48 protein-coding genes (1 of these 48 running past the window's edge) are annotated in these 57,671 nt (G+C 71.0%); 19 read left to right on the top strand and 29 right to left on the bottom strand.

Annotated elements, in window-relative coordinates; genetic code table 11:
* The 4 genes from RS82_RS14665 to RS82_RS14650 all read right to left on the bottom strand — a co-directional run.
* Positions 1–1,320, bottom strand: partial view of a hypothetical protein gene (locus RS82_RS14665; protein WP_157005613.1) — the 5' end (the start) only. It extends 31,425 nt beyond the left edge of the window; the window shows 1,320 of its 32,745 coding nt (coding positions 1–1,320); its start codon is at positions 1,318–1,320; its stop codon lies beyond the left edge, outside the window.
* Positions 1,321–1,526: 206 nt separating this feature from the next.
* Positions 1,527–2,429 (bottom strand): succinate--CoA ligase subunit alpha, encoded by a 903-nt coding sequence (sucD, locus tag RS82_RS14660; protein ID WP_045300746.1) that lies wholly within the window; start codon positions 2,427–2,429, stop codon positions 1,527–1,529.
* Positions 2,430–2,463: 34 nt separating this feature from the next.
* Positions 2,464–3,627 (bottom strand): ADP-forming succinate--CoA ligase subunit beta, encoded by a 1,164-nt coding sequence (sucC, locus tag RS82_RS14655; RefSeq protein ID WP_045300744.1) that lies wholly within the window; start codon positions 3,625–3,627, stop codon positions 2,464–2,466.
* A gap of 88 nt (positions 3,628–3,715) precedes the next feature.
* Complete coding sequence (locus tag RS82_RS14650) at positions 3,716–5,263, bottom strand: FAD-dependent oxidoreductase (RefSeq protein ID WP_245619622.1); 1,548 nt, start codon at positions 5,261–5,263, stop codon at positions 3,716–3,718.
* Positions 5,264–5,422: 159 nt separating this feature from the next.
* Between RS82_RS14650 and RS82_RS14645 the strand changes: the two genes are divergently transcribed.
* The 4 genes from RS82_RS14645 (at position 5,423) to RS82_RS14630 (ending at position 10,468) form a co-directional block, all read left to right on the top strand.
* A complete protein-coding gene (locus RS82_RS14645; RefSeq protein ID WP_045300740.1) occupies positions 5,423–6,112 on the top strand; it encodes a TetR family transcriptional regulator in 690 nt (229 codons plus the stop codon).
* A 64-nt stretch (positions 6,113–6,176) separates the two neighbouring features.
* The gene (locus tag RS82_RS14640) at positions 6,177–8,897 is read left to right on the top strand and encodes a cation-translocating P-type ATPase (RefSeq protein ID WP_045300738.1); all 2,721 of its coding nucleotides are present in this window, start codon (positions 6,177–6,179) and stop codon (positions 8,895–8,897) included.
* 15 nt (positions 8,898–8,912) lie between these two features.
* Positions 8,913–10,025 (top strand): alcohol dehydrogenase catalytic domain-containing protein, encoded by a 1,113-nt coding sequence (locus tag RS82_RS14635; RefSeq protein ID WP_045300736.1) that lies wholly within the window; start codon positions 8,913–8,915, stop codon positions 10,023–10,025.
* Positions 10,026–10,078: 53 nt separating this feature from the next.
* Positions 10,079–10,468 carry an MmcQ/YjbR family DNA-binding protein gene (locus tag RS82_RS14630; RefSeq protein WP_045300734.1) on the top strand — a complete coding sequence of 130 codons (390 nt, stop codon included), beginning with the start codon at positions 10,079–10,081 and terminating at the stop codon, positions 10,466–10,468.
* Here RS82_RS14630 and RS82_RS14625 read toward each other — a convergent pair.
* The 4 genes from RS82_RS14625 to RS82_RS14610 form a co-directional block, all read right to left on the bottom strand.
* Entirely contained in the window at positions 10,465–10,887 is a 423-nt protein-coding gene (locus tag RS82_RS14625; protein WP_045301114.1) for a DUF1801 domain-containing protein, read from the bottom strand. The two genes, RS82_RS14630 and RS82_RS14625, sit on opposite strands and share 4 nt — an antisense overlap.
* Positions 10,888–10,928: 41 nt before the next feature.
* The gene (locus tag RS82_RS14620) at positions 10,929–11,336 is read right to left on the bottom strand and encodes an ester cyclase (protein WP_045300732.1); all 408 of its coding nucleotides are present in this window, start codon (positions 11,334–11,336) and stop codon (positions 10,929–10,931) included.
* A gap of 137 nt (positions 11,337–11,473) precedes the next feature.
* Entirely contained in the window at positions 11,474–13,198 is a 1,725-nt protein-coding gene (locus tag RS82_RS14615; protein ID WP_045300730.1) for a Dyp-type peroxidase, read from the bottom strand.
* Entirely contained in the window at positions 13,195–14,133 is a 939-nt protein-coding gene (locus RS82_RS14610; RefSeq protein WP_052676861.1) for a hypothetical protein, read from the bottom strand. Before RS82_RS14610 ends, RS82_RS14615 begins: the two co-directional genes overlap by 4 nt.
* A 222-nt stretch (positions 14,134–14,355) precedes the next feature.
* Between RS82_RS14610 and RS82_RS14605 the strand changes: the two genes are divergently transcribed.
* The 6 genes from RS82_RS14605 to RS82_RS14580 all read left to right on the top strand — a co-directional run bounded on the left by RS82_RS14605 (position 14,356) and on the right by RS82_RS14580 (position 22,724).
* Positions 14,356–15,594, top strand: a complete 1,239-nt coding sequence (locus RS82_RS14605) for an acyl-CoA dehydrogenase family protein (protein ID WP_045300728.1) — start codon at positions 14,356–14,358, stop codon at positions 15,592–15,594.
* A 63-nt stretch (positions 15,595–15,657) separates the two neighbouring features.
* Positions 15,658–16,812 (top strand): AI-2E family transporter, encoded by a 1,155-nt coding sequence (locus RS82_RS14600; protein WP_045300727.1) that lies wholly within the window; start codon positions 15,658–15,660, stop codon positions 16,810–16,812.
* Positions 16,813–17,057: 245 nt separating this feature from the next.
* The gene (locus RS82_RS14595; protein ID WP_045300725.1) at positions 17,058–17,258 is read left to right on the top strand and encodes a hypothetical protein; all 201 of its coding nucleotides are present in this window, start codon (positions 17,058–17,060) and stop codon (positions 17,256–17,258) included.
* Positions 17,259–17,437: 179 nt separating this feature from the next.
* A complete protein-coding gene (locus RS82_RS21960; protein WP_045300723.1) occupies positions 17,438–20,356 on the top strand; it encodes a helix-turn-helix transcriptional regulator in 2,919 nt (972 codons plus the stop codon).
* A 50-nt stretch (positions 20,357–20,406) separates the two neighbouring features.
* Positions 20,407–21,453, top strand: coding sequence for an ATP-dependent DNA ligase (locus RS82_RS14585; protein WP_045301110.1), 1,047 nt, complete (start codon positions 20,407–20,409; stop codon positions 21,451–21,453).
* A gap of 98 nt (positions 21,454–21,551) precedes the next feature.
* A complete protein-coding gene (locus tag RS82_RS14580) occupies positions 21,552–22,724 on the top strand; it encodes a serine hydrolase domain-containing protein (RefSeq protein ID WP_045300721.1) in 1,173 nt (390 codons plus the stop codon).
* A 35-nt stretch (positions 22,725–22,759) separates the two neighbouring features.
* On the opposite strand, the gene ligD is transcribed toward RS82_RS14580, so the two are convergent.
* The 3 genes from ligD to RS82_RS14565 form a co-directional block, all read right to left on the bottom strand.
* Positions 22,760–23,803, bottom strand: coding sequence for a non-homologous end-joining DNA ligase (gene ligD / locus RS82_RS14575; protein ID WP_045300719.1), 1,044 nt, complete (start codon positions 23,801–23,803; stop codon positions 22,760–22,762).
* Between the two features lie 85 nt (positions 23,804–23,888).
* Complete coding sequence (locus RS82_RS14570; RefSeq protein WP_045300717.1) at positions 23,889–25,067, bottom strand: SseB family protein; 1,179 nt, start codon at positions 25,065–25,067, stop codon at positions 23,889–23,891.
* Between the two features lie 67 nt (positions 25,068–25,134).
* Positions 25,135–25,551: a hypothetical protein gene (locus RS82_RS14565; RefSeq protein ID WP_045300715.1), complete on the bottom strand. Its 417-nt coding sequence runs from the start codon at positions 25,549–25,551 to the stop codon at positions 25,135–25,137.
* A gap of 79 nt (positions 25,552–25,630) precedes the next feature.
* On the opposite strand from RS82_RS14565, the gene RS82_RS14560 reads away from it, so the two are divergent.
* Positions 25,631–26,272 carry a MerR family transcriptional regulator gene (locus RS82_RS14560; RefSeq protein ID WP_045300713.1) on the top strand — a complete coding sequence of 214 codons (642 nt, stop codon included), beginning with the start codon at positions 25,631–25,633 and terminating at the stop codon, positions 26,270–26,272.
* Between the two features lie 12 nt (positions 26,273–26,284).
* On the opposite strand, the gene RS82_RS14555 is transcribed toward RS82_RS14560, so the two are convergent.
* From RS82_RS14555 to RS82_RS14545, 3 genes are all read right to left on the bottom strand, one after another.
* Entirely contained in the window at positions 26,285–28,498 is a 2,214-nt protein-coding gene (locus tag RS82_RS14555; RefSeq protein ID WP_157005611.1) for a carboxypeptidase-like regulatory domain-containing protein, read from the bottom strand.
* A 98-nt stretch (positions 28,499–28,596) separates the two neighbouring features.
* Complete coding sequence (locus tag RS82_RS14550; RefSeq protein ID WP_045300709.1) at positions 28,597–31,056, bottom strand: ATP-dependent helicase; 2,460 nt, start codon at positions 31,054–31,056, stop codon at positions 28,597–28,599.
* A 75-nt stretch (positions 31,057–31,131) separates the two neighbouring features.
* Complete coding sequence (locus tag RS82_RS14545) at positions 31,132–32,013, bottom strand: CHAD domain-containing protein (RefSeq protein ID WP_045300707.1); 882 nt, start codon at positions 32,011–32,013, stop codon at positions 31,132–31,134.
* A gap of 99 nt (positions 32,014–32,112) precedes the next feature.
* On the opposite strand from RS82_RS14545, the gene RS82_RS14540 reads away from it, so the two are divergent.
* Positions 32,113–32,502: a YccF domain-containing protein gene (locus RS82_RS14540; RefSeq protein WP_045300705.1), complete on the top strand. Its 390-nt coding sequence runs from the start codon at positions 32,113–32,115 to the stop codon at positions 32,500–32,502.
* Between the two features lie 33 nt (positions 32,503–32,535).
* On the opposite strand, the gene RS82_RS14535 is transcribed toward RS82_RS14540, so the two are convergent.
* The 6 genes from RS82_RS14535 to RS82_RS20775 form a co-directional block, all read right to left on the bottom strand.
* Complete coding sequence (locus RS82_RS14535) at positions 32,536–33,696, bottom strand: M24 family metallopeptidase (protein WP_045300703.1); 1,161 nt, start codon at positions 33,694–33,696, stop codon at positions 32,536–32,538.
* A 155-nt stretch (positions 33,697–33,851) separates the two neighbouring features.
* Positions 33,852–35,135: an ABC transporter substrate-binding protein gene (locus tag RS82_RS14530; protein ID WP_052676860.1), complete on the bottom strand. Its 1,284-nt coding sequence runs from the start codon at positions 35,133–35,135 to the stop codon at positions 33,852–33,854.
* Positions 35,136–35,176: 41 nt separating this feature from the next.
* Positions 35,177–36,247 (bottom strand): sugar phosphate isomerase/epimerase family protein, encoded by a 1,071-nt coding sequence (locus RS82_RS14525; protein WP_211255943.1) that lies wholly within the window; start codon positions 36,245–36,247, stop codon positions 35,177–35,179.
* Positions 36,244–37,695 (bottom strand): FAD-binding oxidoreductase, encoded by a 1,452-nt coding sequence (locus RS82_RS14520; protein WP_045300701.1) that lies wholly within the window; start codon positions 37,693–37,695, stop codon positions 36,244–36,246. The genes RS82_RS14525 and RS82_RS14520 overlap by 4 nt, the downstream gene beginning before the upstream one ends.
* Before the next feature lie 7 nt (positions 37,696–37,702).
* The gene (locus tag RS82_RS14515; RefSeq protein ID WP_052676859.1) at positions 37,703–38,773 is read right to left on the bottom strand and encodes a sugar phosphate isomerase/epimerase family protein; all 1,071 of its coding nucleotides are present in this window, start codon (positions 38,771–38,773) and stop codon (positions 37,703–37,705) included.
* Positions 38,770–39,720 carry an amidohydrolase family protein gene (locus RS82_RS20775; RefSeq protein WP_052676858.1) on the bottom strand — a complete coding sequence of 317 codons (951 nt, stop codon included), beginning with the start codon at positions 39,718–39,720 and terminating at the stop codon, positions 38,770–38,772. The genes RS82_RS14515 and RS82_RS20775 overlap by 4 nt, the downstream gene beginning before the upstream one ends.
* 191 nt (positions 39,721–39,911) lie before the next feature.
* Here RS82_RS20775 and RS82_RS14505 point away from each other — a divergent pair, with 191 nt between their 5' ends.
* Complete coding sequence (locus RS82_RS14505; RefSeq protein WP_211255942.1) at positions 39,912–40,607, top strand: GntR family transcriptional regulator; 696 nt, start codon at positions 39,912–39,914, stop codon at positions 40,605–40,607.
* A 45-nt stretch (positions 40,608–40,652) separates the two neighbouring features.
* Here RS82_RS14505 and RS82_RS14500 read toward each other — a convergent pair whose 3' ends face one another.
* Positions 40,653–41,333, bottom strand: a complete 681-nt coding sequence (locus RS82_RS14500) for a LuxR C-terminal-related transcriptional regulator (protein WP_045300699.1) — start codon at positions 41,331–41,333, stop codon at positions 40,653–40,655.
* A complete protein-coding gene (locus RS82_RS14495; RefSeq protein WP_045300697.1) occupies positions 41,326–42,678 on the bottom strand; it encodes an ATP-binding protein in 1,353 nt (450 codons plus the stop codon). Before RS82_RS14495 ends, RS82_RS14500 begins: the two co-directional genes overlap by 8 nt.
* Positions 42,679–42,793: 115 nt before the next feature.
* On the opposite strand from RS82_RS14495, the gene RS82_RS14490 reads away from it, so the two are divergent.
* Positions 42,794–44,467 carry a PspC domain-containing protein gene (locus tag RS82_RS14490; RefSeq protein ID WP_045300695.1) on the top strand — a complete coding sequence of 558 codons (1,674 nt, stop codon included), beginning with the start codon at positions 42,794–42,796 and terminating at the stop codon, positions 44,465–44,467.
* An 8-nt stretch (positions 44,468–44,475) separates the two neighbouring features.
* Positions 44,476–44,961: a hypothetical protein gene (locus tag RS82_RS21875; RefSeq protein ID WP_245619621.1), complete on the top strand. Its 486-nt coding sequence runs from the start codon at positions 44,476–44,478 to the stop codon at positions 44,959–44,961.
* Positions 44,962–45,107: 146 nt separating this feature from the next.
* Here the strand turns inward: RS82_RS21875 and RS82_RS14480 are convergent, their stop codons facing one another.
* The 3 genes from RS82_RS14480 to RS82_RS14470 form a co-directional block, all read right to left on the bottom strand.
* Positions 45,108–45,626 (bottom strand): hypothetical protein, encoded by a 519-nt coding sequence (locus RS82_RS14480; RefSeq protein WP_045300693.1) that lies wholly within the window; start codon positions 45,624–45,626, stop codon positions 45,108–45,110.
* 92 nt (positions 45,627–45,718) lie between these two features.
* The gene (locus tag RS82_RS14475) at positions 45,719–48,787 is read right to left on the bottom strand and encodes a DUF2339 domain-containing protein (RefSeq protein WP_045300691.1); all 3,069 of its coding nucleotides are present in this window, start codon (positions 48,785–48,787) and stop codon (positions 45,719–45,721) included.
* A gap of 15 nt (positions 48,788–48,802) precedes the next feature.
* Positions 48,803–49,552: an EAL domain-containing protein gene (locus RS82_RS14470; protein WP_045300689.1), complete on the bottom strand. Its 750-nt coding sequence runs from the start codon at positions 49,550–49,552 to the stop codon at positions 48,803–48,805.
* Positions 49,553–49,710: 158 nt separating this feature from the next.
* Between RS82_RS14470 and RS82_RS14465 the strand changes: the two genes are divergently transcribed.
* Positions 49,711–50,055: a hypothetical protein gene (locus RS82_RS14465; protein ID WP_045300687.1), complete on the top strand. Its 345-nt coding sequence runs from the start codon at positions 49,711–49,713 to the stop codon at positions 50,053–50,055.
* An 8-nt stretch (positions 50,056–50,063) separates the two neighbouring features.
* Here the strand turns inward: RS82_RS14465 and RS82_RS14460 are convergent, their stop codons facing one another.
* Positions 50,064–50,504, bottom strand: a complete 441-nt coding sequence (locus tag RS82_RS14460; protein ID WP_045300686.1) for a MarR family winged helix-turn-helix transcriptional regulator — start codon at positions 50,502–50,504, stop codon at positions 50,064–50,066.
* A 234-nt stretch (positions 50,505–50,738) separates the two neighbouring features.
* On the opposite strand from RS82_RS14460, the gene RS82_RS20770 reads away from it, so the two are divergent.
* Positions 50,739–52,085 carry a sensor domain-containing protein gene (locus RS82_RS20770; RefSeq protein WP_052676857.1) on the top strand — a complete coding sequence of 449 codons (1,347 nt, stop codon included), beginning with the start codon at positions 50,739–50,741 and terminating at the stop codon, positions 52,083–52,085.
* A 3-nt stretch (positions 52,086–52,088) separates the two neighbouring features.
* Here the strand turns inward: RS82_RS20770 and RS82_RS14450 are convergent, their stop codons facing one another.
* On the bottom strand, positions 52,089–52,883 hold the full coding sequence (locus tag RS82_RS14450) for an ABC transporter permease (protein WP_045300685.1): 795 nt from the start codon (positions 52,881–52,883) through the stop codon (positions 52,089–52,091).
* Positions 52,880–53,938 carry an ATP-binding cassette domain-containing protein gene (locus RS82_RS14445; RefSeq protein WP_052676856.1) on the bottom strand — a complete coding sequence of 353 codons (1,059 nt, stop codon included), beginning with the start codon at positions 53,936–53,938 and terminating at the stop codon, positions 52,880–52,882. Before RS82_RS14445 ends, RS82_RS14450 begins: the two co-directional genes overlap by 4 nt.
* Before the next feature lie 61 nt (positions 53,939–53,999).
* On the opposite strand from RS82_RS14445, the gene RS82_RS14440 reads away from it, so the two are divergent.
* Both RS82_RS14440 and RS82_RS14435 read left to right on the top strand, forming a co-directional pair.
* Positions 54,000–55,022, top strand: coding sequence for a helix-turn-helix transcriptional regulator (locus RS82_RS14440; protein ID WP_045300684.1), 1,023 nt, complete (start codon positions 54,000–54,002; stop codon positions 55,020–55,022).
* Between the two features lie 84 nt (positions 55,023–55,106).
* Complete coding sequence (locus RS82_RS14435) at positions 55,107–56,837, top strand: cation:proton antiporter (RefSeq protein WP_045300683.1); 1,731 nt, start codon at positions 55,107–55,109, stop codon at positions 56,835–56,837.
* Positions 56,838–56,938: 101 nt separating this feature from the next.
* Here the strand turns inward: RS82_RS14435 and RS82_RS14430 are convergent.
* A partial coding sequence (locus RS82_RS14430) for an HNH endonuclease signature motif containing protein (protein WP_157005609.1) occupies positions 56,939–57,671 on the bottom strand: 733 nt, incomplete at its 5' end.

Genomic DNA, 57,671 nt, shown 5'->3' with positions numbered 1-57,671 from the left:
ACCGGCGCCTGCGGAATTCCAGGTGACATTCGAGCCGCTCACGGCGAGCGAGGATGCCGAGGTGACCGTGACCGGGATGGCGAGCGAGGCGGGAAGGCTGACACGCCCGCCCGCGGAGATCGTGAGGGCGGTGACGGATGCCGCGGACCGCCGTGTCGTGACGCCGTCGGCGACGACCACCAGGTCGACGCCGTCGACCGACACCGACACGTCTCCTGCCGCCGACAGCTGCCACGGTCCGGGCTGCTCGGCCGTCGGTGCGGCCGGCTCCGCCAGAGCGGCAGGCGTGTCCGATGCGACCGGCTCCGTGCTGGTCGTGGCGCCGGCGGCGGGCGCCTCGGGCTCTTCCGAGGTCTCGGCGTCCGGCGCCGCGGGAGCATCAGCGGGTGCCGGCTGCTCGGCCAGTGCCGGAAGCTGCTCCGCCTCGGGCTGCAGGGCGGACGCATCGCCGGCGGCGCTGTCGCCGAGGGGCTGAACGTCGCCCGCACCCGCCTCGGACGCCGCAGGGGCTTCCGCGGGAGCCTCCTCGCCGGCGCCCGCGGTCGCGTCGAAGGGCCGCACCGACAGCATCGCCGGGGCGCCGGAGACGCCCGTGCCAGCGGCTTCGGGCTGGCTCTCGCCCGATGAGGGATCGGGTGTCGGCTCCGGCTCGGGCGTCGGCGTGGGGGACGGCGTCGGTGTCGGCGTCGGTGTCGGGATCGGCGGCGTCGGCGGCTCCGGCGGGTCGGGAGGCTCGGGAGGCGTCGGCAGGCCCGGGATGTTCGGCGCCGGCGGGGCGGCCGGGCCGCTTCCGATCGAGCCCGGATTCACCGTCCCGGGTCCGCACGTGAGGCTCGTGCTGCTGGTGCTCGTGGTCGACGAGTTCGTCGTGCTGCCGCCTGCCTGCGGCGTCGAGCCGGTCGAGACCTGCTGGCAGTTCGGGCCGAACGGCGATGCGGGCGGCACGGCCGCGGCGGGCGGCACGACGACGACGGTCACCGTGGTCCGCGTGCGCGGAGTCGTCACGGTGACGGGAGCGATGGGGGCGACGGGGGCGACGGCAGGCGGCTGCTCGACCGGGACGAGCTCGGGAGCGGGAGGGCCGCTGAGGTCGGCGGGCGTGAAGACGATCGGCGGACGCGCGGGTGCCACCGGCGTCGCGTCCGCCCGAGCGGGGGCGGCGGCTGCAGGAAAAGCCCAGGTCAGCTGCGAGAGGACGAGCGAGGACGCGACGATCACCACGACCGCGGCCTTCCGCCGGCCGTGCACGACCGAGGCCGCCACGTCGTCGACGCCACGGCTCTCTCGCCCAACCCCGAACCCGGGGGACCTCCGTCTCATGGGACCCCTTCTGCCCATTTCGGCCGCAGGAATCCCCAGTCCCGCTACGCTCCGCCAGACATTCGGTGCGCATCCGTCTGGGACGGTAGCGGCTCGATCCGACATCCACAAGAGAGGAGTCGAATTCCCCTTCTGGAATACATCCAGATCAGACCAAGAAAGGCCCCGCCGAAGCGGGGCCTTTCTCGTCGCGTCGTGCGTGGGGTTCAGAGCCCCGCGATGATGTCGCGCATGAGCGCAGCGGTCTCGGACGGCGTCTTGCCGACCTTGACGCCGGCGGCCTCGAGGGCCTCCTTCTTCGCCTGCGCGGTGCCCGCCGAGCCCGACACGATGGCGCCGGCGTGGCCCATCGTCTTGCCCTCGGGGGCCGTGAAGCCCGCGACGTAGCCGACGACCGGCTTGGTCACGTTGGCCTTGATGAAGTCGGCCGCGCGCTCTTCGGCGTCGCCGCCGATCTCGCCGATCATGACGATCGCCTTCGTCTCGGGGTCGGCCTCGAACGCGGCGAGCGCGTCGATGTGCGTGGTGCCGATGATCGGGTCGCCGCCGATGCCGATGGCCGTCGAGAAGCCGATCTCGCGCAGCTCGTACATCATCTGGTACGTCAGCGTTCCCGACTTCGACACGAGACCGATCGGGCCCTTGCCGGTGATGTTGGCGGGCGTGATGCCGACCAGCGACTCGCCGGGGGTGATGATGCCGGGGCAGTTCGGGCCGATGATGCGGGTCTTGTCACCCTTCGACTGCGCGTAGGCCCACGCCTCGGCGGTGTCGCCGACGGGCACGCCCTCGGTGATCACCACGAGGAGGGGGATCTCGGCGTCGATGGCCTCGACCATGGCGCTCTTGGTGAACGCGGGCGGCACGAACGCGATCGAGACGTCGGCGCCGGTGGCGTCGATGGCCTCCTGCACCGAGGCGAACACGGGCAGTTCGACGGGGTTGCCGTCGGCGTCGGTGTGCAGCACGGTGGTGCCGGCCTTGCGGGCGTTCACGCCGCCGACGACCTGGGTGCCGGCCTTGAGCATGAGCGCGGTGTGCTTGGTGCCCTCGCCGCCGGTGATGCCCTGGACGATGACCTTGGAGTCCTTGTTGAGGAAGATCGACATGACTGGTTCTTTCCTAGTTCCGGATGTCTGCGGTTCAGGCGTTGGCGAGCTCGGCGGCCTTGTCGGCGCCCTCGTCCATCGTCTCGGCCAGGGTCACGAGCGGGTGGTTCGCGTCGCGGAGGATCGCACGTCCTTCCTCGACCTTGTTGCCGTCGAGGCGCACGACCAGCGGCTTCGAGGCGGACGAGCCGAGCTCGGCGAGCGCGCCGACGATGCCCTTGGCGACGGCGTCGCACGCGGTGATGCCGCCGAACACGTTGACGAACACCGACTTGACCTGCGGGTCGCCCAGGATGACGTCCAGGCCCGCGGCCATGACCTCGGCCGAGGCGCCGCCGCCGATGTCGAGGAAGTTGGCGGGCTTCACGCCGCCGTGGTGCTCACCGGCGTACGCGACGACGTCGAGCGTCGACATCACCAGGCCCGCGCCGTTGCCGATCACGCCGACCTCGCCGTCGAGCTTGACGTAGTTGAGGTCGTTGGCCTTGGCCTTCGCCTCGAGCGGGTCGGCCGCGTCTTTGTCCTCGAGCAGTGCGTGCCCGGCGTGACGGAAGTCGGCGTTCTCGTCGAGCGAGACCTTGCCGTCGAGGGCGATGATGTCGCCCTCCTCGGTGAGCACGAGCGGGTTGACCTCGACGAGCGTCGCGTCCTCCCCCTTGTAGACGTTGTAGAGCTTGACGAACACGTCGCTCACCTTGTCGACCAGGTCGGCGGAGAAGCCGGCTGCCTCGGCGATCTCGACGGCCTTCGCCTTGTCGATGCCCGCTCCCGGGTTGACGTCGACGCGCGCGAGCGCCTCGGGGCGCTCGACCGCGAGCTCCTCGATCTCCATGCCGCCCTCGACGCTCGCCAGCGACAGGTACGAGCGGTTGGCGCGGTCCAGCAGCACCGAGAAGTAGTACTCCTTGTCGATGCGGGCACCCTGCGCGACCATGACGCGCTTGACGACGTGACCCTTGATGTCGAGGCCGAGGATGGCCTTCGCGGCCTCGTAGGCCTCGTCGGGGGTCTTGGCGACCTTCACGCCGCCGGCCTTGCCGCGACCGCCGGTCTTGACCTGGGCCTTGACGACGACGACACCGCCGATCTTCTCGGCTGCGGCACGCACCTCCTCCGGCGTGTCCGCGACGATGCCGGCGAGCACCGGCACCTCGTACTTCTCGAAAAGGTCTCGTGCCTGGTACTCGTACAGATCCACAGTGATTTCCTTCGCAGGTGGCGAATGGGGGTGGGGACGACGCTCAAAAGCGTCTCGACGTCGAGATATCGACCAGTCCCCCAGCCTACTACCGGTCGATGTCCGGTTCTGACCGCAGCGACGCGCCGGGCTCGTCGTCGAGTTCCTCGCCCGGCACACGCGGCAGGCGCGGGAGGTCGCGGAGCGCGGGCCCCTCGATGCGGCATCCGTCCGCCGTGAACCGCGACGCGTGCAGCGGACAGTCCCACGTGAGGTCGGCGTCGTTCCACCGCAGCACCCCGCCGAGGTGCGTGCAGACCGCGCTCACCGCGCAGGTGCGCCCGTCGACGGTCGAGATGCCGACGGGCTGGCCGGCACGGCTGGCGACGACGCCCTCGCCCTCGGCCGGCCGGCGAACCGGCGTGGGCACCGCCTGGGCGCCGATCCACCCCGACGCCGCCTCCCACCCGACCCGGAGATTCTCGACGCCACCACGGGCGAGATCGGCCGGCACCGTGAAACGCGTGGAGATCACGTTCATCCAGTCGGGACGCTCGCGTCGCGGGACACGGCAGATCTCGGCCGTCAGCCTCAGCGCCGCGGCGGACGCGTTGGACAGTCCCCACTTCGCGTACCCGGTGGCGAACCGGATGCGGCCGAGCCCTCGCGGCATCGCGCCCACGAACGGGATGAGGTCGTGCGATTCGTAGTCCTGCGCCGACCACGAGGCCACCGGCTCGGCACCAGGGAAGTGGTGCCGCGTCCACGCCACGAGGCTGTTCACGGCCGCGAGCGGGGAGGACGCGCGCCCCACCGGGAAGCCGTTGCCGCCGACGACGAGCTGGGCGGCGTCGGCCGGGCCGTCCTCAGGCGTGATCGACCGCACCGACTTCGTCTCGCCGTCGACCGAGATGTAGAGGCCTTCGGGGAGAGGTCCGTCGGTCGCGAACGCGACGCACGACGAGCGTAGCCCCCGCACTTTGGCGAAATAGAGCCCGCGGTCGATGATCGGGGTCGCGGTCGCGAGCACGACGTGGTTCGCCGCGATGAAGCCCCTCGTCGTCTCGACGCCTGCCCACGGCACGGCGTGCACGCGCGTGACGCGCACGCCGGTGTGCAGCGTCCCTCCCTCACGCAGCAGCGCCCGCGCGAGCGCGACGAGGAGGCGGTACGGATCGATCGCGACCTGACGATCGAGCGCGACGGCGTCGACCATGTCGAACGGGGACTGCGCGAGCTGATCGGGTTCCACCCGCCGCACCGGGAGACCGGCCTCGACCGCCGCACGAAGCTCCGCCTCGATGCGCTCGGCGCCCTGCGGCGTCTGTGCGTACGAATAGGCGGCGCGCCGCGAGTACGGCACGCCGAGCTCGTCGGCGATCCCTGTGAGCCACTCGGCGCCGTCGCGGTTGGACTCGACGTAGGCACGGACGAGGTGCGCGGGATGGTGGCGGCGCAGACCTGAGAGAACTGATCCCTGCAGCAGCGTCAGCTTTCCGGTGTTGGCGCCCGACGCGAGCGCGCCCACCTCGGCGGCGTCGACCACGGCGACGTCCATGCCCTGGCGCGTCAGCAGCAGTGCCGTCGACAGGCCCGTGAGCCCCGCGCCCACGACCACGACGTCTCGACGCCGGGCGGATTGGAAGGGCGTGCCCATGACGCTGTCGGCTTCTGTCCTCCAGATCGGCGCCATGGACCTATAGAAGACCTCCGCATGCGGTGTGTCGACCCCGTTGACAGCACGGGACCGGATGCGGGCGCGGCGCGCGACGGCATGCCGCACCGACGGCGGTGGGCGCATTAGGCTCTCCCCGAGATGTCCGACACCGCTGCCGCCTCCGCCACCCAGGCCGCCTCCCGCTCGGCCGTGGTCGCCGCCGCGCTCGAGCTGTTCGCGGAACAGGGGTTCGACCAGACCTCGGTGGAGCAGATCGCGCAGGCGGCCGGCGTGTCGCGCTCGACGTTCTTCCGGCAGTTCGGGGGCAAGGACGACGTCGTCTTCGCCGACCACGAACTGCTCCTCGAGCGTCTGCGCGAGTTCCTGGCGCAGCCGCATCGGGATCCGTGGGCGGCCGTGTGCGAGGCATCCGTCTTCGTGTATGCGCACTTCGCGGCGGACCCCGAGCTCGCCCGGCGCCGCTATGCGGTCGTGCGCGGCGTGCCGGCGCTGCGCGATCGCGAGATCGTGACGGTGTTCCGGTACGAGCGGCTCTTCGACGAGTACCTTCGCGCGTCGCTTCCGGGCCTGGACCCGCTGGACGCCGTCGGGTTCTCGGCGCTCATCACCGCGATCCACAACCACGTGCTGCGCCGGCTCATCCGCGGCCCGAAGAAGGTGCCGGTCGCAGTGCTGCGCACGGCCCTCGACGACGCCCGCCGGCGGTTCGGCGTGCTGCCCGATCGCGAAGCGGATCCCGCGGCCGAACAGGTCGTCGTGGCCGTGTTCCCGCGGGCGATGCCGACGGCTGAGCTGGCTCGCCGCCTGCGCGAGCGCCTCGACGACTGAGATCTCCGACGCTGCCGGGCGATTTGCTTGCCTGAGGTGCGCGCCCCGACGGTATGTTCATGCCATGAGCGCCGTGGAGACCACTGCCGACACTCCTGCCGAAGCCGCCTGGTACACGCAGGATCCAGATGCCGTCGTCGCCGCGCTGCGCAGCGACCGCGACCGCGGCCTGACGGCCGCCGACGCGGCCCAGCGGCTCGCCGAGCACGGGCCCAACTCGATCGCGGCCGAAAAGCCTCCGTCGACGTGGCAGGTCGCCCTGCAGCAGCTGGCCGATCCTATGAACGTCATGCTGGTCGCGGTCGCGATCATCAGCCTGTTCATCAATCAGGTCAGCGTCGGCATCTTAGTCGGCGCGCTCGTCGTGCTGAACATCGTGCTCGGCACGCGGCAGGAGCTCAAGGCGAAGGCATCCGTCGACGCCCTCGCCAAGATGCAGATCCCCCAGGCGAAGGTCGTCCGTGACGGCTCGCTGCTGCAGGTCGACGCCACCACCCTGGTGCCGGGTGACATCGTCGCCCTCGAGGCGGGTGACATCGTGCCTGCCGACGGCCGCATCCTGCGCTCGGCGACGCTCGAGACGCAGGAGGCGGCGCTCACCGGCGAGAGTGCGCCGATCCCGAAGGACGCCGGCACCCTGACCGACCCCGAGACGACGCTGGGCGACCGCACCGACATGGTGTTCCAGAACACCCAGGTCACGCGCGGCACGGCGACGGTGGTCATCACCGACACCGGCATGCAGACGCAGATGGGCCAGATCGCGTCGATGCTCTCGGCGGTCAAGCCCGCCAAGTCCCCGCTGCAGCGCGAGCTCGACGCGCTCACCGGCGTGCTCGGCTGGATCGCGTGGGGCGCGGTCGCCATCATCATCATCACGGGCCTGCTGCGCGGCCAGGAGATCGCGTCGGTGATCCTCCTCGGCATCTCGATGGCGATCTCGGCGATCCCGACCGGCATGCCCTCGTTCGTCCAGGCCATGCTCTCGTACGGCTCGCGCCAGCTCGCCGAGCACAAGGCCGTCGTCAAGAACCTGACGGACGTCGAGACGCTGGGCGCGACGAGCGCCATCAACTCCGACAAGACCGGCACGCTCACGATGAACGAGATGACGGTCGAGTCGCTGTACTACCGCGGCGAGTGGTTCAACGTCGCGGGCTCCGGCTACGAGAAGACCGGCGAAGTGCGCCACGTCGCGGGCCTGCCGGTACCCCAGTTCAACCAGCTCGCGCTCGGACTCACCCTCTGCAGCGACGCGACCGTCTCCGACGACGGCGCCGTGATCGGCGATCCCACCGAGGCCGCCCTCGTCGTGCTCGCCGCGAAGCTCGGCGCCGACGCTGGGCTCACGCGGGCGAAGTTCCCGCGCATCGCCGAGGTGCCGTTCGACTCGGCGTACAAGTTCATGGGGACATTCCACGAGATCCCCGTGGAAGGCGTCGAGACCCTCGTCGGCTACGTCAAGGGCGGACCCGACGTCGTGCTCGACCGCTGCAGCTCGGTCGCGACGATGGAGGGCGTCGTGCCCATCGCGGACCGCCGCGACGCGATTCTCGAGGCGAACCGCTCGCTCTCCGAGCAGGGGCTGCGCGTCCTGGCGTTCGCGTTCCGCCGGTTCGCCCCCGACGCACCCGTGGCCGACGACCCCATGGCGGCCGTCGCCGACCTCACGTTCGTCGGTCTCGTGGGCATCATCGACCCGCTGCGGCCGTCCTCGAAGGAGGCCGTGCGCATCGCGCGCGAGGCCGGCATCGAGGTCCGCATGATCACGGGCGACCACGCGATCACGGCGGCCGCGATCGGCGCGAAGCTCGGGCTCGGCGACGGCGCGGCCAGCGGCGCCGAGATCCAGGCGATGAGCGACGACGAGCTGAAGGCCGCCCTCCCGCGCCTGCACATGTTCGGCCGCGTCACCCCCGAGGACAAGCTGCGTCTCGCCCGCCTCATGCAGGAGGAGGGCGCGGTGGTCGCGATGACCGGCGACGCCGTGAACGACGCCGCCGCGCTCAAGCAGGCCGACATCGGCGTCGCGATGGGCTCCGGCAGCGACGTCACGAAGCAGGCGGGGAAGATGATCCTCGTCGACGACAACTTCGGCACGCTGGTGACGGCGGTGCGGCTCGGCCGGTCGATCTACGAGAAGATCGTCAGCTACGTCCGGTTCCAGATGTCGCAGCTGTTCTCGCTCGTGCTCCTGTTCCTCGTCGCGAGCATCTTCGACATCAACAACGGCGTGCCGCTCACGCCGATCATGGTGCTGTTCCTGAACTTCTTCATCGCCATCTTCCCGGTCATCGTGATCCTCCTCGATCCGGCGCCCGACGGCATCATGCTGAAGCCGCCGCGCGATCCGAAGAAGACGATCGCCAACCCGGCCGCCGTCACGCTCTGGTTCGTCTACGGCAGCCTGATCTTCATCACGACGCTCGTCCCCCTGCTCCTCTACCCCGACCTGCTCAGCTCGACCGAGCCCAACATGCCGGTGACCATGGCGTTCGTGGTCTGCGCACTGGGCTCGATCTTCGGCGGTCTCGTCATGCGCCGTGACCCCGAGTCGGGTCTCGCCGCCCCGATCATCGACGCGGTGAAGTGGCTGTCGATCCCGCTCGCCCTCACGGTCGTCGCGGTCGAGGTGCCGTTCATGCAGCGTCTCGTCGGCACGATCAGCCTCACGGGCGACGAGTGGCTCACCGCGCTCGGCCTGGCCCTGCTCGTGCCGGTGCTGATCGAGCTCGAGAAGTGGATCCGCCGCGCGCGGCTCCGCCGCCGCGCCGCACAGCCCTGACACGTACACGGAGAGATGAAGATCACCGCAGCAGTGCTCGAGGTCTCGGGCGCCCCGTCGCCGTTCGCGCAGACGCACCCGTTCACGGTGGGCGAGCTCGAGCTCGAGCCGCCCGGAGACGGCGAGCTGCTCGTGCGGATCGAAGCCGCGGGCGTCTGCCACTCCGACCTCAGCGTCGTCGACGGCAACCGCGTGCGTCCGGTCCCGATGCTGCTGGGCCACGAGGCCGCGGGCATCGTCGAGCAGGTCGGCGCCGGCGCCGGCGGCGTCGCCGTCGGCGATCGCGTGGTCATGACGTTCCTTCCCCGCTGCGGCGAGTGCGACGGATGCCTCACCGACGGGCGGCTGCCGTGCACGCCGGGTTCGGCGGCCAATGCCGCCGGGACGCTGCTCGGCGGCGGCATCCGTCTCCATCGCGATCGCGGGGGCGAGCAGCAGGAGGTGCACCACCACCTCGGCGTCTCGGCCTTCGCCACCCACGCCGTGGTGAGTCGCGCGTCGGTCGTGCGCGTCGACACCGACGTGCCGCCCGAGATCGCCGCACTCCTCGGCTGCGCGGTGCTCACGGGCGGCGGAGCGGTCGTCAACGCCGGCCGCCCCGCGACGGGAGGCCGTGTCGTCGTGGTGGGTCTCGGCGGCGTGGGCATGGCGGCCCTCCTCGTCGCGGTCGCGCTCGGACACGAGGTGATCGGGGTCGACACGATGCCCTCGAAGCTCGCCGCCGCCCTGGCGTGCGGGGCGAGCGAGGCGCTGACTCCCGCCGAAGCCGTTGACCGCGGCATCCGTGCCCCCGTCGTCGTGGAGGCGGCCGGCGCCGCGCGCGCGTTCGAGACCGCGCTCGCCCTCACTGCGCCGGGTGGCACCACCGTCACGGTGGGACTGCCGGCGCCCGACGCGCGCGCGAGCGTGTCTCCGCTGCTGCTGACCGCCGAAGCACGGACCGTCGTCGGCAGCTACCTCGGCTCCGCCGTGCCGAGCCGCGACATTCCGCGCTACGTCGAGCTGTGGCGCGCGGGGCGCCTGCCGCTCGAGAGGCTCGTCTCGTCCCGCATCGGTCTCGACGACCTCGACGCCGCGATGGACCGGCTCGCCGCGGGCGGCGAGCTGCGCCAGCTGATCACGTTCTGAGCGAACGGGACAGGGGCCACGGGCGCGTCGGAGGGGCGCCGTAGGCTCTGGGCGTGGCCACCCTCGACGATCTGCGCGGCACCGCGGCCGCGCTTCCGGGCAGCGAAGAGCGCACGACGACGGGCGGCGCTGCCTGGTTCGTGCGCGGCAAGCTCTACGCCTGGGAGTGCCACCCCTGGCCGAGCATCCCCGATGACATGCGGGCCATCATCGCGTCCGAGCTCGTCGTCGGTGTCAAGGTCGCCGATCCGATCGACGCCCTGGCCCTGGTCGAGATGGAGCCCGACGTGTTCCTGCGCACGACCACGCCGTGGGGCGAGCCGAAGGTCGCGTTCCGCATGGCCGGCATCGACGAGGAGCACCTCGCCGAGCTGGTCACCGAGGCGTGGCGCGTGCAGGCGCCGAAGTACCTGCGCCGGGCGCTCGACGACCACGCGGGCTAGGGCAGCGGGTCGTCGCCGCGCCCCCACGCGATGGCGATCAGCCGCCGCAGGACGTCGAGATCGACGTCGTCGAGCTTCTTGACATACACACAGCCCGCACCCTCGGTGTACTCTCCGAGCTCCGGCAGCAGCTCGGCGCCGGCGGGGAGGTCCTTCAGCCCGTAGAGCGAGAGCTGCGCCTTGCGCGGTGAGAACGCGGCCTTGGGCCACTGGCCCTGCCGCTTGGTGTCTGACGGAGACACGTAGCGATAGCTTCCATAGCCGACCATCGACGGACCCCACATGACGGGCTCGGCTCCGGTCACCTCGCCGAAGATCTCCGCCAGGGCCATCCCATCGTCGCGCCGTCGCCGCGGCGTCGCCGACTCGAGGAAAGCCGACACATCCGCGTCCGTCGCCTGGGTCTTGATCTCGCTCACGTCGTCATTATGGCGCGCGGTCACCCCGCCCGGCAGACCGGTCAACGGCCGACGGGCGATCCGCTCAGCTGCTCCCGCACCTCGAACCGCGCATCGGAGCCGGAGTACTCGGTGATCCGGCCTGTGACCACCCGGTACATCGCGAATTCGGCGACGTTGACGTGACGGCGGGTGGGCTCGACGCCGAGGTACGCGCCGACCTGGGTGCCGGCGCCGCGCACGTGGGCGGCGAGGCGGTCGTCCTCGGCGACGAGCTGGATGCGCCGCCACCGCCAGTCCGGGAAAGCGGCGAACAGATCCGCCAGGTCGGAGATCCAGGCGTCGGCACCCGCCGGAAGGTGGGCGCGGCGCACCGAGGGATGCAGGAACGACCGGATGGCATCGAGGTCGTGGCGGTTGCATGCGTCGAGGAAGTCGGCGTACCACTCGCGCATCTCCCACAGCTCCACCTCCTCATTATCCGGGGCGGCCCGCACGGCGGGATGGCGTATGTCGGAGGTGTCGGCTCGCGGTCGCCTGCCGGCGCGCGCAGGAGCTGCGAGCCTTCCCGTACGACCCCGAGAGCTGAGCGTCGGCAGCCGGCCGGTCAGCCGGCCGGCGTGGCCTCCCCCGCCAGGTGCCCGCCCACGGCCGAGATCGCCGGGGCGAAGAAGTAGCCGCCGCCGGTCGGCGTCACCCACTCGCGGTCGAGGACGAACCTGTGGGCCTTCCCCGACGGTGTGCGCACCTCGAACGAGCGGTCGCGGCGGCCGTAGACGTCGGCCTGGCCGATGACCGGGTCATGCCCGCCGGCGTTGGGCTGGAGGGCGGAGTTCGCCCACCGCCGGGTGACGAATTCGAACTGGTCCTCGATCGACGCCATGTGCGCGACGAACATGAGGCCGCGCTCGGCAGCGACCAGTTCCGGTGACGGATCGGTGACACCCGCGAGCACGGGCCCGTACGGGATGCCGCGACGCAGCATCAGCCGCATCATCGTGTCGGCGGGGGCGCCGAAGTCGGTGCCGCTGTCGCGCGGGTTCACCTTGCGGATGTGCCCCGCCATCGGGCACACGTCGCCGAAGACGTCGGCCCGTGCCTTCGGGTGCCCGTCGCCGCCGTAGCCGCCCTCGATGAGGCCGGCGTCCGGCGTCCACGCCTTCGTGCCGTCGTCGAACTGGAAGTGGTTGTGCGCGAACTCGTCGCCGGCGAGGTCGAGGTCGTCACGATCCGGTGTTCGGGAGAGGGGAGCGCCGCTCGGCCAGCGGCCGACCATCAGCGAGGCGAAATGCACCGGATCCGTGCCGTACTCCGCGCTCGCGGCGGCCGCGAAGTCCCAGAACGCGGGCACGTCCTGCGCGAGGCGCCGGCAGACCAGGTACGAGCCGAGGCGTGCCCAGTCGGGGAACACCCCTTCGTCGGCCGCGGGCACGAGCGGATCGGCGGGGTTCTGCCGCGGCATCCCGAGCACGAACTGTCCCGGCCAGACGAGCGGCTGACCCGCCTTCCCGAAGAGGCGTGCGTGCGGGTCGCGCGGGTCGAGGTAACGCGGTGCGAGCAGTTCGCCATCGGCCGTCGCGCCCCGCACGCCGGGCTGCGAGACGCCGTCCTTGAAGCCGAAGTGCTCGTGCCCGCCGAGGTTGCCAGGCAGGTTCTCGCCGGCCTGAGCGAAGAGCGCCGACACCCCGTTCCGCGCACCCGCTTCGAGGATCGCGGATGCCTCGGCCTCGGCATCCGCGGCGGAATCGGCGGCGACCGTCACCAGGAAGTCGGCCTCCGATTCATCGCCGCCGACGCGCCAGCGGGCGCGGTGTCCGGACCTCGCGGGGTCGGCCGGATCACCGAGGTAGGTCGAACGCGCGGCGAGCCCCTGCCGGAAGGCGGCATCGCTCATCGCGTCCAGCGCCTCGTCGCCCAGAAGCTTCGCGACGGCCGGGCCCGAGAGCGCGAAGGCGACCCAGGTGGCGGGTGTCGTGGGCTCGGTGGCGCCCGTCCGCAGTCGCTCCCGCCGGAACTCGCGACGGAAGTCGAGCACCTCCTGCATGCTGCTGAGGCGCGGCGCGAGCCACTCGAGCCAGGCGCGGGCGCGGTCGACCTCGTCGATCCGCAGGAACAGGAACCGCTGGTGATCCTTGTTGAACCCGGGGATGACGTTGCCCTGGATGTCGGCGGTCGTCGCCGGATCGAACCGCGGCTCCCCCTCCGGGACCGCGTCCGCCGCGAGCGACCGGGCGACGGGCGCCGGCTCGGGCGTAGGCAGCTCGATTCCCGAAAGGCGCGGGACGCCGGCCGGCATCAGCCGTGCCAGCGCGTGCGCTCCCTCGCCGCTCATGCCGCTCCCCCGCTCACGACGTGCGCCGACATGGTGATGTGCTCGGCGATCTGGCCGCCGAAGTCGATCGGTCGCCCGCCGATGCGGATGTCGCCCACCCGGAACCCCTCATCTGCCGGCACCTCGTACGCCACCCGCAACGCCGCGCCTCGTGCGCCGCGCTCGATCGTCCAGTAGTCGCCGACAGGCGTGCCGTCGGGCTTGGTCCAGCCCGAGTCGTCCCAGCCGATCATGTAGAGGCCGGGCGGATCCGCCGTGGCGACCGACAGCCCCTGCCGCGACATCGCCCAGACGTCGAAGTTGATGCGGGCGTCGGCACCGGTCGCCCTCGAATACGGCAGCGCGTCGTAGCCGTCGATGGCGTGCTGCGACGGCTCGCTCTCCTGGGAGACTCCGAGCAGATCGCCCATCGAGTTGATGGGCATGACGTAGTGCACGATGCCGTCGGTCGTATTCCACCGGTTCCGGGGGTCGTATGCGCCGCCGTCGGGAAAGAGGTCTTGCTCAGCGACGGCCGGCGAGACGAATCGCCGGTAGAGCGCGAGCACGGCCTCCGGGTGCAGCTCGGCGAGCAGCATCCAGTACTCCGGCGTCTCGGTGGTGAAGGTGACGCGCGCGATCCTGCCGTCGACCTTCTCGACGTGCCATTCGAGGTACTCGATCTGCACCTCGCGCGACTCCGCCGCCGCGTACGCGGCGCGGCGGTCGTCGCGGTGTTCCATGAGCAACGGCCTCGAGAGTCCCGTCCAGGTGATCGCCCGCGCGCGATCGCGTCGCCCGGGACGCAGCGTCGGGTTCACGTACGCGCCGCGCCCGCTCACCTCGGTCGACGCGGCGATCAGCCCGCTGACGAGGTCGTGCCACTGATCGGGAAAATCCGATGCCGGCCCCGCATCGTCGAGGTGTGCGGGCGCCGAGAACCGGACCAGTTCCATGCTCGAGAAGCTAGCGCAGCGGATCCGGAATTCGCAGAACCACGCCCTTTCCGAAGTTATGCGCCACCGACGCTCCGGAAACGGACGCGAGCTCCGAATTCCGGATCGGCGCGAACAGTCCGGGTGGGAGGGGACGATGAGACTGAGTACTATTGATCGTGGGATTCAGTTCCACGAGAATCGGATACCGCACCACCCGCACCCACCGCCAGGAGTCCGATCGTGACCGACTTCCAGCCCCGCCCCGGCCAGCGCGTCGAGGGCTACGATGTCACCCGCCGCCGGGGCACCGACTACTACGCCGTGTTCGGCGACATCCCCGCCGCCGACCGCGAGGTGTGGGAGCGGGCGCAGGCGTACGTCGACGAGGTGGGTACGCGCATGCAGGACGCGTGGGACACCGGCGAGTACCCGCTCGACATCGCGATGCGCGGCGGCGCGCTCGACCTCTTCAACGACGGCATCGTCCACCCCGCGCTGACGCGCTTCTCGCCTCTGGCGGCGGGACTGGTGAACATGGAGATCTCGCGCGGCGACGGCTCGCTCGGCACCGTGCTCGCGGTCCAGGGCGGCCTCGCCCTCCGCACGCTCGCGCTGTTCGGCAGCGACGAGCAGCAGGCCCGCTGGCTGGTGCCGATCGCACGCGGCGAGGTCGCCGCATCCTTCGCCCTCACCGAACCCGACCACGGATCGGACTCGGTGTCCCTCGAGACCGTCGCCCGCCGGGACTCGTCCACCGGCGAATGGGTGATCGACGGCGCGAAGAAGTGGATCGGCAACGGCGCCTCGGGCGGCATCACGTTCGTGTGGGCGCGTGTCGAGGCGGACGACGACGAGTTCCACGGCGCGGTGCGCTGCTTCCTCGTCGAGCAGGACGCCCCGGGTTACACCGGCACGGTGATCACCGGCAAGGCGTCGCTGCGCGGCATCCATCAGGCGCACATCGCGCTCGACGGCGTGCGCGTGGCGTCCGATGCCGTGCTGCCCGGCACCAAGAGCTTCAAGGATGCCTCGACCGTGCTGTACTCGACCCGCTCGGGTGTCGCCTGGTCGGCGCTCGGTCATGCGACCGCCTGCTACGAGGCGGCGCTGTCGTACTCGCAGCAGCGCATCCAGTTCGGCAAGCCTCTGGCGAAGTTCCAGATGGTGCAGGAGCGGCTCGCGAACATGCTCGAGGAGCTCACCGCGATGCAGCTGTACTGCCGCTGGATGGCCGATCTCGAGGAGCGCGGCGAGCTGCGCCCGACGCAGGCCTCGCTCGCGAAGTACCACAACACCCGCGCCGCACGCCGGATCGCGTCGACCGCCCGCGACATGCTCGGCGGCAACGGCATCCTGCTCGAGAACGGCGTCATGCAGCACCTGGCCGACATCGAGGCGATCCACACGTACGAGGGCACCGAGAGCGTGCAGGCGCTGCTCATCGGCCGCGACATCACGGGTATGAGCGCATTCGCCTAGCTCTTGGCGGCGTTCCGGCGCAACCCGCCCGGGTTCGCCGGCGGCGTTGAATACGCTCGGCACATGGGACTGTTCCGTAACGACCCGCAGCGCGTGGTCCTCGATTCGCACGACGTCGAGCCGAAGGCCACCCGTGCGCCGTGGAGCCTGTGGGCCGACGGATTCGGCAAGCTCGGCATCCGGGCCATCCAGATCATCGTCGTGGTGGCGGTGGTCGCGGGGATCGTCTTCACGATCCAGTCGCTGACGCTCGTGACCATCCCCCTCGTGATCGCGCTCATCCTCGCCTGCGCTTTCCACCCGGTGATGAGCTGGATGCGGCGCCGCGGCGTCCCCTCGATCCTCGCGACCCTGATCACGATGATCGCGATCGTGGTGCTCCTGGGCCTTCTCGGCTGGCTCATCGCGTGGGCGGTGCAGAACCAGTGGGAGGACCTGTATGCCCAGGCCGAAGACGGATTCCAGAGCCTCCTCGCCTGGGTGCAGACGCTGCCGTTCGACTTCCTGCAGCCGGATCAGATCGACGAGTGGGTCGCCACGCTCACCGACTTCGTCACGAGCGCGCAGTTCGGCTCCGGCGCGCTCGCCGGCGTGAGCGCCGTGGCCAACTTCGTCACCGGGCTCGTGCTGATGGTGACGATCCTGTTCTTCTTCCTCAAGGACGGGCCCCAGATGTGGGAGTTCCTGCTGCGGCCGTTCCACGGCGCGGACTACCTGCGCGCTCGGCGCATCGGCGACAAGACCACCACCGTGCTGGGATCCTACGTGCGCGGCACCGCTACCGTCGCGGCGGTCGATGCGATCGGCATCCTGATCGGTCTGCTCATCCTCCAGGTGCCGCTGGCGATCCCCCTCTCGGTGCTGGTGTTCCTGCTTGCGTTCATCCCGATCGTCGGCGCCACGCTCGCCGGCATCCTCGCCGCCCTCGTCGCGCTCGTCGCCAACGGCTGGTTCAACGCCCTCCTCGTCGTCGGGGTGGTCGTGCTGGTCAACCAGCTCGAGGGCAACTTCCTGCAGCCGGTGCTGATGGGCCGGTCGATGAAGCTGCACGCCTTCGTGATCCTGGTCGCCCTGACCGTCGGCACCGTGCTCGGCGGCATCGTCGGCGCGGTGCTCGCGGTGCCCATCGCCGCAGCCGCGTGGGGCATCGTCCAGGTGTGGGACGGGCCGGATCTTCCGGCACGGTGGGCAAGGCCGAAGCATCCGGTCGCCGAGTGACGCCGGACGCGTGAGGCGAGGGCGAGACGAGCCCGCCTCTGGCACCCCGGGGGCGCACTGAGGCACCCCGGCGGCGCGCTGAGGCACGACGGCGCACTAAGGCACCCAGGCGGCGCACTAGGGCACCCGCGGCCGCCAAGACAAGGCGATCGCCCGATGAGCGGCGCCCCCCTTAGCGAGGAAAGTCGTACCTGTCAGCACAACCGGAACCGCCTCCAGGGTTCCGTCGCAGACGGGAGAGACCCATGAACGACATGACCTACACCGGCTACATCCTCGACCAGCACCGCGCCGCCGACCTCGCTCACGAGAACGAGCTGATGCGCATCCACCGCGAGCGCGGCCAGTCGCCGGCACGGCCCGACGGCCAGCCGCTCGCCGCCTGGTTCCGCGGGGTGCTGCACCACGGCTCGAACAGCGGCGCATCGGTCGCGCCGAGCCACTGACGCTTTCCGGACGGGGAGCGCACACCCCGAGGTCTGCCCACGGATGTGCGCCGGAAGGGGGCGGAGTCGCAGGGGCTCCGCCCGCTTCCGCACCCTCTGCGAGGGCCCCCCGCGGCGGGCATCCGACAGGAGACGCACATGAACGACATCCGATGCCCGGAAGGTGCCACGATATGACCATGCCCGCTCCCTCCTCGAGCCCGCGCATGGTCGGCCGGCACACCGAGCTCGCCGCCCTCCTCGAGGCGTACGACGACGGTGTGCGCGCAGTGCCGCGCACCGTGATCGTGCGCGGCGAGGCGGGGGTCGGCAAGACCCGGCTGGTGCAGGAGTTCCTCGCCCTCGTCACGGCCGATCCGCTCGGGTCACGGTCCGATCCCGACGACGAGCCGGTCGTCGCGTTCGGCCAGTGCGTCGACCTCGGCCCCATCGGCGCCGCGTTCGGCCCGGTCCGCCGGGTGCTGCGCGACCTGCACGCCGCCGTCGGCACCGACGCGCTGCGCGAGGCCGCGGGCTCCGCCGCGGCGATCGCGAGCCTCGCCGCCCTCGTGCCGGGCATCGCCGACGAGACGCCCGAAGCCGAAGAGGCGACCGGGGAGTTCGCCGAGGCGATCGAGGTGCTCCTCGAGCGCCTCTCGCAGCGCCGGCACGTGATCGTCGTGCTCGAAGACCTGCAGTGGGCGGATGCCGCGACCATGGCTCTGCTGAAGACCCTCGCCAGCACGCTCCGGGGCCGCCGGCTCACCATCGTCGCCACGTACCGCTCCGACGACATCGACCGCTTCCACCCCCTGCGGCCCGTCCTCGCCGAGCTCGACCGCACGCGCTCCGTCGTGCGTGTCGAGGTGACGCCACTGAACCCGGACGAGGTCGCCGAGCAGGTCGCGCAGCTGGCCGGCGGCCTCGACCCGCGTGTCGTCGAGGCGCTCGCGGAGCGCAGCGGCGGCATCCCGTTCCTCGTCGAGGAGCTCGTGGATCTCGGCGACCGCGCCCTTCCCGACACGCTGCGCGAGCTCGTGCTCGCGCGCTACGCGCGCCTCGGCGAGGACGCGCAGCAGGCCCTGCGCACGATGGCCGCGGGCGGAGTGCACGTCGACGACGATGTGCTCGCCGCCGTGACCGCACTCGACGAGCACGCGCTCGACCACGCCGTGCGCGAGGCCATCGACACGCGCGTGATCGTCGCCGACGGTGCCGGCTACGCCTTCCGGCACGCGCTCACCCGCGAGGCGGTCGAGGGCGAGATGCTGCCGAGTGAGCGCGTGCGCGTCCACCGTCGGTACGCCGAGCACCTTCGCGATCACCGCGGCGAGTCGCCCGACGACGCGTCCGCCGTCGCCGAGCACTGGCTCGCCGCGCGCGACCTGCCGGCCGCCTTCGACGCGACGGTGGTCGCCCTGCAGGAGACGCGGTCCCGGTTCTCCCCCGCGACCGCCGCGAAGCTCGCCGAGCGTCTCGCCGAGCTCTGGGATCAGGTCCCGGATGCCGAGAACCGCTCCGGCACGACGCTGCCGGCCCTGCACCTCGACGCGGCGCAGGCGTGGCACGATCTCGGCGACCCGGAGCGCGCGCTGCGATCGGCGAACGAGGGGCTCGCCGTCTGCCCCGACGATCCGATCACACGCGCCGCGCTGCTGCGGCGGCGGTATGTCGAGACGTTCAACCTCGAGCACCGGGGCCGGCGCGACGACATCGACGAGGCCGTCTCGCTGCTGGAGGGCAGCGACGACCGCCGCGCGAGGATCCTGCTCTCGCGGGTGCTGACGAACATGGCGATCGACGAGCACGGCACCGATGCGGCGCATTACGCCGCCCGCGCGATCGCGCTGGCGGAGGAGTCCGGCGACGACGACGCCCTCGCGGTCGCGCTGACCGTCGAGGCGTGGCGCATCGCCGGCGACGAGGACGACGAGCCCGGCGCGCTGGCGCCCCTCGAACGCGCCGTGACGCTGCGCCTGGACCCGTCGATGCGCGCGTACGCCGGTCAGGCGCTCACCGACATGCTGCTGCGGGTAGGCCGGTTCGACGAGGCCTCCGTCGTCGGCGCGCAGCACTTCGAAGAGGTCTCGCGCGCCGGCATCGAGCGCGGCTCGGGGGCGGCGCTGGCGCATTCGCTGTCGTTCGCGCTGTTCGCGACGGGCCGGCCCGACGCCGGCCTGAGGTATGCGCAGCGCGCCCGCAGGCTCTTGAGCCCCGTCGACAGCGCCTCGGTGGTGCGCCGGCTCGCGTCGCATCTCTCGTGGGATGACCGCGCGGCGGAGCGCGACGACCTCTTCGCCACCGAGCGCGGCAGGATCGAGGAGTCGCAGCGCCGCTACCCCGACAAGGACGACTGGTGGGCGATCGAGCGCGCGGAGGCCGCGCTCGCGCTGCACGGCGGGGAGATCGGCCCTGTGGCCACCGACGTCCTCGCGGCCGCCGAGGGCGAGGCGCGCACGCCCGCGGTGCGGCGGTACGCGCTGCTGACGGCAGCCCTGCTGACCCTCGCTCCCGGCCGGACCCCCGACCCGGACGCACGCGCGCGGATCGGGGCGGCGGTCGAGACGCTGCCCGGCGTCGGGCTCGCACGGTCGGTCGCAGGGTTCGTGCGGGCGTCGCTGGCCGACGCCGACGGCGTCCCCGCCGCCCAGCGCGTCGAGGCGTGGCGAGGAGTCGTCGACGATCTCTCGGGCGGCGGCATGCCGATCTGGCACGTGCAGACGGCGCGCTGCCGCCTCGCGTGGGCGCTCATCGACGCCGGTGAGCGCACCGAGGCCGCGACCCTGCTGAGCGACGTCGCGGCCGAGTCTCCGGCGCTCGGGGTCGCCCGCGTCGCACGCTGGGCGACCGAGCTCGCGACCCAGGCGCGGCTCGCGCCCGGTTCCGCGACCGCCGACTCCTCGCACGGCGCCGTCGCGACGCTGACGCCGCGCGAGCTGCAGGTGCTCGAGCTGATCGCCGAAGGCCTGACCAACCCGCAGATCGGCCAGCGCCTGTTCATCAGTCCCAAGACCGCGTCCGTGCACGTCTCGGCGATCCTCGCGAAGATCGGCGCCGCCAACCGCGCCGAGGCGGCCGCGCTGTACGCCGCCTCGGCCTCGACGCCCACGTCCGCCTGACCAGGAACGCCCCCTGTCGGGTGTCGGCGGGGGGCGGCAGGATGGAGCGCATGCCCTACGAGATCCCTGCGCCGATGCTCGCGAAGTCGGTTCCCGACGTTCCCGAGCCGGCGAAGTCGGCGGGCGGGTTGAGCTACGAGCCGAAGTGGGACGGGTTCCGTGCCCTCATCTCGTGGGACGGCGAGAACGTCGAGATCGGGTCGCGCGGCGCGAAGCCGCTCACGCGATACTTCCCCGAGCTCGTCGAGGCGTTCGCGCGGCTCCTGCCGGAGCCGTGCCTGCTCGACGGAGAGATCGTCGTGCCGATCGACCGCGACGGGCGGCGGCGGCTCGACTGGGAGTCGCTGTCGCAGCGCATCCACCCCGCGGCATCCCGCGTGAACATGCTCGCCGAGCAGACCCCGGCGATATTCATCGCGTTCGACCTGCTCGCCGTGGCCGACACCGACCTGCAGGACGAACCGTTCGCGACGCGCCGTGCGAGGCTCGTCGAGTTGCTGCGCGACGTGCCAGACCCGGTGCACGTCACCCGCACGACCGACGACCCCGACCTCGCCCGCCGCTGGCTCGCCGAGTTCGAGGGTGCCGGGCTCGACGGCGTGGTCGCGAAGCCCCTCGATCAGCCGTACGCCCCGGGCAAGCGGACGATGTTCAAGATCAAGCACGCGCGCACCGCCGATGTCGTGGCGTTGGGCTATCGCATCCACAAGTCGGGCGAGGGTGTCGGCTCCCTGCTCGTCGGCCTGTACAGCGAGGACGGCACGCTCTACCCCGTCGGCGGCGTGGCCGCCTGGAGCAACGCCCGCCGGCTCGAGCTCATCGAAGAGCTCGCCCCGCTCGTCGAGCGCGACGCCGACGGCGAGGCGCTGCGCGGCGAAGGCGAGAAGTCGCGCTTCCAGGCGGGTCGGGCCGACTCGTCGTTCGTACGGCTGCGCCCCGAGCGCGTGCTCGAGGTGCGCTACGACCAGCTCGAAGGCTGGCGATTCCGCCACACCGTGCAATTCGAGCGCTGGCGCCCCGACCGAGACCCCGTCTCGTGCACGTACGAGCAACTCGAGGTGGTCGCGGCGTACGACCTCGCCGACGTCCTGGTCTGACGCTTCGCGCGGCGGGCGGGTGCTTGCCGGCGGAGCTCTGTTGGCGTGCTCTGCGCGGGTGTACCGTGCGGTCAGGGTCACTGCTGACGGAGGCATCCATGGCCCGCATCGACCACCAGCGCTCTCGCGGTCGTGCAGGCACGCGGGTCGCGTTGATGTGCGCCGCGCTCGCGGCACTGCTGATCTCGGGATGCTCGTCAGCGTCGTCCTCGCTCCCCGAGCAGACGCCACCGGCCGACGCGATCCGTGAGGACATCGACGCCGTCTTCGGCACGCTCTACGGCGAGGATGCGGTCCGCGCGGTGCTCGTGCAGCAGCACGGCGAACTCGTGTATGAGCAGTATGAGGATTCGACCGCCGACGACACCTGGGACGTGCGCGGCGTCACCCGCGCGGTGACGTCGACCCTCGTCGGCATCGCCATCGACCGCGGACTCATCTCGGGAGTCGACGCGACGCTCGGTGAGCTGCTTCCCGACTACGCGGCCGCCCTCACGCCCGAGACCGCGGCCATCCAGCTGAAGTCCGTGCTCACGCACACTGCGAATTTCGCGCCGACGTCCGAAGAGCGCGACATCCGCGGAAGCCCGGCCGACCTGTATGCACAGACGGACTGGGTCGCCTCGATCCTCGCGGACCGGGCGGCCCGCGGGCCGGGAGACGGCGCGTTCCTCTTCTCCGACATGGGCACTCACATCCTCGCCGCCGTCGTCGCCGAGGCGACCGGGATGTCGCCCTTCCGGTTCGCCGAGCAGACGCTGTTCGGTCCGCTGGAGATCGACACCGACCCCTGGTGGGAGGAGCGCTTCACCCCCGGCGACCCCGAGGCACTGCTCCAGGACTACCAGGATGCGGGGGTCGCCTGGCCCGCCGACCCGCAGGGGGTGAACCTCGGCTTCACGCACCTGCGACTCCACCCGACGGACCTCGTCCGCCTCGGCCAGCTCTTCCTCGACGAGGGGGTGTGGAGCGGAGAGCAGGTGGTGTCGGCCACCTGGGCCGTCCAGGCGACCAGCCCCGTCGTCGCCACGATCGGCTATGGAGACATCAGCTACGGCTACCAGTGGTGGATCGATCCGAGTCGCGACGTGTTCTACGTCCAGGGCGAGGGCGGAACGGCGGTCGTCGTCGATCCGGTCAGGGATGCCGTCGCGGTGATCGCCTCCGAAGTCACGGTCGACGATCTGCGCGGGAACCACGGTTACGCGAGTGCGACCGCCGTGGGACTGGCGAGTCTGCTCCTCGCCGACCTGTCCGCCGACTCCGGGTGAGTCCCGTCCTGCGGGTCGCTCCGTGGCGCGAACGCTCAGGCGTCATCCTTCGGCCAGTTCGCCTCGTTCTTGCGGCTGGGCTGCACACGGGGCGGCTCCCCGGGCATCTTCGGGAAGTCCGGCGGGAACGGCAGCTCGCCGAGCCCGTCGTCGAGGTCGCGCTGCCACCACTCCAGCAGCGTGTCGATGCGCCCCGGCTTCGCGAGCAGGTCCGCCCACGGGTCGCCGACGTCGGCCAGGCGCCGGGGAACCGTCCGCACCGTGAACGCGGCCGGGTCGACCCCGGCCTCCAGTTCGTCCCACGTGAGGGGCGTCGACACTGTCGCGTTCGGCAGCGCCCGCGGGCTGTAGGCGCCGGCCATCGTGCGGTCGCGGTTGGCCTGGTTGAAGTCGATGAAGATGCGCTCGCCGCGCTCCTCCTTCCACCAGTTCATCGTCACCTTGTCAGGCAGACGCCGCTCGAGCTCGCGGCCGGCGGCGATGACCGCGTGCCGCACATCGAGGAACTCCCACTCCGGCTCGATCGGACAGAACACGTGGATGCCGCGATTGCCGCTGGTCTTGAGGAACGCCGTCAGACCCGCCTCGGCGAGGACGTCGCGCATCGCGGGGGCGACGGCCGCAGCATCCGTGAAATCCGTTCCCGGCTGCGGATCGAGGTCGATGCGCAGCTCGACGGGGTTGTCGGTGTTCGCGGTCAGCGACGCCCACGGGTGGAAGACGATCGTGTTCATCTGCACGGCCCACACCGCCGCGGCGATCTCGGTGAGGATGATCTGGGGATGCCGCCGCCCGCTGTTGTACGTGACGGTCTGGGCTTCGACGAAGGCCGGCGCCCCCTTCGGCGGGTTCTTCGAGTAGAACCGCTCGCCGTCGACACCCTCGGGGAACCGTTCGAGAGAGACGGGGCGGTCGCCGTTCGCGGCCAGGAAGGGCTCCTGCACCGCGATGAGGTACTCCGCGAGCTCGCGCTTCGTGATGCCGACCTCCGGCCAGATCACCCGGTCGGGGTTCGAGATCCCCACCTCGCGATCGCCGTCGGGGCCGGGCACGGTGAGGGTGATCCGCGGGGACGCCATGGATCAGACGCTAGCGGGGAGCCGCGACATCCGTCACCCCGCTCACCGCGCGAAGCGGTAGAGCTGCCCGGCCCGGCGGCGAGCCTCAGTCCACGAGGGCGAGCACCGGCGCGAGATCCTCGCGGCCGAGTCGGATCCACGGCCCCGCGGGGTCGACCACGATCCCCGTGATCCCGTCGTCGCTGCGCAGCGCCTTGGCGAGCTGGGCGCCGGTGATGGGTCCGGCGTTGTCGCCACGACCCATGACAGCGATTTCGAGCGGATGCGAGTACACCTCGAGGAAGCGATGCCCCTCCGCGTCGCGGCCCTCGGCCAGGCCGGGTGCGCCGCTCTCCGCGACTCCCACCGCGACCCACAGGGGCACCCGGGTGAGCGCCTCCGCCACCTTGCCGCTGATCTCAGGAGTGCGCTCCGCCGCGAGGAGGGTCTTGACGGTCAGCTGCGGATCGGCCTGCTCGACGGCCCGCTCGAGCAGCTCCTTCGGAAGCACGGCACGAGAGGGGGCGGACGCGGGGTCGATGATGATCCCGTCGTAGGCGCTGGCGAAAACGTGCCGCAGCACCGTGAGCACCGGCTGGCCCATCGCCGACGTCTCCGTGTCGCCGTCGGCCTTGACGCTCGCCTGCAGCGCGGCGCCGCTCGAGTAGACCAGGGCGAATGTGCGCTCACCGGAGTTGGCGATCGCGAGCGGCAGACCCTTACCCTCGGCGAGGAGCGCGCGGGCGTCGCCCTTGACCCGCAGGAAGAGATGCCCCTGCAGCAGCTGCCGCGCGACGTCGAGCAGCGCCTGGGACGCCGGGGCGTCGCCGACGCGCCCGAGCGCAGCGCGCAGCAGCACATTGTCGCGCAGCCCCGGCACGGTCTCAGTCTGCTCGGGCGCCGTGCGCATCCACTCCCGCAGACCCATGCGCGGCTGCGGGCCGGGGGGCACGGTCTCGTCGGCCCGCGGCTCGCGCGGCTGGGCCGGCTGCGAGGAGGACGGGGACACCCCGAGCCCGCCGAACGACGAGACGGAGATGGAAACGGATGCCGCTTGCGCTTCATCGTCGGGTGCGTCGGGGGCGGTGCCCGCCTCCGCGGTCCGGGCCGCAGCATCCGTCTCCGGAGAAGGCGGGTCGCTCACCGCGGCCTGCGCGGAGTCGGACGGAGCGGCGGCCGGCCCGTCGGGTGCGATCTCGGCCGCGACGTCCTCAGCCTGTGCGGGCTCGGGGGAGATCGACGGCTGCTCGGCGGGCTTCTTCGGACGGCGCGAGAACAAGGCCATTGTGCGAGCCTAACCCGCCGCCGCGCCGCCGCCCTCCGGATGGAACGCGACTCGGCACCTGCACAGCTCAGCCCAGCGCGGAGGCCCCGGCGACGATCACCCCGATGCCGACGGCGAGAAGGGATGCTGCGAGCACGACGACTCCGGCCCACAGGAGAGCGATCGCGCGACCCGGGCGCTGCGGATCGCGGCCCAGCACCGACAGGAAGAATCCGCCCGGGATGAGCAGCGCGCTCGCAAGCACGCCGACCGACGCCCACTGCCACGGCATCGGGACGCCGACCGCCGACACCAGGAGGAGGCTCACGAGCCCCAGGATCACGAGCACGCCGGCGTGCGCGTGCCCGGCGCGGAAGAAGGTCTTCTGCAGCCCGTTGAAGGGCAGACCGCGCGTCGCGATCCGCAGCAGGAAGGCGCCGCCCGACATGATGCCGATGACGGTGAGGATCGTCGCGCCGGCGACGATCGTGAGGATCGGGTCCATCGTGGCCTCCGTTGGATAGTTTCGCTCTCCAATATTGGATAGCTATAGTATCCAATGTCAAGACCTAGGGGGCTGCGTCATGAAGATCTCGGAGCTGTCGGAGCGCAGCGGGGTGCCCGTGGCCACCGTGAAGTTCTACATCCGCGAGGGCATGCTCCCCCGGGGTGAGGCGCTTTCCACGACCCGCGCGGAGTACGGCGAGGAGCACCTCTCCCGCCTCACCCTCATCGGCGCGCTGGCCGACGTGCGCGGACTCCCGCTGTCTCGTGTGCGCGACATCCTGGCCCTGATCGACGCCCCCGACGACGACCCGATCGCGACCCTGGGGCGTGCGGTGGGCGCCCTCCCGCCGTACGTCGAGTCCGACCGCGACGACTATCCCCGCGCGCGAGAGGCGATCGGCGAACTCGGCCTCACGTACGACCCCGATTTCACCGCGGTTCCCCAGCTCGACGAGGCGCTGCGGGCTCTGGAAGCGGCGGGATTGGATGCCTCCCCCGCCGTGCTCCGCCGCTACAGCGACGCGATGCGCCAGGTCGCGACCGAAGAGCTCGCCCCGATGGCCGGCATGTCGCGCGCCGAGGCGGTGCCCTACGCGGTGCTCGGCACCGCGCTGTACGAGCCGGTCATGCTCGCGCTGCGCCGCCTGGCCCACCACCATTTGCTCGCCACCGGACCCGACGGAGGCCGACTCTCCGAAGAGAAGCCGGCCTCCGTGTGACCTCTGCGCGGGCTATCGCGATGCGACGGCCCGCGTGGCCTCGGACGACTCGACAACCGTCTGGTAGCCCGCCAGCGTTCCGGTCACCGCGACCGTGAGGCGGGCACCCGCGATGTCCGGGGTCAGAACGAGTGACTCACCGCTCGCGTTCGGGATCGGCGCCCCGTCGGCGAACCATTGGAACGCGAACTGCGTGCCCTCGGTCCAGCCGCGAGGGTGAGCCTTGACCGTCTTGCCCACGCGCAGGGGACCAGTGATCTTCGGAATCGAAGATTCGAGCACGGGCAGGACAGCCGATCCGAGTACTGCGTCGATTCCAGTGCGCTGCTCGCCGTTCGCGATCCGGATGACGGTGGCCGACCCACGGTCGGCGACGTCGTCCCACCACTCACTGATGAGCGCTCCGTCGATCTCCGTCGAGAACGAGACGCGGTACGAATCGGCGGGGAGCCCCAGCGACGTCCAGCGGCCGTCCGCATCGGTCCGCGCCCCATCGCCCCAGGAGCCTGCGTCGATGACCACCGAGACACCCTCGAGCGGGTTCCCCAGCGCGTCCGTCACCACTCCTGAGAGGGTTGCGCTGAAGGTCTCGAGCACCGACTCGTCGTCGAGCGAGAGGACTGCGTCGATTCCGGAGATCGTCGCCGCGGTGCCGACAACGATGTCGTCGGCCGAGGCGACGTCCGGCGCGTTGTGCCACCACTCCTTGAGCGCGGCCCCGCCACCGGTCTCAGTGGTGAACCCCACACGATACGTCCCGGCCTCGAGGCCGCGAAGTTCGTAGGAGCCGTCGGCTCCGGCTCGGCCATCGCGCAACCACTGGCCCTCGGAGTCGTAGAGGGTGACCTGGGCATCCGCCGATGGCGCCCCCTCGCCGTCGCGGAGAACACCCGTGATCGACGCCCCCACCGCCAGGCGTGCACTCACATCGGTGGCGACCTCGCCCGGCGCCAGTGACAGCACCGTCGCCGCCGCCTCCGTCCTCGCGTCGTTCCACCACTCGCCGACGACGTTGACGGACGCGTTATCGGTCATGAACTGCACGCGGTAGTCACCAGGTGTGAGACCGGTGAGCGTGAACGAGCCATCCGACGAGGTGCTCACCCCACTCGCGTAGTTCGGACCACCGATGTTGACCGGACGCGCCCACACCGCCACGTCGGCAACCGGTGCGCCGGCCTCATCTGTGACAACGCCCGTGACCGTCGCGCCGATGGTCAGTTCGGCGTCTGCCGTGGCTGTCGCACCGGAGCCGACGCTCACAGTCCGGGCCGTGTCGGCGTAGGGCGCGTCGTCGAACCACTCGCCGAGAAGCGAGCCCGAGGACCAGAACGCGACCTTGTAATCGCCCGCGGCGAGACCGAGCACTGCGTACGCACCGGTTTCGTCCGTCGTGGCGGATCCCGCCCACTCGCCCGCGCCCCACGCCTCCGCGTGGTACACCGATACGCCCACGCCGGAGGCAGGGGTTCCGTCGCTGTCCGTGACCGTGCCTGCGACTGAGCCGGCCAATCCGAGTACCGCGTCGTACCCCGTGTGTTCCGTCCCGGCGGTGACCGCGACCGACGTCGCCTGCGAGCGTGAAGCGGCGTCGTCCCACCACTCGCCCGCGAAGGCGGCGCTGAGAAGGGCCGGAGCGAACTCGAGCAAATAGGAGCCCGTCCGCAGGCCCGCGAGGCGGTAGGCACCGGTCGCGTCTGTGAAGCCGCTGCTCGCCCACCGGCCCATGTCGTCGATGGCGCGCACCGACACGCCCGTGATCGGCTCGCCGGCTTCATCGCTCACCTCGCCGGAGAGCGCCGCGCCCACGCCGAGTTCCGCGTCGATGTCGACGACAGCTGCACCCGACACGACGGAGATGGTCTTCGCCGACAGGATGTCGCCGGCGTCGTCCCAGTACTCCGCGATCAGTTCGGACGCGCCGGAGAAGGGTCGGAACTCGATCCGGTAGTCCCCGTCGGGCAGACCGGACAGGGTGTACGCCCCACTTGCATCCGTCGCGACGGAAGTGTGCCATGCCCAGTATCCCCATGCCGACTGGTAACGGTGCGCGATGACCGAGACGCTGTCAGCGCCCGTGCCGTCCTCCGCCGCAACCACACCGGAGATCGATCCGGTGTCGTCGGCGCGCGCCGGCGTGGCACCGAGCACCCCCGCCAACAGCACCAGCACAGCCAGTACAACACCGAGATAGCGAGAACCAGAACGGCCCCAGACTGCAGTCATCGACACCCCATCGCGCGACAAAGAAGACGCGGCGGACGCCGCGCGCGCTCATCCTGACAGAGTCCGCGGACACGTAGAGGCGGTCTGTGGATAACCCGTCAGAGCTTGGAGATCGGGGCGATCTTGATCAGCAGCTTCTTCGGCCCTGCGGAGTCGAACCGCACGTGGGCGACGCGCTTGGCACCCTCGCCGGTGACGGCGTCGACGCGGCCCTCGCCGAAGTCGTCGTGACGGATGCGGTCGCCCGGCGCCAGCTCGAGGTCGCCGTTGTCGCGCACCTTGGCGGGGATCTTGTTCGCGAACCGCTCGAGGTTGCCCGACGGCTCGCGCCGCGCCAGCGGCACCAGGTCGTCGCCGTAGCGCCGGCTGCCCGAACCGCCGAAACCGGAGCCGGACCCCGAACCTCGGCGCGCGTTCAGCGCGCGCGACTGCGTCCCGCCGCGCGAGTTGACGTCGCCCGGCGACTGGCGCCAGTGAAGCAGCTCGGCCGGGATCTCCTGCAGGAACCGGCTCGGCATCGCCACCGTCACCTCGCCGAACTGCGCGCGGGTCATCGCGAGCGAGAGGTACAGGCGCTTGCGGGCTCGCGTGATGCCCACGTAGAACAGCCGCCGCTCCTCCTGCGGGCCGCCGGGCTCCCCCGCCGAGATCCGGTGCGGGATGAGGTCCTCTTCGACACCCGTGACGAACACGGCGTCGTACTCGAGACCCTTCGCCGTGTGCATCGTCATAAGCGACACCGAGCCTGAGGCGTCCTCGAGGTCGTCGGCATCCGACACGAGAGCGACTTCGGTGAGGAAGTCCAGCAACGTGCCCTCGGGGTTGTTGCGTGCGAACTCGCGGGCGACGGCGACCATCTCGTCGAGGTTCTCGATGCGCGCTTCGTCCTGCGCGTCTTTGCTCGCACGCAGCGCGTCGTAGTAGCCGCTCTTGTTCAGAAGCAGCGTGAGGCCCTCGGCGACCGCGGTCGGGGGGGCCAGTTCGCCCGACGCAGGGAGCATGATCTCGGATGCCTCGGCCAGCACCGCGTCGAGATGTGCGATGGCCGCCTGGATCTTGGGTCCGACGCCCAGCGCCGATGCGTTCGCGAGCGCGTCGCGGAACGTGATCTGCTGGTCGGCCGCGTACCGCGAGATCGTCTCGATCGTCACGTCGCCGATGCCGCGGCGCGGGCGGTTGATGATGCGGCGCATCGCCATCTCGTCGGCCGGGTTCGCGACGGCGACGAGGTACGCCAGGGCGTCCTTGATCTCGGCCCGTTCGTAGAACTTCGTGCCGCCCATGATCTTGTAAGGCAGCGCGGAGCGGATGAAGATCTCTTCCAGCGCACGCGACTGCGAGTTGGTGCGGTAGAACACCGCGACCTGCGAGTAGTCCACGCCGGCACGGCGCAGCGCCTCGATCTCGTCCGCGACGAACTGGGCCTCGTCATGCTGCGAGTAGCCGGTGAAGCCGACGATCTGCTCACCCGCGCCCACGTCCGTCCACAGCTTCTTGTCTTTGCGGTCGAAGTTGTGGCTGATGACCGCGTTCGCGGCGGACAGGATGTTCTGCGTCGACCGGTAGTTCTGCTCGAGCAGCACGACCTTGGCGCCCGGGTAGTCCTTCTCGAACTCGCTGATGTTGCGGATGTCGGCGCCGCGGAACGCGTAGATCGACTGATCCGAGTCTCCGACCACCGTGAGCGACGCGCCCTCTTCGGCGGCGGGCTCCGGCTCGAAGATCATCATGCCGCCGGAGCCGGCGAGGGGTGCGGCATCCGATCCCGGCGGACGCGTCAGCTCGTGGATCAGCGCGTACTGCGCGTGGTTGGTGTCCTGGTACTCGTCGACCAGCACATGCCGGAAGCGCCGCCGGTAGACGTCGGCGACCTGCGGGAACGCGCGGAACAGGAACACCGTCTGCCCGATGAGGTCGTCGAAGTCGAACGCGTTCGCCTTCTGCAGCTCGCGCTGGTACGCGCCGAACAGCTCGACGAACACGCGCTCGGCAGGGTCGCTCATGTTGGCCGAGCGGGCGTAGGACTCAGCATCAGCCAGCTCGTTCTTCAGCCGCGAGATCTTCGACTGCGTGGCCGCGGGGGTGAGGCCGAACGCGTCCGCCTCGTGCTCCTTGACGAGGCGCTTGATGAGCGCGCGCGAGTCGCCGGAGTCGTAGATCGTGAAGGACTTGGTGAAGCCGAACTGCTCGGCCTCGCGCCGGAGGATCCGCACGCAGGCCGAGTGGAACGTCGAGATCCACATGCCGCGCGACGAGTCGCCCACGAGCTGCTCGACGCGCTCGCGCATCTCGCCGGCGGCCTTGTTGGTGAAGGTGATCGCCAGGATCTGACTCGGCCATGCCTCCCGGCCCCGCAGCAGCGACGCGATCCGCCGTGTCAGCACGCTGGTCTTGCCCGAGCCCGCGCCGGCCACGATGAGCAGAGCCTGCCCGCGGTACGTCACGGCCTCCCGCTGCTGCGGGTTGAGCCCTTCGAGCAGGTCTTCGTCGGGGCGTGCGCCGGTGGCCCGAGGGCCGATGTCTCTGCCGACGATGATGGGGGTGCTGGCGTCCGTCATTGCCCGTCAAGTCTAGGCGCGCGCGCCGACACCCACCCCCGGGGCTCCCGCCGTCGCAGAGCGACGGTGCTGGCCTCACTGCAGCCCCGACGCAGCCGCCTTCAGCCGCTTCAGCGACGGCGACACCTCATCCAGCCGTTCCTCCGCCTCGTCGCGCAGCAGGTCGGCGATGGTCACGTAGGCGTCGGACGGCTCGCCCGCCCGGCCCGCGAGCGCTCCTTCGTGCGCCACCCGGTGCGCGAGCAGCCTCGCGTCGCGATGCGCGCCGAGCGCGTCGTGCAGGTACTCGCCGGCGTGCGCGATGGCTTCGACCTGCTGAGGGAACAGGTCCGGTGCGACGTCGGCGATCGCCTCGGCGACATACCGCGTGCGGCGCGCGGCCTTGCGCAGTGCGTGGTGCGCCTCGTCGGATCCGTCCAGCCGGCCCTCGGCCTTCTCCACGCGGCGCGCCTGATTCGCCAGCACGTCCGCGAGCACGTCCGGCGCGGGCCGATCCGGCTCGACGACGCCGGCGGTATCGACGAACTCCCGAAGCAGCCTTGTGCGCTCCTCTGCTCGCGGCGAGCCTGCGAGCTGCACCAGCCGCTGGTGGGCGGCGGCGTAGGCGTCGCGCTGGCTCTCGACGAGCCGGTGCACGACGGCCGGGTCGTCGATCTGCGCACGTTCCAGCAGCTGCTCCGCGACGTCCGCCGCAACCTCGATGTCGCGCACGACCCCCAGCTCGCGCCCCCACTCCGCATACGCGACGCGCAGGCGCTCGGCCGACCGCGTGTCGAGCTCCGCGCGGAACCCGCCCAGCACACTGCGCAGCCGCCGCACGCGCACGCGGTGCTGATGGACGCCGTCCGGCTCGTCCGCCAGAGCGGCAGCGGCGGTGCTTTCGACTTCGGCCGCCGCGCGGCGCACGATCTCGCCGAGCACCTCCCCGACGGTGGGGGTCTTCCGCGACCTGCGCATCTCCCGAGCCTAGGGACGCACCGCGCAGCGGGGAAGATCCGCGACCGGCGGAGGCTGGCCGGGGAGAGCTTTCAGCCGCGAGTGGGCAAGATAGACCCCATGCGCACCCTCCTCAACATCATCTGGCTCGTGCTGTCGGGCTTCTGGATGTTCCTCGGCTACATGCTGGCAGGGGTGGTGCTGTGCATTCTGATCCTCACCATCCCGTGGGGCATCGCCTCGTTCCGCATCGGCCTCTACGCCCTCTGGCCGTTCGGCCGCACGATCGTCGACAAGCCGACATCGGGCGTCGGCTCGTTCCTCGGCAACGTCGTCTGGGTGGTCCTCGCCGGCTGGTGGCTGGCGATCGGTCACATCATCACCGGCATCGCGCTGTGCATCACGATCATCGGCATTCCGCTGGGCATCGCGAGCTTCAAGCTCGTCCCGATCTCGCTCATGCCCCTCGGCAAGGTCATCGTCGACAGCCGCACGCTCCAGCCGGTCTGATCCGGATCACGGATGCCGCGGGCCCGCCCGCGCCTAGGGCTCGACGATGTGCGATCGCGTGGCGAGCGCGTTGAGCTCCTCGCATCCCCCGGCCGTCACGAGGACCGCGCCGCCGATGCACACCTGGCGGAGTCCGATGAGTGCGGCGGGCTGGAACGCGAACGCCATGCCCGCGCGGAGTTCGAAGTCGCCGTCTGCGGGAACGACCCCGGGGATCGGATAGCCGTCGAGGTCGGCACGACCCTGGGCGTTGACCCACATCGGGCTGTTGTACAGGCCGGGTGAGACGGTCTGCACCACGGGTGGCCGGCTCCACACGTCGGCCGCGACGATCTCCGCGTGCATCGCGGCGTACACGTCCGAGAACAGGACGCCCGGCCGGGTGGCGGCGACTCCCGCCTCGTAGGCTGCGCGGGCGGCATCCGCGAGACGGCGGTGCACGTCGTCGGATCCGAACTGCACGTGCATCTGCTGCTGCGACTCCAGCCCTGCCCAGCAGGCGAAGATCTCCGCGCCGATCGAGTCGCCCGGACGGAGGATCGGCGGCTCGCCGCCGGCCCAGCCCCATTCGATGGGACCGCCGAAGGCGGGGTTCCCGCTGCGGAGGATCATCCCGGGTCCGGCGCTGTGACCGCCCCGGCGCGTGATCTCGGCCTCGACCGCCGCGTACACGTCGCTCTCGCGCGCACCGACGCGCGCGGCATCCAGGAACACGCGGCTGGCGTGCTCGCCGATCTCGGCCGCGTGACGGAACAGCTCCTGCTCCTGCGGGCTCTTCACCAGGCGCGCCCGCGCGAAGGAGAGCGTGATGTCGACCCATTCGACGTCGGGCGTCGCCGCCGTGATCATCTCCCAGGCTCCGTGTGGGATGCCGCCGCCGAATGGGGACGCACCGCCCAGGCCGATCACTCCGACGCGCCCACGACCGATGCGCCACGTGCGCAGCACCTCGGCGATCAGCAGGGGCGGGGGGCCGGTGCGCAGGTCCGCGATCCATCGCGCGTCGGCGAGCCGCCGACCCTGGTCGTCGGACCTCAGCAGAGCGACCGCGCCCACTCCCGAGAGGAGAGCGGGCTCACCGTCGCGCGGAATCGCGACGATGCCACCGGGGATGGCCTCACCAGCCAGGTACACGTCGGTGCGATCGAACGTGCTGCCGAAGGCGACGACCCCCGAGAGGTCATCTGCGTCCATCAGCTCCCGCACGACCGCCCATCGACGATCGCGTTCGTGCAGGGTCGGTCGGGGGAACGGTGTGCGGGCCGGTGGCATGTCGGAGCTCTCTGTCGGCTGTGCAGGACGACGGGTGTGGGAGAGGATGCGGCGCCGCGCCCTCTCCCCCGGGTGGATCAACCCCAGGCGGTGTCCATCGACTCCAGAACCTGCTCGATCGTGAGCTGTCCGGTGAGGATGCCGGTCACGCCGGTGCCGAGCGCGTCGAACACGGCGCCGTTCGGCCAGTCGACGGGCGGGTACGGACGCGTGCCCTCGGCGGTGAGCAGCTCCTGCGAGCTCTGGTAGGCCTCGGGCAGTTCGGCCGTGTCGCCGCCCAGCGGAAGCGTGCCCTGGATCTCGGCCATCATGGCCGCCTGCTCGGGCTCCGCCGACCACTGGATGAAGTCCTTGACGAGCTCGGGGCTCTTCGTCTTGGCATTGCCCGCGATGCCGTCGGTGCTGGTGAGCAGCACCTTCGGGTCGAGGCCCTCGGGCGCCGGCATCGGCAGCACGGCCATCTGCAGCGCGCCCCCGGAGGCGTTCGCGAGCGTCACCGTCGCGCTGCTCGGCGCCGCGAAGGCGAGCATCGTGCCGCCTGCGACCCCGTTCGTCAGTGCGTCGAAGCCGGCGCCCTCGGCACCGGGCTGCATGCAGCCGGCGTCGTCGAGGTCCTTGATGGCCTGCAGCGCGTCCTTCCAGCCGTCGGACGCGGCGAAGGTGGTGTCGCCTGCCGCGCGCTGATCGTTCCAGTCGGGCTCAGGGCCGTAGACCGTGCTCGCCGCGAAACCGAGCGCCGTGATCGCGGGTGCCGTGGGAACTGCGCCGGCGAGGCCGAGCACGGCGATGCCGTCGTCCGATGCCCCGCCGCACTGGGCCGCGAGGTCTTCCAGGGTCGTGTCGGCGGTCCACTCGATGCCGGAATCCTCGGCGAGCGGCGCGTTCATGACGAGCCCGTTCACCTGCACCGAGGTGGGCACCCCGTAGAACGTTCCGTCGAACACCCACCCGGCCTGCACGGCCTCGGGCAGAGACTCCTCGAGGACCTCGCTGTCGAGCGGAAGCACCAGGCCTGCATCGGCGAGCGGGCCGACCGAGGGATTCTGGCCGGTGCCGGAGAGCGCGTAGAACACGTCAGGGCCGTTTCCCGCATTCAGCTGGGTGTTGAGCAGCGACGGGTAGCCGTCGAGACCGTACTTCTGGATCTCGATGGTGACGCCCGGGTGGCTGTCCATGTAGCTCTGCGCGAGCTGTTCGTACCAGTCCTGCGCGTCGGCTGCGATGGAGTACGCGAACGTGATCGTCTGCGGCTCCTCTCCGTCGCCGGCGTCGGCCGAGCCGGCGCAGCCGGCGAGAAGGAGCGCCGCCGAGGCGCTCGTGGCGAGCACGATGGTGCTTCGTCGGACGTGCTTGCGTGCCATGGTTCTGCCTTTCATTCGGGTGTTTCGGGTTGGCTCTGGTGTCAGACCGCGACCGGGCGCGGCGCTCGGTCGAGCAGGAGGTCGCGCAGCACTCGCGCGCTGTCGACGATGAAGCTCATCGCCGCGTCATCGGTCACCGTCGCGCGCAGGCGCGCCTCGGTTGCACGCATGTCGTCTGCCGAGGCGAACGCCTCCGCATGACCGCGCGCCCAGGCCAGCTCGGCGTCGCTCAGGTCGGTGTGCGAGGCACGCCACTCCGGGTCGTCGACGAACAGCGACATCTCGGTGCCCGGGTCCTCGCGCATGCCCGGGAAGAGGCCCTCGATCGAGTAGTTCCGCGCCGGCGCAGACGCCAAGGCATTCAGGACCCCGTCCCAGTCGATGACTCCCTCGCCGATGGGCGTGATGAGGCGACCGATGCCGTGCTCGTTGGGGACGACCACGACATCGCGAAGATGGGTCTGGCGCGTGTACGGGGCGACACGACGGGCGGCCTCGACGGGGTCCTCGCCGCGGATCACCACGTTGGCCGAGTCGAACGTGATGCCGAACGCGTCCGGGCCGGAGTCCTCGACGAGGCGCACGACCTCGAAGCTCGAGATCTCTTCGTGCGTCTCGAGGTTCAGATGCAGACCGAGGTCGCGCAGCACCGGCGCCAGCATGTCCAGCACGCGCGCGGTCGCCGCCAGCTGCTCGGGCCACGACACATCCGTGCGGAAGCGGTCGCAGGCGCGCAGGCCGCGCAGCCGGAACTGGTAGTTCGTCGTCGCGGCCCACACCTCCCTGATTCCGCACCCCGCGGCGGCCTCGAGCTTGCGCCGCATGCCTGTGAGCCAGTCACCGCCGCCGAGCCCACGTGTCGTCGCGTCCTCGGGCATCGCGAACGGGTTGACCTTGCCGGCCCCCGCCTCGAGATAGAGGCCGCGCTCGGCGGCCGCGGCGGCGACGTCGGCCAGCTCCCGGGCATCGAGCGTCGGGCTGAGATCGAGGATGTCGCGGAAGAACACCCCGTCCAGCCCCAGCTCGGCGACCCGCTCGATGACCCAGTGAGCGTCGTGCGTGAACGCGCCGGGCAGCTTCGTGGAGTCGGTGCCGACCCGGATCAGGCTCATGCGTCGGCGCCCTTGTCGTCGCCGGGGTCCGACAGGTCGACCAGGCCCCGGCGGAAGACGTTCTCGGGGTCGTACCGGCGCTTGGTCGCGGCGAGGTCGTCGTACTTCGCGCCGTACACCGCCTTGGCCACCTCGTCATCACCCTGCACCGACGCGAAGTTGATGTAGGTGCCGCGCTTGGAAGGTGCGAGCGCGTCGGAGAACCCGCGAGCCCATTCGACCAGCGGAGCCTTCTCCGACGGATACTCCCAGTCCGCCCCGATGTTGGCGGAGTAGTTCATGACGCGACCCGTGGGCAGCGCGTCGTCGCGTCCCTCACGTGCTGTGCCGGGCCCCGCGATGATCTCGAACGGGCACATCACCTGATGCGAGATGAACGCGCTGGAGTTCAGTGCGCGGCCCGGATAGAGATCCGACTGCTCGATGATCGTGTCGATCACATCGTCGGTGAGCTCCTCGATGAAGGTGTGCTTCCAGTAGTGGCGCAGGCCGTAGCGGAACTCGTCGTCGGTCTGGTGCTGCAGCGTGACGTGCGGCATCGTGCGCACGTCGAGGTAGATCGGTGTGAACCCCTCGAAGATCGGCGCGGTCGCCTCGGGCTCGTCGGCCGGGTCGCCGTAGCGGATGGTCGCGAGCGACAGGATCGGCTGGCCGCGGTGCTCAGCGGGGATCTGACTCCAGAACTCGGGTGCCCGGTACAGCCGCAGGTATGTGCCGACCTCTGACGGCATCCCGATGCCGCGCGCGGCGAAGCGCTGCATGATCGCCCGGCGGTCGTCCGCGGCGAACAGTGCGAGGCGCACCGTGGCCAGGCCAGCGAGCCGCTGCGGGCGGAACGTGAAGCGCGTCGCGACGCCGTAGTTGTGGCCGGCGCCCTTCATGGCCCGGAACAGGTCGGGGTGCGACGTCGCACTCACTTCGAGGATGCTGCCGTCGGCGACGACGACCTCGATCGACTCGAGGTGGTCCACGGTCGCGCCGTGCTGGCGCGCGAGGTATCCGAAGCCGCCGCCGAGCGTGAGCCCCGCAACACCGGTGTGCGACACCACGCCGGCAGGCACGACGAGACCGGTCCCCTCGCACGCACGGTCGACCTGCCCCCAGTTGCAGCCGCCCCCGACCCGGATGAGGCCGGCCTCCTCGTCGATCTCGATGCCGTCGATGAGGCGCGTGTCGATCTGCACCGCGCCGTCCATCGCCGCCGTGCCGGCGAGGTTGTGACCGCCGCTGCGGACCGTGATCGGGTAGCCGTGGGCCGTCGTCCAGCGCAGCGCCGCCGACACGTCCTCCGCGTTCCGCACCCGCACGATCGCTGCGGGGCGGCGGTCGATGTCGGCATTCCAGAGGCGGCGGGCGAGGTCGTACGCCGCCGTGCCCGGGTACAGCACATCGCACTCGACGGCGTCGGCGAGCTGCTCGATCGGGGTGACGGTGAGGGTCGTGGACATGATGCTCCTAACGGGAGGGGACGGATGCTGCGCGCTCGGCGAGCACGGAGCGCAGGTGCGAGGCCGACCGGGCGACGAAGGCGTCGTGCGTCGTGCGCTGGTCGGGAAGGAAGACGTCGAGGTCGGAGAACGACGGACCGCTGCCGTCGGCGGCGGCGCGCGCGGAAGAGGCGGCCAGGGCGTGCAGCGCGTCGAGGTCCGCATCGTCCAGCTCGGGGTGAAGTCCCACCCAGAAGGGGTCGGCGATCGGGACGTCACTGCGCCCTGACCATCCCCCGACGCCCTCGATGGTGAGGTTCAGCGCCGGGTTGGCAGCGAGGATGATGCCAAGGATCTCGTCCCAGTCGAGCTGCCCCTCACCGCAGGGCCGCAGGAAGCGGGTGAGCCCGTTCCCCTCAGGAGACGGATGGACACGGATGTCGCGCAGCTGAGTGCTGACGACGTGCGGCGCGACGCGCTCGACCGCCGCGCGCGGGTCCTCTCCCCGAGCAATCGGGTTCGCAGGGTCGAGGCAGATGCCGACGTGCGGATCGTCCGCACCCTCGACGATGCGCAGGAGTTCGCGGGTGGTGATCTCCTCGTGCGTTTCGATGCCCAACACGAGGTCGTAGTGCCGGAGCGCGGGGAGCAGCTTGTCGACGAGGCTGCTGATGGCCCGCAGCTGGTCGGGCCAGGGCGCCTCTCGGCGGGCGCGGTCGGTGTCGTACGGTGCCGCGTACTCCTTGACGCCCGCGCACGCCGTCCACAGTGTGCTCCAGCCCATCTCTGCGCAAGCGGCGAACATGCGCTCCATGCCGGCGATGAAGTCGCCGTCGCCCAGTGCGCGCACCTCGGGCAGCTCCGCGGTCATGTAGGGGTTGATCTTTCCGACGCCCATCTCCACGTACATGCCGAGTTCGTCGGCGCGCCGGCGGAAGGCATCCAGCTCCCCCCTGTCGAGGGTGGGCGACAGATCGGTGAGGGTGCGGATGTTGACGCCCTCGAGGCCCTGCGCGTGCAGCGTGTCGAGCAGCGCCGGGCCGTGCCCCCACAGATCGCCGACCCGGACGAGGCTGATGTCGGAGCCGATGCGCGTCACTCCGCCACCTCCACGCCCAGGCGGCGCCCGGCGTGCGGGAGGATGCGCAGCGCGTTCCGGCTCGACACCGCGGCGACCTGCTCGGCCGTCCAGCCGTCGCGCACCCGAGTCGCGTAGTCGCGCTCCAGCGGCAGGATCGACTCGTTGGCCCACGGCACGTCGGTGCCGAACAGGATGCGGTCGGTGCGCTCGAGCTGGAGCAGCGGACCCAGGTTGAGCGTGGTGTCGTAGTAGAGCCCGTCGAGCTTGCGGATCTCGGCCTCGAGACCCTCTGCGGTCACCGGCACGTTCCAGTCGCCGCCCTGCAGGGCGTGCATCGCGATGCGCCACTTGATGTACGGCACCATGCCGCCGGTGTGGGGGAAGACGAACCGGATCCGCGGGAACCGCTCGAACACGTTTGCCGCGGCGAGCGCGGTGACCGCACGCGTCGTGTCGAACGTCCCCTCCAGAAGGGGTCCCGGCAGGCCGGCAGGAGCGTCGAACACCAGGATCGGGTGCATGAACACCACCGCGTCGCGGGCGTCGAGCTCCTGGAGGAGTCCGGCGTATTCCGGCTGCGCGAGGTAGGCGCCCTGATAGCTGGTCAGCATCGCGACGCCCTCGAACCGGCCGCTGTCCAGCGCCGAGACCGCGTGCGCTGTCGACAGGTCGGGGTCGGGCATCGGGAGCGTGGCGAACGCGCCGAAGCGGGTCGGTTCCTCCCCCACGATGCCGGCGAGCTCGTCGTTCAGGTCGTCGGTCACGGCGGCGAGATCGGGGCCCGCCCACGACAGATCCGCGGGGACCGACAGAACCGACATCGTGGTTCCGGTGATCGCCATCTGCTCGAGTGCGATCTCGGGGTTCCACGCAGGCCCGCCACGGAAGACCGGGAGCCCGCGACGCTCCTGGTGGGCGACAAGCCCGGGAAGCGTGGGGTGGTGGTGGACGTCGATGAGGGTCATCGGACAGCTCCGATCTTCGTTGACGAGCAAGTTGGTATACAACATACGAACAAGCGGAAAGCCGTCGCTATATCCATCAAGCGCATGACGCTTATGTCAAGCATCGACGGTGTTTATACCTCTCGCCGGCTCGACCTGGGCCGGTGTGCCGTATACAACAGTCAAGGAGGGCCACTGCCCGAGGAGAGACCATGACCCCACACACCTCAGCCACACACACGCCGACCGACGCCATGTCCACGATCGGAGCGACGCACCAGCCGCTGCGCGAACGAGTGAGGGATCTCGTTCGCGATCGGATCGTGCGCGGCGAATTCGCCCCCGGCGACCGCCTCGTCGAGCGGGTGCTCGCCGAGGAGATGGGCGTCTCACGCGTCCCGGTGCGCGAAGCGCTCACCCTGCTGAAGGGCGAGGGATTCGTGCAAGATGTGCCGCGGCGCGGCGTCATCGTCACGGTGCTGGCGAAGGAGGACGTCGACGACCTGTTCGACGTGCGCGTCGCCCTCGAGGTGCAGTGCGCACGCCTGGCGAGCACGCGGGCGACCGACGACGAGATCCAGGCGCTCGCAGCCATCGCGGATGAGGCCGATGCGGCGCTCGCGCGGGGCGACGTCGACGCCATCGCCGACCTCAATCAGGCCTTCCACGACGCCGTCCCGCGCATGGCGCACAACCGCATCCTGGCGTCGACCCTCGAGCCGCTCGAGGGCCGGCTCCACTGGGTGCTCCGCCAGAACCGGTCGCCCGAGATCCTGCTCGCCGAACATCGGGAGCTGGTCGAGGCTCTCGCGCTGCGCGACGCCGACGCGGCAGCCGATGTCGCGCTGCGCCACGTGGACACGAGCCGCGCCCTCTGCCACGAGATCATGTTCGGCGACGAGGACTGACAAGCCGCGGATCACGGATGCCGCGGCCCCGCAGCATCCGATTCGTCACAGCAGTCGGCGCGCCGACGCCCAGGCCGTGAGCTCGTACCGTGACGAGAGCTGCAGCTTGCGCAGCACCGCGGACACGTGCGACTCGACGGTCTTCATCGAGATGAAGAGCTCGGCGGCGACCTCCTTGTAGGCGTAGCCGCGGGCGATGAGCCGCATCACCTCCTGCTCGCGCGACGACAGGCGGTCGAGCTCGTCGTTGGTGGTCGCGGTCTCGCCGACGGCGGCGCCGAAGGCGTCGAGCACGAATCCCGCGAGGCGCGGCGAGAACACCGCGTCTCCGTCGGCCACCGCGTGCACCGCACGGCTGACTTCCGCGCCCGACGAGCCCTTCGTGATGTACCCGCGGGCCCCGGCGCGGATGACCCGCACGACGTCTTCCGCGGCATCCGACACGCTGAGCGCCAGGAAGCGGGTCGCTGGCACCGCGGGCGCACCCCCGCGGATCACGGCCTCGCCGCCGGCCGCATCAGGTCCGGATGCCGCGCCCGCCCCCGCCGGCAGGTGCACGTCGAGCAGCACGACGTCGGGACTCGTCGCTTCGATGACGGCCACCGCCGAGGCCGCGTCTGCTGCCTCGCCGACCACCTCGATCGACGCGTCGAGGTCGGCGCGCAGGCCGGAGCGGAAGATCGAGTGGTCGTCGACGATCACGACGCGCACGGTGCGTTCAGCCACGGCTCGCCTCCCGGGTATGCGCAGAGCCGGCGTCGGGCGAGGGGGTCGCGGCATACCGCAGGTGCACCTCGGTGCCGCCGCCCGCTCCCCTCCGCACGGTCGCCGACCCGCCCGCGCGCCGCATGCGGCCGAGGATGGATTGACGGATGCCGAGCCTGTCGTCCCGGACGTCGTCGAGGTCGAACCCGGGGCCCCGGTCGCGCACGTAGACGTCGACGGCGTTCGCGTTGCCCTCGATGTACACCGACACGTCGCCGCCGGCGTGGCGCGCCGCGTTCAGCATCGCCTCGCGCGAGGCCGCCGCGACCTCGCCGCTCGCGCGCTCGGCGGGAAGCCCCGCCGAGACCACGTCGATGCGCACCGGGTAGTCGAGTTCGAGCGCGGCGGCGTAGTCCCGCAGGTCGGTGGGCAGGTCGCTGTCGGCGGGGGCGTCGCCGTCGTAGAGCCAGGCGCGCAGCTCGCGCTCCTGGGCACGGGCCAGGCGTGCCACTTCGCTCGACGCGCCGGCGCGGTTCTGGATCAGGGCGAGGGTCTGCAGCACCGAGTCGTGCAGATGCGCGGCCATCTCGGCGCGCTGCTCCTCACGGATCCGTCGCACGCGCTCACCCGAGAGCTCGCGCCAGCGGTCGACCAGGATCGACGAGTACACGAGCAGGATGCCCGCGATCGGCACCAGCGCGATCACGAACCCCGCGATGCCGGTCTGCCGCAGCGCCGAGAGCTGCGTGAGCAGCAGCAGGATGAGGGCCGCCGTCACCACGATGCGCACGACGTTCTCGTGCCGCGGGCCGCGCGCGGGGTCTCGGCGGTCGACGAGCGTCGCCCAGGCGCCCGCCGCGACCGCGAGCGCGGTGGCGAGGAGCACGCCTCCCACCCATCCGGGCGGTGACGTCCGGCCGACGCCGTTCGCCCCGAACAGGGCGATCGCGGCCATCGTCACCAGCACGACCGCGATCGCCGCCCCGGTGAGCAGCCAGGCCACGGGCACCCGGCGCGTCGGCACGTCGTGCCCGTGCGCGGCCGCGGTGGCAGCATCCGTCTTTCCTGCGCTCGTCGGGTCGCCCCCGCCGGCTGTGCCCGCGGCGCCACCGGGCGGCCGCGGGTCGTCCCACGGCACGAACACCCACAGCCACGCGTACAGCAGCGCGCCCGCACCCCACACGACGGTCAGCGCGACGAACGCGGTGCGCACGACCCACAGCGGCCAGCCCAGATGACGGGCCAGTCCCGCCGCGACCCCCGAGACGGCGCAGTCACGCACACGACGCAGCGGCGGCCGGTCCACAGGTGCCGGCGGCAGCGCCACGCCCGCGACGGCGTGCGTCGGAGTCGTGGAGGAGGGCATGCCGACAATCCAACCATCGCGCCCCACCCCGAGCGACGATCCCGAGCGGAGATCAGGGACGCGTCAGGGGATCACCCGATAGCGAGCCCCCCGCGGTGGCCGCCAGGGTGGAGACATGACCGACGCGACCACCGCTGCCCCCACCGATCCGGGACCGCCGCCGACCGCCCCTCCAGGGCTGCCGACCGGCACGGACCGGTTCTTCTCGTGGGTGGAGGGCCTCGGCATCGTCCGCGCAGACGGGTGGCTCGGCGGGGTGTGCGGCGGCCTCGCGGCTCGCCTGCGGATCGACCCGATCATCGTGCGCGGCATCTTCGTCGTGGTGGCGCTCTTCGGGTTCCCGGCGCTCCTGGTCTACGCGATCGCGTGGGCGCTGCTTCCCGACACGAGCGGGCGCATCCACCTGCGCGAGCTCTTCCACGGCCGCTACGACGCCGCGATGACCGGTGTCTTCATCCTCGCCGTCGTCGGCTTCGTCCCCGTCGTGCCGTGGCTGCGCAACATCCTGATGTGGCCGTTGTGGGCGCTCACCGGGTTCGCGCCGTGGGCGTGGGACGGCTCGGGCATCTGGGGCCTCGGCTCTCCGTTCGGCGGCATCGGCGTGATCCTCACCCTCGCCCTCATCGGCACGGCCGTGTACTTCATCGTCCGGGCGGCTCAGGCCGGCCGGCCCTCCCGGGCGGGCGCGCCGATGGCTTCCGCGCCGCCCGCCCCGGTCGCGTCGCATTCGGGTGCCGACGCGGCCCCTCCTCTCGCGGCCGACGCCGCGGGCATCGCGGATCCGGCCGGTCGGGCGCCGGCCGGATCCGCGACAGGATCGAAGACGGTCCCCGCTCCCACTCCAGACGCCGCTGCCGCGTCGCCCGGAGCCTCTGGGGGCGGGGGCCCAGCTGCGCCCGCAGGCGCTCTGCCGGGTCCCGACGCCGGCGATGTCGCTGCGGCGGACTGGCGCGCCGACTGGCGCGCGACCCAGGAACAGTGGCGGGTGCAGAACGACGCGTGGCGTCGCAGCCAGCAGGACGCGGCCCGCGCCGCCCGCGAACAGGCCCGGCGTGAACGACACGCCCACGGCGCGGCCTTCGCCCTCGACGCGGAGGAGCGCCGCCGCGCGCGCCGCGCCTCGTACCCCCGCACGAGCTTCGCGTTCGTGCTGACGACGCTCGGCGCCGCGGTCGTCGCCGGTGCCCTCGCGGTGCTGGTCGCCTCGAGCCCCGGCTCCGAAACGGCACCCTACGCCGGCGCCATCGGGCTGTTCACCGCCGCCGTGATCACCGCGCTCGCGATGGTCGTCGCCGGTGCGTTCCGCCGGCGGAGCGGGTTGCTCACCGCGGTCACGATCGTGCTCCTGGTGATCGGCAGCACGGTGGCGGCAGCATCCGGTCCTCAGCGCCTGGTGATCGGAAGCATCCAGCTCGGCACCGCGACCTATGAGCAGACGGCGATTCAGCCGTTCGGATCCACGTTCATCTCCGTCGGATCGCTGTCGGACGGCGAAGACATCCGCGCCGGCGGCGTCGTCGTGACGAAGGGTGTCGGCGGCACCGACATCGTTGTGCACCCCGGCACGGTGCTCGAGCTCGACGCGACGCTCGGAGACGGCGTCGTGCTCTACTCACGCATCCCCGATGCCGGCGGCGAGGCCGTCTCGGGAACCGTCGAGCCCGACGCCGACGGTGAGGTGACCTGGCGCGCCGTCAACGAGGACCCGAGCTCCGACGCCCTCACGACCCAGCACGTCACCCTCGACCAGCGCACCGGCTCGGTCCAGGTCACGATCTTCGAGAAATGAGCACCGATATGAGCACTCCTGAGACTCCGGATGCTGCACCCACCGCCGATGCGACGACCCCTGTCGCCGACGCCCGGGCCGGCGAGCGCGACACCGCCGACACGGCAGTGGCGATCGACCTGACGCCGCCGGCACCCTCGCCCCTTCCTCCGGCGTTCGATCCGTTCGTGGCCTCAGCGTCAGCGCCGGAGCCGGCAGCCGTTGCCGCCGAACCGGCGACCCCGCCGGCGACCGCGGTGGCACCGCGCGTGCGGTGGGCGGGGATCGTATGGGGTCTCGTGCTCGCGGTGATCGCCGCTTTCGCCGTGTGGGTCCTCACCGACGCGGCACGCCAGGCCGCGGTCACCGCGTGGCTGGTGAATCTGACTCCCGCCGCCGCCGTCGCGTACGTCGTGCTCTTCCTGGGCGGGTTCGCGCTGATCGCAGGCATCGTCGGCCTCGCCCGCCGCGCGCAGCGCGTCGTCGAGCGACGCCGCACGCCCGACCCGGCCTGACGAAGACCGCACACCACCGGTCGTCGATCGGAGGGCGGAGGACACGGAGCCGTCGCCCGCATACGCGAACGCGCCGTGCGCCCGAAGGCGCACGGCGCGAACGCGGTGGATCAGGCGCCGGCCGTGGGGCGACCGACGCCCGACGATCACTCGGCGACGAGGCTGCTGCAGCCCTCGTCGCCCGAGCCGACGCAGACCACGAGGGTCTCGGCGTCGACGAGGTCCTCGGGAACCTGGAAGCTCCACACGAACGTGTAGGACTTCTCCGGCGTCATCGGCACCTCGACGGAGCGCTGCGAAACCGCGCCGGCCGAGAACGAGTCGTCCGTGGTCGAGCGCAGGACGGGCGCCACATCGACGTCGGACCGGCCCTTCTCCGACACCCACTGGGCGACGTTGACGGTGACCCACTGGTTGCCCTCGGCGGGCTCGTCGAGCGTGGCGGCAGCGCTCTCGTCGGGGACGATGCTGCTCCACACCTCGAGCTCGGTGCCGTCGGCGCCGACACGCTCACCGGCGGCGGCGGGCTCGGTCACCGACGACTCGACGACCGAGTCGGCGGCCGACGTGGACGTCGGCTCGGGGTCGGCGGTGGACGCGCAACCGGCGAGCAGAAGGCCGGAAACGGCGGCGATGGACAGGAGTGCTGTGCTTCGTGAGCGCATGGTGAATACCTCTTCGAATTGTTTCGGGGATGTTTCTAAAGTACTCCCCCGACACGTGTGGTCCTACCACGCGCCGCCGTGCACTCCTCGTCTCAGGAGGCGCTGGTCCCCGCGTCGCCGCGAGCCTCCGGGCGTGAGGCCCCAGCCGGGACGCGCCGCCGTCGCCACGGCACCGCCAGCAGCAGTCCGACGACGAGCAGCGCACCGCCGAACGCGGCGGCGGCCCACGGGGTCACGGAAGGGATCTCGAGGTACGTCGTGATTCCGAGGATTCGCGCGAGCCCCCAGGGCAACAGGCCCATCTCGTCGTTCCAGAGTGTCAGCGCGGTCTCGAGGCCGATCGCCCCGACGACCACCGCGGGCACGAGCAGACCGGCACCGACCGCGGCGAGCACGTACCCGGTCGCGCGCCGCGCGCGCACCTGCGCCGACAGCGCCCAGCCGGCTGCGACGAACACCCACACGAACAGCGCGAACGCGACACTGATGTACACCGTGCGCAGCAGCGGGTCGGTCCAGAATGCGAACCAGTAGCCGCCCGGGCCCGTGAACGAGAGGGCGAACAGCGTCACGATGCAGCGCAGCATCACGACCCCGCCGACGGCGGCGATGACCGGCCATGGCGAGCGCTCCCAGACGAACAGACGCAGCACGAGGGCGAACACGACCCAGGCGCCGATGATGACCGCGAGGTGCGTCCACGACAGGAGCGACGTCTGCACGGCGCGCGTGGCGATCAGCAGCCCTGCGGGCACGATCAGCAGCAGCCATCGATCGAGCTCGAGCATGCCGAGGGTGGATTCGCGCGCCCGCCACGGCCTCGTCGAGGCGATCCACGTCGCGCGGGCTGCTGCGGCGCCGGGCTTGGCGACCAAGCGCGTGCGCGCCGCGAGCATGCCGATCACGACCCACGCGAGAGCCAGCACGAGCAGCACGCGGGCGATCCACGCCATGGGCTCGTCGCGCACCGCGCGCTCGACGCCGAGCTGGGCAGCGGTGAGGTTGAACGCGGGGTAGTCGAGGTTCCCCTCGTACTTCGCCAGGTGCTCGGCCGCGCGCTGCTCGTACGCGATGCGGTCGGCATCCCACTGCGCGTGCGCATCGGATGAGAGCGTGTCGTGCCACTGCCCCTGATGCAGGATCATCGCGCGGTACGCCTCGAGCAGCCGGAGCGTGTCGAGTTCGTAGCCCAACGTGTCGAGGAACGCCGCCCGCATCTCCGAGGAGCGCCAGGTGGCGGCATCCGTCTGCGAAACGAGACCGTGCATCTGCTCGACCGCGGCGACCGCCTCTGCGCCGTCGCCGATCGCCGCCCCGACCCCGTCGGAACCGCTGTCGCGGACGATCGAGTAGAGCACGTCGAGCACCGCGGAGTCGCCGGTGAGGATGTCCCACTCGAAGATCCACATCATGGGCGGCGGCTCGAGCCCGATCGCGAACACGCGCTGCGCGGCGAACTGCGGCACGTACATGCCCTGGGCGATCGCCTCGCGCGAGTGCGTCATCGCCTCGACGATCGCCTCGACCGTGGCGGGGTCCTCGGAGAAGTACTCCCGGGCCCAGGCCGCGGTGATGCCGGCGACATCGGCCTCGGGATTCTGGGCGAGGGATGCCGCGAGCTGGGTGTTCAGCTCGTACAGCTGCCAGAAACCCGATTTCAGGTACAGACTCATCGGTCCGGCGCGCCACGGACCGCCGTCCTGGGTCCAGACCCAGACGCCCTCGAGCTGGTCGTTCTGTGCGATCAGCTGCTGCAGCGCCCACTGGTACTGCGGGCCGAGGTCGTTGGGGAACGCGCCGAAATTCTCGAACTCGCGGCGGCTCTGGAACTCGACGATGCGCCGCTGCGCCCCCTGCTCGAGGGTGTCGTTGAGCGGCAGCCACGTGTAGAAGTCGCCGAGCGTGTACTTCGTCGACACGATGAGCGCGGGCGAGTCGATGCCGCCGAGCACCGCCTCGTACGACGCCGGGTTGGTGTGCATGTCGCCGACGGCGCCGACGCCCACCGACCACGTGCGGAAGATGACTTCGCGATCGGATGCCTCGGCCTGCGCCGTGAACGCCTCGAGCATCGTGCGCACCGCGTCCACCGAGGTCACCTCGAGCGCGGAGTAGTAGTCCCAGCCGCCCACGTCGTAGACGGGACCGGCCTCGCCGATGCGGATGAGCACGCCGTCGAGCGCGGGCACCGCGTCGTACAGCTCGTCGAGCCCCGCGGTGTAGACGCTCCACAGGTCGGGGTTCTCGGTGTCGAGCGAGCCGAACTCGTGGGTGAGGTGCTGCTCGAGCGGGCCGGTGAGGGCGAGCATGTCGGTGCGCAGGAACACCTTCATGCCGAGCTCGTCGGCGCGGTCCCAGAACGGGGCGTACGCCTCGCGCAGGGCCAGCGCCTTGTCGCGGTGGTCGTCGCCGTCGGCGTAGACCGGGCCATCAGGTGCGCCGTCGAACGTCACGTACTCGACGAACCCGGGGAACGCGACGGCGTTGAACCCGTTCGCGAGGGAATGCCGCAGGAACCCGTCGAAGTCCTCGAACGCGGCGGCGAGCGCGGTCTGATCGACGTACGGCGGCTCGGGCTGCATGACCGCGGCGAACGCCTTCGACGCGTGCGAGTAGTCGTCGCCCGACTCCCACTCGGCCGGATCGGGGATCACGCCGACCGCGCCGAGGTCGGTCATGCGCAGCGGCAGACGCGACGCCTCGTGCTCGCCGATGAGGTCGGTGAGGGGGGCGGCGGCGCGGACCTGGTTGCTGAGGTCGTAGATGCCGCGCGTGACACCGTCCTCGTCTCCGGCGCGGATGAGCAGCGCGGCGGTGTCGCCCTCGATGGCGTACGCGTCGTCGGTCGCGATGAGCGTCGGGTCGATCCGCACCGTGAGCACGGCTTCGCCGGAGGTTCCGGATGCTGCCGCTACAGCATCCGTCAGCTCCTCCAGCGCGACCGACACGCGCTCGGTGTCGGGGGCGTCGAACGTGAACGACGGCGGGAGGACCGGCTCGGCGACGACCGGCACGACGGGTGCGGCCGGCTCCATCTGGGCCGACGGCTCGGTGCGGATGCCGAGCGCGTCACCGACGGCGAACGCGGCCCCGGCGCCGAGCGCCAGGAGGATGATCGCGGTGACGAGAGCGAGGATGCCTCGCCGTCGCGCCGTCGTCATCCCTTGATCCTAGATCTACGGGAACGCGATCTCTTCGTGCGGCTGCCGGATGAGGAACCCCTGCGCACGATCGCAGCCGAGCTCGACCGCGGTGTCGAGATGGGTGAGCGTCTCGATCCCCTCCGCCACCACGCGCAGACCGTGCGCATGCGCGATCTCGACCTGCCCGCGCAACGACGGCGGTGCGGGTCGCTCAGCGGCTCGTACCAGTCCGCCCGGCAGCTTCACCTCGGAGATCGGCACGCTTCGGAGGAGTTCGGGCCACAGACCCTCGTCCCCGGGGCCCGCCAGCGAGAACTCGACGCCGATCTCGCGAAGCGTGCGCAGTCGCGACAGCACCGCATCATCGTCGAGCCAGGGCAGAGCGCGGGGAAGCTCGAAGACGAGCGAGCCGCGAGCGAGCGCACGACTCTGGAACTCGCCGGCGACGTGATCGGCGAACGATTCCTCCTCGAACTGCATCGGCGAGACATTGACGGCGACGCTCCAGTCACGGCCCGTCTCGCGCCATCCGGCGAGCGTGTCGAGGCACTCGTCGAACATTCGCCGCCCGAGCGCGTGGATCGCCCCACTGCGCTCGGCGACGCCGATCATCGTCACGGGATCGATGTCGCCGAGCTGCGGATGGCGCCAGCGACACAGCGCCTCCGCCGCCACGATCGACCCGCTCTCCAGCGACACCTGCGGCTGGTAGACGGCGAAGATCTCGGAGCCGCCGACAGCGGCCGCCAGATCATCCGCGAGGTCGCCAGGGGTGGTGGGCACCCCTCAAGTCAGCCCTGCGCCGCACCCCGATCGCAAGCGCGCGCACGAGGAGCGACGTTCGGCTAGAGTTCGCCGCTGCCACGCTCGCGGGAGGCCGTCGAGGCCCGACACACCGATCCTTATACTTTTCACGTCGCAGATGCAGGGAGAGGATCGCGATGGCGTTTCGGAATCTGGAGACGTTGGACTCCTGGCTCGCCGAGTATCGCGCGCAGGGCGGGCCGCTGGCCGACGCCGCACGCGTGACGGTGCAGGACGGCGAGGGCGGGGAGAACACCGGCCTCGTCGTCTTCCGGCTCGGTCACGCACCGACCGGCGTCTTCATCCAGCCGGCGACGCCGGGGGCCACCGCCTGGGTCGCGACCATGGAGCCCCGCGAAGAGAACCTCGTCCTGGATGCGGCGGGGTTGCTCGAGCTTTCCGCAGAACTTGCCGCCGTCTCCGAACTGTGCGCGTTCCTCGAGGCGAAGTCGCTCGCGTATCGCGGCATCGACGTCGCCTGAGCGCCGTGTCAGTGCCGGGCGCCCACCGTCGCCGCGGTCAGGGCCACGAGCAGGGCGGCGGACTTCTCGACCACGGCCTGGTCGGCAGCGCCGACGGCGACGTCGAAGTCGTCGTCGAACCGGTTGAGGGACGACCACGGATCGTCGGCGATGTCGATCGTGGCGGTGATGCGGTTCACCCGTCTGTCGGACGGGTCGACATCGCGTCGCACCAGGGACCGACCGACGAGCCGATCGATCAGCGTGGTCACACCCGCCGAGGTGATGCCGAGGTACTCGCGCAACACTGTCGGCCGCGTTCCGGGGTTGCCCACCACGAACAAGAGGGCGCGGGCATCGATGTCGGAGATGCCGAGGCTCGCGCGCGCCGCCACCATCGCTGCGTTGCGGGCGTCGAGATACTGGCGCAGGGCCAACCCGAGGGTCAGCGCCGGGGTGTCGTTCGCCATGCCGCCATTCTCCCTCAGCCGCTTCGGGAACAGACTAGCTCAGGTCGCGAACATTTAGAATACTTATCTAATTCTGCGAAGTATCGATTAGACTGACCTTGCCCGCAGACACGACGTCGATCGCTGTTCGCCACACCCATCGCCTCGATACAGAAGCCAGGAGGCCGCCGTGACCCACGAAGATGCCTTGATCGGATGCCGCATCCCCCACACCCCCCGCGCCTCGAGCATCCCGTGCTAGGTCTCGCCATCTGCGGGCTCATCAGCGTCGACGGTCAGTCGACGATTCTCGACGCGAACACGCAGGTGCTGAGCTGGCTCAACTGCGACCGAGAGGACGTGATCGGACGGCCGCTCGAAGCGCTGCTCACGCTGCGCATGCCACTGGAAGGCGCGGACGGCCAGCGCCCGACCGATGCCACCCTGCATGGGGTGTCAGGCGTCGTCCGCCCCGTCGTGGTCGGGTCGCTCGGTGAGGACGAGTCCGGCGTCGAGCGCATCGCGGTCTACGACGTGTCGACGCGGTCGGCGTTCAGTCTGGGATTCCAGGGCGCCGAGGCCAAGACCGAGCGCGGCCGGCAGCGCCTGCAGATCCTGCTCAACGCCGCCGTCGGCTTCGGCAACGTCAGAACCGAGGTCGACGCGGCAGAACTGCTCGTGGATGTGGCGCAGCGGGCGTTCGCCGCGAGTGCGGTGAGCGTGCACATCGGCGGTCCGGAGGGACTGATCCAGGTCGCTGGGGTGAACCCGCTCGCGGCCCATTGGCCGACGGGCCTGCGTCCGGCCGGAACGACGACCTTCCTCGGCGGCCAGGTGCTGATCGTGCGCTCCCCCGAGCATGCGGACTCCTATGTGCCCGGAGTCGGCATGAGCGACATCTACCGGGCAGGCGGCGTGCACGCGGCGATCGCCTCGCCGATGCGGTCCCACGGGGATGCGGTCGGTGCGATGGTCTGCTTCTTCGACCATCCTCGGGAGTTCGACGAAGAAGCCGTTCCGCTCGCCGAGGCGCTGTCGAATCAGGCGGCGCAGGCGATCGCGCGGATCCGTCTCGAAGACACTCTGCGTCGCGCAGCGATGCACGACGAGGTGACGGGGCTGCCGAACCGGCGACTGATCGAGGAGGACGTCACGCGCACGCTCTTCCAGGACTACTCGGCCCTCACCGTGATCTTCATCGATCTCGACGGGTTCAAGGCTGTGAACGATCTGCTCGGTCACGCCGCCGGTGACGCGCTCCTCCGAGAGATCGGGCAGCGCCTGCGCGGCGTCATCCGGGAGTCGGATGTGCTGGGACGATTCGGCGGCGACGAATTCATCGCGGTCGCCGCGGTGGACAGCGTCGGCGACGCCGCAGCACTCGCCGACCGCATCCGCGCCGCGATCGCGGAGCCGTACGACGAGCTGCCGCCCGTGCTGTCCATCACGGCGAGCGTCGGCGTGGTCACTGTGGGAAACGACGGGGCGCCGGTCATGGACCAGCTCATCCGCGCTGCGGACCACGCCATGTACGAGGCGAAGATGGCCGGCGGGGACCGCGTCGCCGTCGCCCGCATCGCCTCGTCCCCCGTCCTCCAGTAGCAGTCAGCTGCTCTTGCGCATCGCCCGGATCCCGACGGCGAGCCCGAGCGCCGCGAGCACGATCGCCGCGACCCAGCCCCACAGCACCTCGACCGCGCCGAGGTCGCCGGCGAACAGCGCGCGCTCGGCCTGAACGACCCAGTTCACCGGGTTCACCGTCGACACCGCACGCATCCAGGCCGGCCCTTCGTCGAGCGGCAGGAGCATGCCCGAGAGGATCAGCAGCGGGAAGATCAGCGTCTGCTGCACGCCCCAGAAGAGCCACTCGCGATCCTTGGTCTTGAGTGCGAGCGTGTACGACAGCGACCCGAGCCCCACGCCGAACACCGCGAGCAGCGCGAGGCCGATCACGAGCCCCGGCACGTCGATCGTGAAGCCGAACGGCCACGCGATGAGCACGATGATCAGCGCCTGCACCACGATCGGCGCGATCTCCTTGAGCGCGCGTCCGACCAGCAGCGACGACCGCGCCAGCGGCGCGACCAGCGTGCGCTCATGCGAGCCCGTCATCATCTCGTACTGCAGGTTCGACCCGGTCGCCCCGGTGCCGAACAGCACGATCATCACGAGCACGCCGGGCACGAACCACTGCAGGGTCTCCCCTACGGGTGCGCCGGAGGAGCCGACCAGCAGCGGGGCGAACAGCCCGAGGAACACCAGCGGCTGCACCAGGCTGAAGATCAGCGTGAACGGGTCGCGCACCACCGGCTTCAATTCGCGCGTCAGCACGTTCCACGTGTCGCGCGCCGGGTTGGCCCGCACCGCGGTGTCGGGCCGGGTCTCGATCTGAGTGCTCATCGCTTGGCTCCTGTCGCCTCGGTCACCTGTTCGGCGGTTCCGGATGCCTCGGACGAGGCCTCCGCGTTCTGCTCGGGTTCGCCCTCGCCCTCGCCGGCCTCGCGCAGCGTGCGGCCGGTGAGCGCCAGGAACACGTCGTCGAGCGTCGGCGGCACGCCGGTCGCTGTCCGCACCATGAGCCCGGCCGCGTCGAGCGCGCGCACCGCGGCGGGCAGCAGCGCGTCGCCTTCGGGCACCGTGAGGACGATGGATGCCTCGACCCGCCGCACCTCGCGCTCGGTGAGCCTCTGCACCACGGCGACGGCGGCCGCAGCATCCGGCTCCGTTTCGAAGCCGAACGTGAGCACGTCGCCCGCGAGCTCCGCCTTCAGCCGGGCCGCGGTGTCGTCGGCGATCACGCGACCCCTGTCCATGACCATGACGCGCTCGGCGTAGCGGTCGGCCTCCTCGAGGTAGTGCGTCGTGAGGAAGACCGTCGTGCCGCACAGCGCGCGGAGGTCGATGATGTGCTGCCAGAGGTTGGCGCGGCTCTGCGGGTCCAGTCCCGTCGACGGCTCGTCGAGGAACAGCAGCGGCGGCGCGTGCATGAGCCCGAGGGCGACGTCGAGCCGGCGCTTCTGCCCGCCCGAGAGCTGCTGCACCGACCGCGACGCGAAGCCTGCGAGGTCGAGCGACTCGATGAGCTCGTCCGCCCGCGCCCGGGCGGCGGCCTTCGACATGCCGTAGAACGCACCCTGGCTCAGCAGCTCGTCTCGGGCGCGCTGCGAGAAGCTGCCGCTGGTGAGCTGGCCGACATAGCCGATGCGAGCGCGCACCTCGGCGGGCTGCTTCAGGATGTCGAAGCCGACGACCCGCGCCGTGCCCGATGTCGGCGGTATCAGGGTCGTGAGCATACGCAGGCTGGTCGACTTGCCGGCGCCGTTGGGTCCGAGGAACGCGACGAGCTCGCCGCGCGCCACCTCGAACGCGAGGTCGGTGACGGCCTCGACGGTCTTGCCTTTCACAGTGAAGCGCTTGGTCAGACCTTGCGCTCGGATGATCGATTCGTTCGCCATGCCCCCACGCTAGGAGTGGATGCGGACAGATACTGTCCGCGATACATGAGATTCTTTTCGCATGGCCGACACCACCACGCGAGCCTTGTCGCTGCTCAACCTGCTCCAGACGCACCGGCACTGGCCGGGTTCCGAACTGGCCGTCCGGCTGGGCGTCACCGAGCGCACGGTGCGGCGCGATGTCGAGCGGCTGCGCGACCTCGGCTACCGCATCGAGTCGATCCCGGGGGCGGCGGGCGGCTATCGCCTCGAGGCCGGCAGCGCCGTGCCGCCCTTGCTGCTCACCGATGAAGAGGCGGTGGCGATGGCGATCGGGCTGCGGGTGGCAGCATCCCAGCGGCTCGTGAGCGGTCCCGAGACGACCATCACCGCGCTCGCGAAGCTCGAGCAGGTGCTGCCCGCTCCTCTGCGCCGCCGCGTCGCCGCGCTGGCTCAGACTGTGCAGCCCGCCGGACTCAACGCCGGCGCCGCCGTGTCGGGCGAGGTGCTCGGCGAGCTCGCACTGGCCACGCGCGATCACGAGCGGGTGAGATTCACGTACACCGCGGCATCGGGTGAGGTCACCCACCGGCGCGTCGAGCCGCATGCCCTCGCGCCCGCCGACCGGCACTGGTACCTGCTCTGCTGGGACCTCGACAAGGAGGACTGGCGCACGTTCCGCGTGGACAGGCTCACGGATGTCGCGCACACCCGCGTGCTCTTCGAGCCGAAGCCGCTCACCCCCGAGCAGATCGAGGAGTTCATCTTCGTGGCACGGTCGTGGGCGAGACAGGCGGTGGAGGCGGACGCGGTGATGGAGCTGCCTCTGGACGAGATGCGCGACTACTTCGGCCAGTGGGGTCAGGGCGCGACGGCCGAGGACGCGACGCACACGCGCTGGCCGGTCGGCGGTTCGGACTTCCGCGAGACGATGTACGGCCTGAGCTGGATCCCCGCGGGGGTGGATTACACGACGGACCTGACATCGCCGGCTCGAGAGGAGCTGCGCGAGACCCTCGAACGGATGCTCCGAGCCCTGGACGCGCCCGCACCCCCGGTTCCGCCGGACCGGGCTCTGGCGCGCGAGCGACAGCTGCCGGCGTAGCTCGGGATCTCCGCAGCATCCGCCGGCGTCTCACCGAACGGCACCCCACCCCGCCACTCCGCACGCGCTCAATAGGCTGGGTCAATGGAGCTGGGGATCTACGCGGTCATCGCCGTCGCGGTCATCGTGGCGGTCGCCGCGTTCTCCAAGAAGCTCGGGGTGGCGGCGCCGATCATCCTCGTGGTCGTGGGGGTGGGGCTGTCCTATCTGCCGGGGGTGCCCGACATCGAGGTGCCGCACGAGATCATCCTCGACGGGGTGCTGCCGCCGATCCTCTACGCCGCGGCGATCAGCGTGCCGATCACCGACTTCCGCCGGAATGCGGGGTCGATCGCGAGTCTGTCGGTCGTGCTGGTGATCGTGACGGCGTTCGCCGCGGGCTTCCTGCTGTTCTCGCTGCTGCCCGATCTCAACCTCGCCGCGGCCATCGCGCTCGGCGCGGTCATCAGCCCGCCCGACGCGGTGGCGGCGACCTCGATCGGCCGGCGGCTGGGCCTGCCTCCGCGACTGCTGACCGTGCTCGAGGGCGAGGGCCTCCTCAACGACGCGACCGCCCTGGTGCTGCTGCGCTCGGCTGTCGCCGCTGCCGCGGTGGGTGGCCTCACGACGCCGTGGGCAGGAGTGGTCGACTTCGTCTACGCCGTCGTCGTGGCCGTCGCGATCGGCCTGGTCGCCGGATACGTCACCGTGTTCGTGCGCTCCAAGCTCGACGATCCCGTGCTCGACACGGCGCTGTCGATCGCGGTCCCGTTCGTCGCGTTCGCGCCGGCCGAGGCGCTCGGCGCGTCCGGCGTGATGGCGGTCGTCGTCGCCGGCCTCTACACCGGCCACGCGGCGCCCACGAAGTTCAGCGCACAGGCGAGGATCAGCGACCGCATCAACTGGCGCACGATCCAGTTCCTCCTCGAGAACGGCGTGTTCCTGCTCATCGGCCTCGAGATCCGCACGCTCGTCGATCACGTCGACCCGACGGTTCTCAGCGCCGGCGACGCGATCCTCATCGGCCTGCTCGCGACCGCAGCCCTCATCGTGATCCGCTTCCTCTGGATCGGACCGATGGTCTACGCCCTCGGCAAGCGCGAGGAGCGTACCGAGAAGCGCACCTACCACGCGCTCCTCGCCCTGTACTACTACCGGAGTCACCCGGTCAGCACTGCGCGGCAGGCCCGCATCCGTGATCGCCTCGAGCGCGACTACGAGCGCCGGCGCGCCGACCTCGAGCAGCAGCGCCAGGAGCACATCGACTGGCGCGGCGGGATCGTGCTGGGCTGGTCGGGCATGCGCGGCGTCGTGACGCTCGCCGCCGCGCAGTCCCTGCCCGAGAACACCCCCTACCGACCGCAGCTGATCCTCATCGCCTTCACTGTCGCGGTGGTGAGCATCGTCGTGCAGGGCGGCACGCTGCCGTGGCTCATCCGCTTGCTCGATGTGCAGGGCATCGATGCGCAGGAGGACCGCAGAGAGCTCGCGTCCCTCCTCGAAGACATCAGCAACACCGGCCTCGAGACACTGGACGAGATCGAGACGGATGCTGCCACCACCGCCCCGATAGACCCCGATGTCATCGAACGCGTGAGGCGGGCCTCCTTCCTCAGCACCGAGGCCGCATGGGAGCGCGCACGCGTGGTGCGCAAACCCGGCGAGATGCCGCATCAGCGGTACCGCGAGCTGCGCCTCGCCGTCGTCGATGCGGAGCGCGAACGCCTGCTGGAGCTGCGTGCCCAGGGCGTCTACTCCTCGCGCGTGCTGGCCGAGGCGCAGGCCATGCTCGACCTCGAGGAGACCCGCCTGTCGCGCCATTCCGGCGATCGCTGACCCGCGGCGTTCCCTCGCCCAGCCTTTCCTGCGGTGGTTGCCGGGCACCCGGCGTCGCCCTTCCGCCGAGTCGGCGACGGTTGGAGGATCGGGGGGGTGGTCTAGGCGGACCTGGCCCGTCTGAGCTCGCGCAGCAGGAGCCGGTTGGGCCCTCGCCACTGCCGGCGCGGGTCGATCCAGGCCGGTAGTCGCACGTGCGGCATGCCGTCGATCATGCGGATCTCCCATCCGCTGGTCTCGATGCCGTGGTGATGGTGCCAGCACAGCAGCACCCCGTTGTCGACCGAGGTCGGGCCGCCCTTGGCCCAGTCGACGACATGATGCACCTCGCACCACGCCGCCGGGACGGTGCAGCCGGGGATGATGCAGCCGCCGTCACGGGCGCCGATCGCCTTGCGTTGCCAATGGTTGAACACCCGATCCTCGATGCGCAGTGCCTTGATGGCGCCGTCGGCGGTCAGGGTGAGCCGGTGAATGGTGCCGTGGCAGCCGACATGCCTCGCGAACGAGGCCGGTACCGGTACCGGACCACCGGCGGACTCCACGAACGCCACGCCGTCGGGGGCGGCCAGGTCCTCGACGGTGGTGGTGACGATCAGCGTCGGCGCGGCCCCGCCCAGCGTCGGCGTCGCGGCCGCACCCGCCGCGACCGACAGGATCGACGCGAACGCGTCGTGGCGCTTCTGGTCCGCGGTCCGCGGATCCAGCACCCGCTCCGCCGCCTCGCCGGTCGCGGCTTCAGCCTCGCAATCGACGAAGCGGGGCCCGCTGTCCTGCACCCGCGGATTCAGGTGCGCGTCCATCAGCCGATCGAACTGCGCCGCGACGTCGTCG

Origin of the sequence: Microbacterium trichothecenolyticum, from assembly GCF_000956465.1 — a bacterium.
Lineage (GTDB): Bacteria > Actinomycetota > Actinomycetes > Actinomycetales > Microbacteriaceae > Microbacterium > Microbacterium trichothecenolyticum.
This window is presented reverse-complemented; position numbering and strand designations above follow the sequence as displayed.

Excerpts from the sequence above, each read along its gene's own strand:
- sucD (WP_045300746.1), bottom strand. The coding sequence starts at position 2,429 with ATGTCGATCTTCCTCAACAAGGACTCCAAGGTCATCGTCCAGGGCATC.
- RS82_RS14650 (WP_245619622.1), bottom strand. The coding sequence starts at position 5,263 with ATGGGCACGCCCTTCCAATCCGCCCGGCGTCGAGACGTCGTGGTCGTG.
- RS82_RS14645 (WP_045300740.1), top strand. The coding sequence starts at position 5,423 with ATGTCCGACACCGCTGCCGCCTCCGCCACCCAGGCCGCCTCCCGCTCG.
- RS82_RS14640 (WP_045300738.1), top strand. The coding sequence starts at position 6,177 with ATGAGCGCCGTGGAGACCACTGCCGACACTCCTGCCGAAGCCGCCTGG.
- RS82_RS14635 (WP_045300736.1), top strand. The coding sequence starts at position 8,913 with ATGAAGATCACCGCAGCAGTGCTCGAGGTCTCGGGCGCCCCGTCGCCG.
- RS82_RS14615 (WP_045300730.1), bottom strand. The coding sequence starts at position 13,198 with ATGAGCGGCGAGGGAGCGCACGCGCTGGCACGGCTGATGCCGGCCGGC.
- RS82_RS14610 (WP_052676861.1), bottom strand. The coding sequence starts at position 14,133 with ATGGAACTGGTCCGGTTCTCGGCGCCCGCACACCTCGACGATGCGGGG.
- RS82_RS14600 (WP_045300727.1), top strand. The coding sequence starts at position 15,658 with ATGGGACTGTTCCGTAACGACCCGCAGCGCGTGGTCCTCGATTCGCAC.
- RS82_RS14595 (WP_045300725.1), top strand. The coding sequence starts at position 17,058 with ATGAACGACATGACCTACACCGGCTACATCCTCGACCAGCACCGCGCC.
- RS82_RS21960 (WP_045300723.1), top strand. The coding sequence starts at position 17,438 with ATGCCCGCTCCCTCCTCGAGCCCGCGCATGGTCGGCCGGCACACCGAG.
- RS82_RS14585 (WP_045301110.1), top strand. The coding sequence starts at position 20,407 with ATGCCCTACGAGATCCCTGCGCCGATGCTCGCGAAGTCGGTTCCCGAC.
- RS82_RS14580 (WP_045300721.1), top strand. The coding sequence starts at position 21,552 with ATGGCCCGCATCGACCACCAGCGCTCTCGCGGTCGTGCAGGCACGCGG.
- ligD (WP_045300719.1), bottom strand. The coding sequence starts at position 23,803 with ATGGCGTCCCCGCGGATCACCCTCACCGTGCCCGGCCCCGACGGCGAT.
- RS82_RS14570 (WP_045300717.1), bottom strand. The coding sequence starts at position 25,067 with ATGGCCTTGTTCTCGCGCCGTCCGAAGAAGCCCGCCGAGCAGCCGTCG.
- RS82_RS14565 (WP_045300715.1), bottom strand. The coding sequence starts at position 25,551 with ATGGACCCGATCCTCACGATCGTCGCCGGCGCGACGATCCTCACCGTC.
- RS82_RS14560 (WP_045300713.1), top strand. The coding sequence starts at position 25,631 with ATGAAGATCTCGGAGCTGTCGGAGCGCAGCGGGGTGCCCGTGGCCACC.
- RS82_RS14555 (WP_157005611.1), bottom strand. The coding sequence starts at position 28,498 with ATGACTGCAGTCTGGGGCCGTTCTGGTTCTCGCTATCTCGGTGTTGTA.
- RS82_RS14550 (WP_045300709.1), bottom strand. The coding sequence starts at position 31,056 with ATGACGGACGCCAGCACCCCCATCATCGTCGGCAGAGACATCGGCCCT.
- RS82_RS14545 (WP_045300707.1), bottom strand. The coding sequence starts at position 32,013 with ATGCGCAGGTCGCGGAAGACCCCCACCGTCGGGGAGGTGCTCGGCGAG.
- RS82_RS14540 (WP_045300705.1), top strand. The coding sequence starts at position 32,113 with ATGCGCACCCTCCTCAACATCATCTGGCTCGTGCTGTCGGGCTTCTGG.
- RS82_RS14535 (WP_045300703.1), bottom strand. The coding sequence starts at position 33,696 with ATGGACGCAGATGACCTCTCGGGGGTCGTCGCCTTCGGCAGCACGTTC.
- RS82_RS14530 (WP_052676860.1), bottom strand. The coding sequence starts at position 35,135 with ATGGCACGCAAGCACGTCCGACGAAGCACCATCGTGCTCGCCACGAGC.
- RS82_RS14525 (WP_211255943.1), bottom strand. The coding sequence starts at position 36,247 with ATGAGCCTGATCCGGGTCGGCACCGACTCCACGAAGCTGCCCGGCGCG.
- RS82_RS14520 (WP_045300701.1), bottom strand. The coding sequence starts at position 37,695 with ATGTCCACGACCCTCACCGTCACCCCGATCGAGCAGCTCGCCGACGCC.
- RS82_RS20775 (WP_052676858.1), bottom strand. The coding sequence starts at position 39,720 with ATGACCCTCATCGACGTCCACCACCACCCCACGCTTCCCGGGCTTGTC.
- RS82_RS14505 (WP_211255942.1), top strand. The coding sequence starts at position 39,912 with ATGACCCCACACACCTCAGCCACACACACGCCGACCGACGCCATGTCC.
- RS82_RS14495 (WP_045300697.1), bottom strand. The coding sequence starts at position 42,678 with ATGCCCTCCTCCACGACTCCGACGCACGCCGTCGCGGGCGTGGCGCTG.
- RS82_RS14490 (WP_045300695.1), top strand. The coding sequence starts at position 42,794 with ATGACCGACGCGACCACCGCTGCCCCCACCGATCCGGGACCGCCGCCG.
- RS82_RS21875 (WP_245619621.1), top strand. The coding sequence starts at position 44,476 with ATGAGCACTCCTGAGACTCCGGATGCTGCACCCACCGCCGATGCGACG.
- RS82_RS14480 (WP_045300693.1), bottom strand. The coding sequence starts at position 45,626 with ATGCGCTCACGAAGCACAGCACTCCTGTCCATCGCCGCCGTTTCCGGC.
- RS82_RS14475 (WP_045300691.1), bottom strand. The coding sequence starts at position 48,787 with ATGACGACGGCGCGACGGCGAGGCATCCTCGCTCTCGTCACCGCGATC.
- RS82_RS14465 (WP_045300687.1), top strand. The coding sequence starts at position 49,711 with ATGGCGTTTCGGAATCTGGAGACGTTGGACTCCTGGCTCGCCGAGTAT.
- RS82_RS14460 (WP_045300686.1), bottom strand. The coding sequence starts at position 50,504 with ATGGCGAACGACACCCCGGCGCTGACCCTCGGGTTGGCCCTGCGCCAG.
- RS82_RS14450 (WP_045300685.1), bottom strand. The coding sequence starts at position 52,883 with ATGAGCACTCAGATCGAGACCCGGCCCGACACCGCGGTGCGGGCCAAC.
- RS82_RS14445 (WP_052676856.1), bottom strand. The coding sequence starts at position 53,938 with ATGGCGAACGAATCGATCATCCGAGCGCAAGGTCTGACCAAGCGCTTC.
- RS82_RS14440 (WP_045300684.1), top strand. The coding sequence starts at position 54,000 with ATGGCCGACACCACCACGCGAGCCTTGTCGCTGCTCAACCTGCTCCAG.
- RS82_RS14435 (WP_045300683.1), top strand. The coding sequence starts at position 55,107 with ATGGAGCTGGGGATCTACGCGGTCATCGCCGTCGCGGTCATCGTGGCG.